This is a genomic window from Bacillota bacterium, assembly GCA_012837335.1.
Classification (GTDB): Bacteria; Bacillota; Limnochordia; order Darwinibacteriales; family DTU012; genus DTU012.
Genome location: DURM01000027.1, coordinates 1 through 57,671 on the forward strand (window position 1 = coordinate 1; position 57,671 = coordinate 57,671).

42 protein-coding genes and 1 pseudogene (1 of these 43 running past the window's edge) are annotated in these 57,671 nt (G+C 48.8%); 5 read left to right on the forward strand and 38 right to left on the reverse strand.

Annotation, left to right across the window (positions count from 1 at the left end):
- The 8 genes from GX019_04035 to GX019_04070 form a co-directional block, all read right to left on the reverse strand.
- Positions 1-169: alanine racemase (locus GX019_04035; protein ID HHT36328.1), on the reverse strand; the 169-nt coding region annotated here is incomplete at its 3' end.
- Between the two features lie 29 nt (positions 170-198).
- On the reverse strand, positions 199-1,734 hold the full coding sequence (locus tag GX019_04040) for an NAD(P)H-hydrate dehydratase (protein ID HHT36329.1): 1,536 nt from the start codon (positions 1,732-1,734) through the stop codon (positions 199-201).
- A gap of 1 nt (position 1,735) precedes the next feature.
- Positions 1,736-2,086 carry a holo-ACP synthase gene (acpS, locus tag GX019_04045; protein ID HHT36330.1) on the reverse strand — a complete coding sequence of 117 codons (351 nt, stop codon included), beginning with the start codon at positions 2,084-2,086 and terminating at the stop codon, positions 1,736-1,738.
- A gap of 134 nt (positions 2,087-2,220) precedes the next feature.
- On the reverse strand, positions 2,221-3,558 hold the full coding sequence (locus tag GX019_04050) for a phosphoglucosamine mutase (GenBank protein HHT36331.1): 1,338 nt from the start codon (positions 3,556-3,558) through the stop codon (positions 2,221-2,223).
- A 19-nt stretch (positions 3,559-3,577) separates the two neighbouring features.
- The gene (locus GX019_04055; GenBank protein ID HHT36332.1) at positions 3,578-4,696 is read right to left on the reverse strand and encodes a hypothetical protein; all 1,119 of its coding nucleotides are present in this window, start codon (positions 4,694-4,696) and stop codon (positions 3,578-3,580) included.
- A complete protein-coding gene (locus GX019_04060) occupies positions 4,693-5,469 on the reverse strand; it encodes a TIGR00159 family protein (GenBank protein HHT36333.1) in 777 nt (258 codons plus the stop codon). Before GX019_04060 ends, GX019_04055 begins: the two co-directional genes overlap by 4 nt.
- A gap of 4 nt (positions 5,470-5,473) precedes the next feature.
- On the reverse strand, positions 5,474-6,136 hold the full coding sequence (locus GX019_04065; protein HHT36334.1) for an HAD family hydrolase: 663 nt from the start codon (positions 6,134-6,136) through the stop codon (positions 5,474-5,476).
- 12 nt (positions 6,137-6,148) lie between these two features.
- Positions 6,149-7,291 carry an alanine--glyoxylate aminotransferase family protein gene (locus GX019_04070; protein ID HHT36335.1) on the reverse strand — a complete coding sequence of 381 codons (1,143 nt, stop codon included), beginning with the start codon at positions 7,289-7,291 and terminating at the stop codon, positions 6,149-6,151.
- 136 nt (positions 7,292-7,427) lie between these two features.
- Here GX019_04070 and glnA point away from each other — a divergent pair, with 136 nt between their 5' ends.
- The 3 genes from glnA (at position 7,428) to GX019_04085 (ending at position 13,103) form a co-directional block, all read left to right on the forward strand.
- Positions 7,428-8,756, forward strand: coding sequence for a type I glutamate--ammonia ligase (gene glnA, locus GX019_04075; protein HHT36336.1), 1,329 nt, complete (start codon positions 7,428-7,430; stop codon positions 8,754-8,756).
- A 3-nt stretch (positions 8,757-8,759) separates the two neighbouring features.
- Positions 8,760-9,500 (forward strand): NAD(+) synthase, encoded by a 741-nt coding sequence (gene nadE / locus GX019_04080; protein ID HHT36337.1) that lies wholly within the window; start codon positions 8,760-8,762, stop codon positions 9,498-9,500.
- A gap of 132 nt (positions 9,501-9,632) precedes the next feature.
- Positions 9,633-13,103: a family 78 glycoside hydrolase catalytic domain gene (locus GX019_04085; GenBank protein ID HHT36338.1), complete on the forward strand. Its 3,471-nt coding sequence runs from the start codon at positions 9,633-9,635 to the stop codon at positions 13,101-13,103.
- Between the two features lie 45 nt (positions 13,104-13,148).
- Here GX019_04085 and GX019_04090 read toward each other — a convergent pair whose 3' ends face one another.
- From GX019_04090 to GX019_04150, 13 genes are all read right to left on the reverse strand, one after another.
- Complete coding sequence (locus GX019_04090; GenBank protein HHT36339.1) at positions 13,149-13,565, reverse strand: hypothetical protein; 417 nt, start codon at positions 13,563-13,565, stop codon at positions 13,149-13,151.
- Between the two features lie 14 nt (positions 13,566-13,579).
- Positions 13,580-14,524, reverse strand: coding sequence for a ribose-phosphate pyrophosphokinase (locus tag GX019_04095; GenBank protein ID HHT36340.1), 945 nt, complete (start codon positions 14,522-14,524; stop codon positions 13,580-13,582).
- Positions 14,525-14,660: 136 nt separating this feature from the next.
- On the reverse strand, positions 14,661-16,091 hold the full coding sequence (locus tag GX019_04100) for a hypothetical protein (protein ID HHT36341.1): 1,431 nt from the start codon (positions 16,089-16,091) through the stop codon (positions 14,661-14,663).
- A gap of 52 nt (positions 16,092-16,143) precedes the next feature.
- Positions 16,144-17,151 (reverse strand): hypothetical protein, encoded by a 1,008-nt coding sequence (locus GX019_04105; protein HHT36342.1) that lies wholly within the window; start codon positions 17,149-17,151, stop codon positions 16,144-16,146.
- 43 nt (positions 17,152-17,194) lie between these two features.
- Positions 17,195-17,794 (reverse strand): class I SAM-dependent methyltransferase, encoded by a 600-nt coding sequence (locus GX019_04110; GenBank protein HHT36343.1) that lies wholly within the window; start codon positions 17,792-17,794, stop codon positions 17,195-17,197.
- The gene (locus GX019_04115) at positions 17,787-19,043 is read right to left on the reverse strand and encodes a tetratricopeptide repeat protein (protein ID HHT36344.1); all 1,257 of its coding nucleotides are present in this window, start codon (positions 19,041-19,043) and stop codon (positions 17,787-17,789) included. The genes GX019_04110 and GX019_04115 overlap by 8 nt, the downstream gene beginning before the upstream one ends.
- Entirely contained in the window at positions 19,033-19,773 is a 741-nt protein-coding gene (gene deoC, locus GX019_04120) for a deoxyribose-phosphate aldolase (protein ID HHT36345.1), read from the reverse strand. Before deoC ends, GX019_04115 begins: the two co-directional genes overlap by 11 nt.
- Before the next feature lie 84 nt (positions 19,774-19,857).
- A complete protein-coding gene (locus tag GX019_04125; GenBank protein ID HHT36346.1) occupies positions 19,858-20,418 on the reverse strand; it encodes a 5-formyltetrahydrofolate cyclo-ligase in 561 nt (186 codons plus the stop codon).
- 5 nt (positions 20,419-20,423) lie between these two features.
- Positions 20,424-21,698: an insulinase family protein gene (locus GX019_04130; GenBank protein HHT36347.1), complete on the reverse strand. Its 1,275-nt coding sequence runs from the start codon at positions 21,696-21,698 to the stop codon at positions 20,424-20,426.
- On the reverse strand, positions 21,698-22,966 hold the full coding sequence (locus GX019_04135) for an insulinase family protein (protein HHT36348.1): 1,269 nt from the start codon (positions 22,964-22,966) through the stop codon (positions 21,698-21,700). The genes GX019_04130 and GX019_04135 overlap by 1 nt, the downstream gene beginning before the upstream one ends.
- 25 nt (positions 22,967-22,991) lie before the next feature.
- A complete protein-coding gene (locus GX019_04140; GenBank protein HHT36349.1) occupies positions 22,992-26,282 on the reverse strand; it encodes a UvrD-helicase domain-containing protein in 3,291 nt (1,096 codons plus the stop codon).
- A 4-nt stretch (positions 26,283-26,286) separates the two neighbouring features.
- Complete coding sequence (locus tag GX019_04145; protein ID HHT36350.1) at positions 26,287-28,695, reverse strand: hypothetical protein; 2,409 nt, start codon at positions 28,693-28,695, stop codon at positions 26,287-26,289.
- A gap of 5 nt (positions 28,696-28,700) precedes the next feature.
- On the reverse strand, positions 28,701-29,534 hold the full coding sequence (locus tag GX019_04150) for an HAD family phosphatase (GenBank protein HHT36351.1): 834 nt from the start codon (positions 29,532-29,534) through the stop codon (positions 28,701-28,703).
- Positions 29,535-29,682: 148 nt separating this feature from the next.
- Here GX019_04150 and GX019_04155 point away from each other — a divergent pair, with 148 nt between their 5' ends.
- A complete protein-coding gene (locus GX019_04155; GenBank protein HHT36352.1) occupies positions 29,683-30,366 on the forward strand; it encodes a fructose-6-phosphate aldolase in 684 nt (227 codons plus the stop codon).
- A gap of 17 nt (positions 30,367-30,383) precedes the next feature.
- On the opposite strand, the gene rnz is transcribed toward GX019_04155, so the two are convergent.
- From rnz to GX019_04210, 11 genes are all read right to left on the reverse strand, one after another.
- Positions 30,384-31,316: a ribonuclease Z gene (gene rnz / locus GX019_04160; GenBank protein HHT36353.1), complete on the reverse strand. Its 933-nt coding sequence runs from the start codon at positions 31,314-31,316 to the stop codon at positions 30,384-30,386.
- Between the two features lie 14 nt (positions 31,317-31,330).
- Positions 31,331-32,965, reverse strand: a complete 1,635-nt coding sequence (locus GX019_04165) for a hypothetical protein (protein ID HHT36354.1) — start codon at positions 32,963-32,965, stop codon at positions 31,331-31,333.
- Between the two features lie 22 nt (positions 32,966-32,987).
- Positions 32,988-33,320: a hypothetical protein gene (locus GX019_04170; GenBank protein ID HHT36355.1), complete on the reverse strand. Its 333-nt coding sequence runs from the start codon at positions 33,318-33,320 to the stop codon at positions 32,988-32,990.
- A gap of 31 nt (positions 33,321-33,351) precedes the next feature.
- Positions 33,352-34,029: a DUF3298 and DUF4163 domain-containing protein gene (locus GX019_04175; GenBank protein ID HHT36356.1), complete on the reverse strand. Its 678-nt coding sequence runs from the start codon at positions 34,027-34,029 to the stop codon at positions 33,352-33,354.
- A 127-nt stretch (positions 34,030-34,156) separates the two neighbouring features.
- The gene (locus GX019_04180) at positions 34,157-36,829 is read right to left on the reverse strand and encodes a hypothetical protein (protein ID HHT36357.1); all 2,673 of its coding nucleotides are present in this window, start codon (positions 36,827-36,829) and stop codon (positions 34,157-34,159) included.
- A gap of 655 nt (positions 36,830-37,484) precedes the next feature.
- A complete protein-coding gene (locus GX019_04185) occupies positions 37,485-37,793 on the reverse strand; it encodes an NGG1p interacting factor NIF3 (GenBank protein ID HHT36358.1) in 309 nt (102 codons plus the stop codon).
- A gap of 5 nt (positions 37,794-37,798) precedes the next feature.
- Positions 37,799-38,026 carry a DUF1858 domain-containing protein gene (locus GX019_04190; GenBank protein HHT36359.1) on the reverse strand — a complete coding sequence of 76 codons (228 nt, stop codon included), beginning with the start codon at positions 38,024-38,026 and terminating at the stop codon, positions 37,799-37,801.
- Positions 38,010-39,935, reverse strand: a complete 1,926-nt coding sequence (locus GX019_04195) for an ABC-F family ATP-binding cassette domain-containing protein (GenBank protein ID HHT36360.1) — start codon at positions 39,933-39,935, stop codon at positions 38,010-38,012. Before GX019_04195 ends, GX019_04190 begins: the two co-directional genes overlap by 17 nt.
- A 756-nt stretch (positions 39,936-40,691) precedes the next feature.
- Positions 40,692-42,245 carry a hypothetical protein gene (locus GX019_04200; GenBank protein HHT36361.1) on the reverse strand — a complete coding sequence of 518 codons (1,554 nt, stop codon included), beginning with the start codon at positions 42,243-42,245 and terminating at the stop codon, positions 40,692-40,694.
- Positions 42,239-43,768 carry a hypothetical protein gene (locus GX019_04205; GenBank protein ID HHT36362.1) on the reverse strand — a complete coding sequence of 510 codons (1,530 nt, stop codon included), beginning with the start codon at positions 43,766-43,768 and terminating at the stop codon, positions 42,239-42,241. The genes GX019_04200 and GX019_04205 overlap by 7 nt, the downstream gene beginning before the upstream one ends.
- Positions 43,769-43,802: 34 nt before the next feature.
- Positions 43,803-46,904: a hypothetical protein gene (locus tag GX019_04210; protein ID HHT36363.1), complete on the reverse strand. Its 3,102-nt coding sequence runs from the start codon at positions 46,902-46,904 to the stop codon at positions 43,803-43,805.
- A 391-nt stretch (positions 46,905-47,295) separates the two neighbouring features.
- Here GX019_04210 and GX019_04215 point away from each other — a divergent pair, with 391 nt between their 5' ends.
- Positions 47,296-47,826, forward strand: a complete 531-nt coding sequence (locus tag GX019_04215) for a hypothetical protein (GenBank protein ID HHT36364.1) — start codon at positions 47,296-47,298, stop codon at positions 47,824-47,826.
- Between the two features lie 54 nt (positions 47,827-47,880).
- On the opposite strand, the gene GX019_04220 is transcribed toward GX019_04215, so the two are convergent.
- From GX019_04220 to GX019_04245, 6 genes and pseudogenes are all read right to left on the reverse strand, one after another.
- Positions 47,881-49,338: an alpha-L-fucosidase gene (locus GX019_04220; protein ID HHT36365.1), complete on the reverse strand. Its 1,458-nt coding sequence runs from the start codon at positions 49,336-49,338 to the stop codon at positions 47,881-47,883.
- A gap of 82 nt (positions 49,339-49,420) precedes the next feature.
- Positions 49,421-51,109, reverse strand: a pseudogene (locus GX019_04225) (hypothetical protein).
- A complete protein-coding gene (locus tag GX019_04230) occupies positions 51,102-53,129 on the reverse strand; it encodes a beta-galactosidase (protein HHT36366.1) in 2,028 nt (675 codons plus the stop codon). The pseudogene GX019_04225 and the gene GX019_04230 overlap by 8 nt, the downstream one beginning before the upstream one ends.
- 98 nt (positions 53,130-53,227) lie before the next feature.
- Complete coding sequence (locus GX019_04235) at positions 53,228-55,453, reverse strand: EAL domain-containing protein (GenBank protein ID HHT36367.1); 2,226 nt, start codon at positions 55,451-55,453, stop codon at positions 53,228-53,230.
- Positions 55,454-55,617: 164 nt separating this feature from the next.
- Positions 55,618-57,438, reverse strand: coding sequence for an ABC transporter ATP-binding protein (locus GX019_04240; protein ID HHT36368.1), 1,821 nt, complete (start codon positions 57,436-57,438; stop codon positions 55,618-55,620).
- On the reverse strand, positions 57,410-57,671 hold the 3' portion of the coding sequence (locus tag GX019_04245; protein HHT36369.1) for an ABC transporter ATP-binding protein. The gene runs 1,619 nt beyond the window's last position; 262 of the gene's 1,881 nt are visible here — the last part of the coding sequence; the start codon falls outside the window, past its right edge; its stop codon occupies positions 57,410-57,412. Before GX019_04245 ends, GX019_04240 begins: the two co-directional genes overlap by 29 nt.

Sequence of the window (57,671 nt, forward strand, 5' to 3'; positions counted from 1 at the left end):
GGGCTAGAGCGGTTCGCGCTATCTCAAGATCTCCATGGCCGTAAGCATTGGCCTTTACCACAGCCATCAACTGGCAGTCGGAGCCAATTAACCGCTTCAATGCTGCTACATTGTGTGCTGCGTTTGCAATACTAATTTCAGCCCAAACCGGTCTTGAGGGCTCTTTCATATTTAATTCACTCCAGTCAAAGCTGCCTTTTACCTAGGCTCAACCTCCAACACGCAGGGAATGGCCGGCAGCAGGTCAGATGCTGTGATGCCACGCTGGCTGTACACCTGGACGACATAATCTCCGGCCCTGCCGTGGAGATAAGCGCCAGCGGCGGCTGCCTGAAAAGCATTCATCCCCTGGGCAAGGAGCCCGCCAATCATGCCAGTCAGCACATCTCCGGTTCCGGCGGTAGCCATGCCGGAATTGCCGGTGCTGTTAATATAAACTTGATTATCCCCCGCTGTGATCGTAGGCGCGCCTTTAAGCACTATATTTACACCTAACTCTTTATGAGTATTCCAAGCAATTTCCAAGCGATTCTGGTTTATTTCCGCCGGCGATAAATCGAGGAGACGCCCGAGTTCACCGGGGTGAGGAGTAAGAATCCAGCTGCGCCGGACCTGTTCCGGCACTGATTTCAGCCACTCTAGATCCAGGTGGTTGATGCCATCGGCATCTAAAACCAGAGGTCCATACCATTTTTCCAGCACCGCTTCGATTACATCCTTTAGCTCTGAATCAGAACCCAAACCGGGACCGATCACCAGCACATCTTTATTATCAAGGTGTTCCTGCAGTGTTTCAATGCTGACTTTCTTGAAACTGCCGCTGCCTTCATCCGGAATCGGTACAGTAATAACTTCGCTGGGTAAAAACTGCGGCCGAATCGACTCCGGGACTGCTAAGCTTACAAGACCCGCTCCGACCCTAAGAGCTGCCTGACCAGCAAGGTAAGCCGCACCGGTCATCGAGCGGGAGCCAGCTATGATCAAACAGCGGCCAAAGGTTCCCTTATGTCCCCAAGCCGGACGCGGCGGCAGAAAATCCAGCAGCCGATCATTAGTATAATAGCGTTTGACGTTCACCGACAGGCTTTTGGGAATGCCAATATCCACCAACTTAATCTTGCCGCAGTATTCGCGGCCTGGATAAAGCAGTAATCCGGATTTCAGCAGCGCCAGGGTTACCGTCAGATCTGCCTTTACGGCGTGGGAACTGACTGCCCCGGTTGTGGCATTGACTCCGGTAGGAATATCGACAGCAACAACCGGTTTGCGGCAGTTGTTTACCAGTCTTACTACCTCCAGGAGCAAACCCTGGATTTCGCCTCCGAATCCGGTGCCTACCAAAGCGTCAATTACTAAATCCGTAAGCGCCAGATTGATCTTCAGCTTTGATAAATTCGCCTTAGTAACCACGTGAATTTCGCCCTGCAGCTTTTTAAAAATGCGCAGATTAAAGCGGCAGTCTTCGCTTAACTGGTCTTCCTCCGCCAATAAAAAGACCTTTACCTTAGCGTTCCGGTTTAAAAGGTGGCGGGCGATTACCAAACCATCACCACCGTTATTCCCTTTACCCACCAAGATGATGCAGCGCTTGTCGCTTAAATCGCCAAATTCTCGCTCAATCTCTCCAACAACCGCCACACCGGCGTTTTCCATTAGTACCAAACTGGGAATCCCAATCTCTGTGATTGCCCGCCTGTCAATGGTCTGCATTTCTTTTGCGGTTACAACTACCATGTCAGCTTTCCTCCCCCACGCTGAGAGCATAAGCAACAGCGGTGCTGCGGTTGTGAGACAGACTGATGTGCACAGCAGCTACCCTCTGCAGCTGGGCAGCCTTTTGTGCCTGTCCCGCTAAAATAACCACAGGCCGGCCGCTCTCTTCATTGAGTATTTCTATATCAGTAAAGCGCACGCCTTGGCGCAGTCCGCAGCCTAATGCCTTCATCACAGCTTCTTTAGCTGCAAACCGCGCCGCCCAAGACTGCGCTGTTCTAGCCCGGAGGAGTTCTTGCTCCCGTTTGGTATAAATCCGCTCGATAAATTTCTGCCTGCGAAGAGCTCTGGCAATGCGATCAATTTCAATCATATCAACACCGCAGCCCTTAATAACTTCTGCCACCGATATTCACTCCACAGTTACACTCTGAATATATTCATTTTCATTGTTCTTGATCGCAATCGGCAATTCCTTCCCTTGCTCAGCCGCGATGAATCTGGGGTTTATGCTCCCTGTTCCGCTTCAATCACTGCAGAAACTTCGTCAACAACCTGTGCTACCAGATCCTCATCAGGATGCTCGCCCATGACGCGGATCACCGGCTCGGTACCGGATGGGCGCACAAAGATCCGGCCTTTTTGGCCCAGTTTGGCCTTCGCATTCTCGATCGCCTGCTGAATATTGGGATTGAGGTCCCAACCAGATTTGCTGGCAACCCGCACATTTTTGAGCACCTGAGGAAATACCTCCATGACTGCCGCCAGCTCCGACAGTTTTTTGCCTGTTTCCTTTACTACCCCTAAGAGCTTCAGAGTAGTCAGGATCCCGTCACCAGTGGTATTTGATTCAAGGAAAATAATATGCCCTGACTGCTCACCACCTAGACTCAGCTCCTGCTCCAGCATCGCTTCTAAGACATAGCGGTCCCCGGCTTTCGTAGTTACTACTTGCCCACCGGCTGTTTCCAGCGCTTGAGCCAGACCGCCATTAGAATAGACAGTGGCCGCAATCTTTTTGTGGGGAAGCTGCTGCTTGCCTAAAAGATGCAGCCCGCAGATAGCTAAGATATGATCGCCATCGACCTCGTTACCCGCTTCATCAACTGCTAAAACCCGGTCGGCGTCTCCATCGTAGCTAAAGCCGAGATCAGCGCCAACCTCCTTCACATAATCCTGAAGCACTTTAATATGGGTTGAACCGCAGTTGCAGTTGATATTGGTGCCATCCGGCTGATTATTGATCACTGAAACCTCTGCGCCCAGCGCCTGTAAGACCGCCGGAGCTACTTGTGACGCGGCTCCGTTAGCGCAGTCAATGGCAATGCGCATTCCGGTCAGGTCGTAATCCACAGTATTGAGTAAGAAGTCTATGTATAATTGCGCAGCGTTTTTCTGGTGGTATACCTGACCTAAATCAGTTCCAATCGGCCGGAAGGGAACGCCTTCTCTAACCAACCTTTCAATTTCATCTTCAGTTTCGTCAGACAGCTTAAAGCCGGTTTCCGCAAAAAACTTAATGCCATTATCCTCAACCGGGTTGTGGGAAGCAGAAATCATAATTCCGGCATCTGCTTTTAAGACTCTGGTCAGATAAGCAACCGCCGGAGTGGGCACTACACCTAACAGGTAGACATCTGCCCCGACCGAGGTAATCCCGGCAATTAAAGCTGCTTCGAGCATTTCTCCAGAAATGCGGGTATCCTTTCCGATCAGTATCTTGGGACGCTTCACTTTCTCCGTTAGAACCGTTGCCCCCGCTCTCCCCAACTGCAGTGCCAGCTCAGGAGTGAGCTCCTGATTGGCCACGCCTCTGACGCCATCGGTGCCAAATAGTCTTTCCATTGTTAAATTCCCCCTCTGGTTACTTGCTGTTTGGCGGCTCGATCGGTAAAAGGGGCTCCTGCTGCTCCAATTCGTCCGGGTTAGGCTGTTCGGATTCAGGTGGAACCGGCAGGAGCGGCTGATCCATGTCAGGCTCAGGATCAAGCTCAGGTTCCGGCTCAGGCTCGCTCTCCGGTACCGCTGCTCTGATTACTAAGATAATCTGAACAGTTCCGCTGCCCTCTACCTGAACGCCGCCGGGCAGATTTAAGCCCATATTCATATTGTATTCACCGGCGGTAAGACCGGTTAAATTGATTAGCTGCGTTTCCACAACTTGAATCTGATTCACAAAATGGACAGGAATGCTCACCGTTACACTATCTGGGATCAGGCGCACCTCTGCAATTGCCAGCCCGTCAGCAAGCTCCCCATTAAATCGAGGCACAACGGGAAGGGTCCGCTTAGTCCTCTGCTCGGCGAGCTTAACCGTGACAAAAACATATTCCGGCTCAACTGTTACTCCATCGATATCGCGACCCGCTGCATCAACCGCCCTGACTGGAAAACTTCCTTCCAAAAACTGCGTCTGGCTGCCGAGATTGACATACGCCGCTGCAGTTGCGACCCGCTCAATGCGGCTGCGGGGTCCCCGGACAGTCACTGTTTCCGGCTCCACGGTATAGTTCTCTACGCTGTAATCGGTGGGGAGTCCCAGCAACCCCACATAAACAGCATAATCATTTGCCAGCATTCTTTCGGTGGTGATATTAACCCACCTGGGGGTAACACTGACCAGTTCCGCACCTTTAGGGAGACTAACTTCGACCGCATAGGTCCCCTCTCCCTCAATGGCGCTGCTTAAATCCACAACCGCTCGTGCCGTCTCTTCCACGCGGCTGATAGCAGTGTTAGTACCGCGAATCACAATCCGCACAGGGCCTGGCTGCCCCAGGAGAGCATAATCTGCAGGCAGACCGATTACTTCCGGCTGCAGGGTGACTGCGCGCTCGTTGGTAAGCAGGCGACCGTGTCCGCCCGCAAAAAACCACAGAATAATCGCTAGGAATAAAGCCAAGAACCGATAGTGAAGATCCTCATCCTGAAGAATCTGCCGCAGCCGCTTCAGAAACGCATTTAACCGCTGCTGCCATCTCATCGCCAAATCCTCCTCAAGCTCGGCTGCTCATCTTTATGCAGGTAGGCCTGGAGCTGCTCCCGCAATCTGCTTTCTGTTAGGTACCGGCGCAGTCTTCCTCCCACCGCTAGCGAAACAGCTCCTGTCTCCTCTGAAACCACTACCACTAAAGCATCTGACTGCTCCGATATCCCCACCGCGGCTCGGTGGCGCGTACCCAGCTGTGAATCAAGTCTGGTTTCAGTTAGCGGCAGAAAACAAGCAGCTGCCTGAATTCTTTTCCCGCGAAGCACAGCTGCGCCATCATGGAGGGGCGAATTTGGCTCAAAAATATTGGTCAGCAGCTGCTCTGTTAAAACCGCATCCAATTCAATGCCGGTGTCAATGTATTCCTGCAGACCTGTTTCCCGTTCGATTACAATCAGTGCTCCAAACCGGCGAGCACCAAGCTTAACTGCAGTCTGAACAATCGTCTCGATGAAGCGATCGATTTCTTCTGCTTCGGATAAACTGGTTTTGGTAAATAAACGCCCCTGCCCTAACTGCTCCAGTGTCCGCCGCAGTTCAGGGTAAAAAACAATGGGCAGAGCAACAAAGACAGTAGTGGTTGCCTGTTCCAGCAGCCAGTTCACAGTTCTGAGCGAAAACGCCTGGGCTGCAACTCCCGCAGCCACAATTACCGCCAGCCCTTTAATCAAAGTCATTGCCCGGGTGCCGCGGATCGCATGAATCAGTTTGTAAATCACAAATGCAACCAGCAGTATATCTATGGCATCTAAGATTGTGAACCTCACATAACTAACTCCTTTTTGCTGAGATGTACGCTATGGCCTCAGCCAGGGTTTGTCCATCCTGCAGGATGAAGGTGTCCATCCCTACCTCAGCTGCTGGACCGTCATTCTCCGGATCATCGCCAATCATTAAGCAGTCCCGAGGATCAACGCCGATTTTCTCACTGATTTCCAAATAATAATTCGGATTAGGCTTGCAGTAATGCATGATTTCTCCGTGGGTGATCAGCGCATAAGGGAAGTCATCAACCCCGGCCCAGCGCAGCCGCTCGGCAATCGGTTCAAAAGGAAACACCGGGTTTGTCGCTATCACTACTTTATTAGTATAAGCAAACGCTGTTTTAACAACCTTCTCCGCGAGGGGATGCTTTTTGGCTAAATACTTAAGCCGCGGAAACTCCTCTATATAATATCGATCAAATAGAGCCATTAAGCTGGGGTCTAGATTTGTTCTGGGAAAGAATTCATCTGCAAAGACCTCAATATTTGTGCGAGTCGGATCGCTGCTGTTAATCATCGCATAAGTCGAAGCCATTAAATGGCGGACAAACTCATCCTGAGGCAGCCACTCGGCAAAGGAAGCGGAAACTCCTTTGAAATAAGCTTCTAAAAGAGTATCAAAGCTTGTTTCTAATAGTGTTCCATCCAAATCAAATAACACTGCTTTCAATCTGTTTTCCTCCTAGGTTTGGGAATTTAACGCTTCGCTCCAAACTTGCTCAGCTGCAGCAGTCGCCTTGCCAAAAAGCCCAAGCTTAGTTTCAATCGCCGCTAATGCGGTGAGCATGTCTAAAGGTCCGGCGTAACCCATGTGGCCGATCCGAAAGATTTGCCCTGATAACCTGCCCTGTCCTCCCGCAAGTTCAACCCCATAGCGGTCTCTTAAGTCGGAAACAAAGGAATTGATATCATCAAAACCGGGTTTCACCGCTGTCACCGTGGGTGAAGCCCATTTATCCTCAACCAACAGCTCCATTCCTAGAGCTTTAAAGCCTGCCCGCACCATGTCCCGCATTAAGATATGCCGGGCAAAAATCTGCGCCAGGCCTTCGGCTTCGATTAGATCCAGAGCTGCTTCCACAGCGTAAAAATTCGGTATGTTTGGGGTATAAGGTGTCTCACTCCGCGCCAGCATATCAATATAGGCCTGCAAATTTAAATAGAAGCGCGGACTGGAAACCTGCTTCATCCGCTCCACCGCTCGTTCAGAAAGACTGATAAACGCCAGTCCGGGCGGAGCCATCAAGCATTTTTGGGATGCAGTGCAGACCACATCAATACCCCACTCATCAGTTTTAAGATCCACTCCGCCGAGGGAGCTGACGGCATCAACAATATACAGCGAATCTGAACCGGCAAGCACTGCGCCAATTCCGGCTAGATCATTGATAACACCGGTGGATGACTCGTTATGGGTTGCAAAAACGGCAGTGATGCCCGGATGCCTGCTCAGATAATCGGTGACAGCGTCCGGATCCACACCTTCACCCCAGGGAAACTCCAAGACATGCACCTCTGCCTGAAAAGCTCGGCAGATCTGGGCCCACCGGTCGCCAAATACTCCTACCGACAGCACCAGCACCGGATCCCCGGGATTTATCAAGTTGGACACCGCTGCTTCCATAGCAGACGTGCCGGATCCGGTCAATCCAAGAACCGTGTTTTTAGTTTGGAAAACTGGTTTAAGACGCTCAAGCACCGCTGTTAATCTTGGTTTAAACTCCGGTCCACGGTGGTTGGCCATGGGACTGGCTGACGCTGCCGTCACCTGATGCGGTATTGGCGTTGGTCCGGGGATGCGGAGCTGTTTTTGTTCTGAAATCATGAGTCTACACCTCCAAAATGCCTTATCGCTCTTTTCGCCGTAACCGTTTTTAAATCCTCCACGCTGATTGACAATGCGAGGATCTTAGTGGTATTATTTCATAAGATTAACTATTTCATCAAAGGGATGAACAGCAATGGGTAAAACAAAAGCAGAGATTTTGGCTCTAGCTGACGAACTAAATATTAAATTTATCCGCCTGCAGTTTTCCGATATCCTAGGCGTGATTAAAAATGTAACGATTCCCATCAGCCAGCTGCCGAAAGCACTGGACAATGAGATTATGTTTGATGGGTCAGCAATTGAAGGTTATGTGCGCATTGAGGAATCCGATATGAATCTGCGCCCGGATCTGAATACCTTTGCTGTTTTCCCATGGAGCGATCCTGAACTGATGGAAGCCCGTTTGATCTGCGATGTTCACTATCCAAACGGGCAGCCTTTTGTGGGCGATCCCCGCTATGTGCTGAAAAAAGTGCTGGCTGAGGCCGAGTGCATGGGCTACCAGGTAATGGCCGGACCGGAGCTGGAGTTTTTCCTCTTTCAGCTCGATGAAAAAGGCCGCGGCACCACCACTGCTGTGGACAAGGCCAGCTACTTTGATATGGGACCTGTTGACAGCGGTGAAACCGCCCGCCGAGATATCATGGTGGCCTTGGAGGAAATGGGTTTTGAAATTGAAGCCTCTCACCATGAAGTAGCGTTCGGCCAGCATGAAATTGGATTTAAGTATGACCATGCCCTAGCCAGCGCCGATCGCGTAGCAACAGCTAAATTCGTGGCTAAAACCATTGCTCGCCAGCACGGCTTATTGGCCAGCTTTATGCCAAAACCAATCCACGGCCAAGCGGGATCTGGGATGCATACCCATTTTTCCTTACTGGATCAGAATGGCGAAAATGCTTTCTATGATCCGAATGAGCAGTTTCAGCTGAGCAAGACTGCTTTATATTTTATCGGGGGCTTACTGCACCACGCCCCGGGATACACAGCCATAACCAATCCATTGGTGAACTCTTATAAAAGGCTGACTACCGGTTATGAAGCCCCGGTCTATATTTCCTGGTCGGCTCAGAACCGTTCAGCCCTAGTGCGAGTGCCGGCGAGCCGCAGAGAAAGCACTAGGGTAGAACTCCGCTCCCCTGACCCATCCTGCAATCCCTACTTGGCCTTTGCGGTAACCATTAAAGCGGGTCTGAACGGAATTAAAAATCAGATTGAACCACCACCCTCACTGAGCCAGAACATTTACAGCATGAATGATCAGGAGCGAAAAAAAGCTCAAATCACTTCCCTGCCCCCATCGCTGGAAAATGCGATTCAGGCTTTAAAAGCGGATCAAGTAATTAGAGCCGCCCTCGGCGATCATATCTTTACTCAATTCTTGAGGGCTAAGATGCATGATTGGCGGGAGTACAACAGCCATGTGCATCAGTGGGAGATTGACAAATATCTGGGGGTGTAAATAATGTTAGCTCAAGAAATTCCTAAAATTGTTGATTGGCTCCGGAATCAGGTGGAAGCAGCCGGCGCTAAGGGACTGGTTGTAGGTATCAGCGGAGGTATTGATGCGGCGGTTACCGCTGCATTGATCAAAAAAGCCTATCCGGACAACTCCCTCGGCATTATCATTCCCATCAAATCCGATCCCCAGGATCTGGTTGACGCCAGATTAGTAGTGGAGACCCTTAAACTCCATGCCTATGAGCTGGATTTAACACCGGAGCATCAGAGCATGATGGATAAATCATGGCAGGAACTTGAAAATATCTTTCCAGCCGAGCAGCTGCACCGCAGAAACGCCGATGCCAATTTACGGGCCAGATTACGAATGAGCGCCTTATATGCAGCTGCCAACGCCCTAAACTACATGGTGGTCGGAACAGATAATAAAGCAGAATACTTCACCGGCTACTTTACCAAGTACGGTGATGGCGCCTGCGATCTGCTGCCCATCGTTGACTTTACAAAATCGGAAGTGCGGGAGCTGGCCAGACTGCTGGGAATTCCGGATAGAATCATCAATAAAGCTCCCTCCGCGGGATTGTGGGAAGGCCAAACCGATGAGGCGGAAATGGGCACTACCTACACCCACATCGATGCATACCTAAACGGAAATCCTGTGCCGGAGCGGGATCAGGAAATTATCGAGAGAATGCATCGAGTTTCCGAGCATAAAAGAAAACTGCCGCCGGGATACCGGCGCTAGGAGAAGTGAAAGTTTACGCTGCAGACTGACTGAGTCAGGACGCAGCGTTTTGTTATTAGCAGGTAAAAAATGTTTGCATGCAGAAGAGAATGTAAATGGGAATACGATTATCATTAAAGGAGGCGTCAGAGCATGAAATCAAAGGCTGAGCTGCATCAATTAACAGTGGAATATACGGAAACACCGCTTGGAATTGATGTGTCAAATCCTCGGTTTGCATGGCAGATGACCGCACCTGCCCACAGCCGCGGCTACCATCAGACCGCTTATCAAATTATAGTTGACGATGCCGAGGGCAGCCGGGTTTGGGATTCCGGTAAAGTGGAAAGTGGAATCTCGGTCGGTATACTATATGAAGGCGAAGCGCTGCAGCCCACTACCCGCTACATGTGGACTGTTACTGTCTGGGATCAGGAAGGGGCTGCGGTTTCCGCTTCTTCATGGTTTGAAACCGGATTGATGGACCCCTCATACCAGGCCTGGGACGGCGCAGTCTGGATCGGCGGCAGTGATGAAGATCTGCCCTTAAATTCCCATGTGCTTTCGGTATTTCGGATTCAATATCAACAGCAGCTGCTGGAAGGCAGCAGTAAAGCAAGTTTTATCTTCGGCGCCAACGATGCCCGCCTGCTGAACCGGAATATGAATATTTACAACCTCGAAAGTAAAGTTAATGAAAGCTATATCAAGCTGGAGTTGGATATTTCTGCACTGGATTCAGGCGGTCAGGCGAAACTTCATGTTTACCGCGCTGGATTTGCTCCTGGCGATGATCCTAGCAGGCCTTTCGCTTCTTTTCCCATTGCCAAACAGCTCATTAATGACGAAAACAAGTACGCAGCGCACAGCATCGAAATCGAAGGATTAACCGGTCTTATCTCAATTTATATCAACGGCAGAGATAACTGCCTTGCCAAGGACTTTCAGATCAACCCAATCGGTCGGGGCTACGATTACATTACTTTCCCCATGCTGGCGGATATTGGGTTTGCGGCCGAACCTGGCCAGAAAGCGCTGTTTAGCAAGTTAACCATTCGCAATTACCGCAGTCCTTATGCGATTCTTTTCCAGGAGGATTTAAACGGAACGAATTACAGCGGTATTTTTGCTGATTCAGATCTTAAAATCAAGAATGGCTGCTACTTTGTTGACGGCGGCAGCACCGGTATCTTTGCCACAGCTGATCCCAGCCGCAACTCGATGCCGATGCTGCGGACAGAGTTTACTGCCTCACCCCAGGAAATAGATCGAGCCCGCTTATATGTAACGGCTCGGGGAGTTTATGAAATTTACCTGAACGGTTCTTTGGTCGGCGATTACTACTTTACACCCGACTTTACCCAGTACGATGTAACCCACATGTACCAAACTTATGATGTAACCGATCTGCTTAATCCTGAAGGTAAGAATGCTCTGGGAGCTCTCCTTGGCGAAGGCTGGTGGAGCGGCTATTTGAGCTATACCAGCAGCAACTGGAACTATTTCGGCGACCGCCAATCACTCCTGGCCAAACTGGTAATCCGCTACAAGGACGGAAAAGAAGAGATTATCACCACCAATCCCGAAACCTGGAAGTACTATCATGATGGACCGATTATTTACTCCAGTTTTTTCCAGGGAGAGAACTATGATGCCCGGAAAGAAGCAGCAGTTTTTGGCTGGGACACCCCTAATTTCGATGATGCTGGCTGGAAACCGGCAGTGGAAGTACCCCTTGAAGGAACCGCGTTCTTAGGTAAAATCACTACCGAATATTCCGGTGAATTTGAGTTTAACTATGAAAACCTGAAGCTGGTCGGCCAAATCGGTGCCAGTCCCCAAGTGTATAAAACCTTGACAGCAGTTAAACTGCACGAACCCCGCCCCGGTGTATATGTCTATGATATGGGCCAAAATATGGTGGGAATTCCAAGAATCACGATTCCCAACGGCACGGCCGGAGCGGTGGTAACCCTCCGCTATGGTGAGATGCTGTATCCGGATCTCCCCCAGTCGGGAGCGAATGTGGGCATGGTCATGATGGAAAACTACCGCGCTGCCCATTCCCACGACACCTATATTCGCAAAGGCGGATCAGAGGTTATCCAGCCTCATTTCACCTTCCACGGCTACCGCTACATCGAGATTACCGGCATCGATAAGCCACTGCCGCTGGAAGCGGTCCAGGGACTGGTGATTACCTCTATTACTGAACTTACTGCTGAATACCGCACATCAAACGAGCTGGTCAACCGTCTGTGGCAGAATATTGTCTGGTCCAAGCTGGGCAATTTCTTATCAATTCCCACCGACTGTCCCCAGCGCAATGAGCGGATGGGCTGGAGCGGCGATATCTCGGTTTTCTCCCGCACAGCGGTCTATCTTTCCAATACCGCGGGTTTTCTCGCGCGGCATATGATGAATATGCGGGATACCCAGGCTGCCAGCGGCCGCTTTGGCGATACGGCTCCGATGTACGGAGAAGGCTTCGGCGGTTTGCTGTGGGGCAGTGCCGGCATCGTTATTCCTTGGGAAGTCTACCTCCAGTATGGAGATAGACGAATTCTCGAAGATAACTACCAAGCTATGAAATCTTATCTGCACCATCTCGACGCGGCAACTGACGAGAACGGCTTAATTACCGACAGCCGCTTAGGCGACTGGCTGGGACCAGAAAACAGCAAAAATGAAAACCATTTTTTAGTTACAGCCTACCATGTTTATGATTTAGGAATTATGGCTCAAATCGCTGCAATTCTCGGCCGGAAAGAAGATGCGGCAGAGTTTCAGCACAAGTATCAACAGCGCAAGGCGTTTTTCAACAAGCATTTTGTCAATGAAGACTACCGTACCACCCGTTTTGACGGAAAAACCTTAATCGATACCCAATCATCCTACGCAGTAGGATTAGCGCTGGGAGTATTTAGCGACGATGCGCTGCCTTATGCCCGTAAGTATCTCTTAGAAGCAGTAGCAAGGGAGAATGTGGATGATGAGGGTGAACTGCGGCCGCCGTATACCTTAATGACAGGCTTTATCGGCACAGCCTGGATCAGCACTGCTTTATCTGAATCCGGCTGGGACGAAGCCGCCTACCGCCTGCTGCAGCAGACCGAATATCCATCCTGGCTCTATCCGGTCATCCATGGAGCCACAACGATCTGGGAGCGGCTTGATGGCTTCACCGAAGAGAAGGGGTTCGCCGGCCACAACTGGATGAATTCCTTTAACCACTACTCTTTCGGAGCAGTCGGCCAGTGGCTGATGAGCCATTCATTAGGAATCCAGAGAGATCCGGACAATCCCGGCTTTAAACACTTCATTCTGCAGCCGACACCCGATCCAGATCGCAGGATGACCTTTGCAGAAGGCAGCTATGATTCGGTCTATGGCCGCATTGAAAGCGCTTGGAAATATGAAAACGACAGCCTTATTCTCGAAGTTGAGGTTCCAGCTAACACCACTGCCACTATCTACATCCCAGCTGCGGATCCAAACTCGATTCGAGAACAGGATCAAGCTGCAGCGCTGAGCGCCGGAGTTGAGTTTATCGAGTATAAAAACAAAAAAGCAGTGTACCGCCTCCAGGCAGGAAGCTACCGCTTTACTGCACCACTTTCCTAATAATAAAATTGGGCTGATGCAAATGCATCAGCCCTTTGTATGCTGTTAGCGCCGACTGAGTTTGGCGAAGCGTTCCGCTAAAGCAGAAAATTCTTTCGGAGAGCGGACAGTGGCGAAGTCATCCACCATAATGCCCTGCTTTTCCATTAAATGCATCAAGAAGCGCACTGCTCTGCCGGAGTTGAGTTTATGAGGCACAATAGCTACGCCATACTTGCCCTCTAAGCGGGTGCAGCGCTTCATGAGATTATCGATTGCAACAGGAATAACCGGCCGCCATAAGCCCTTAAAATTGGTCAAGACCACAACCAGCTCATATTGAGCCGTGCTGATTGGTGCTCCTGCGCCGTGGCTCGGGTCGATGAGGTTTACCTGAAACTTTTGGTTTTGGAGCGCGCCCTGCAGCTGCCTTGCCCATTCTGTCATTTTGGGTTCGTCTTGATGTAAAATTAAAGTTCGCACGCTTTCGTTCCCTCCTACTCTTTTTCAAACACTGTGCTGACTGATCTGCCGTGATGAATGCAGTAAATAGCTTCCCCCACTAAGTTAGCTATACTTAATACTGTGATTTTATGATTGCGCTTAGCTTCCGGAACCGGAACGCTGTTCGTTACCACTAATTCATCAATTTTTGAAGCCAAAATCCGCTGTGGTGCCATACCGGATAAAATCGGATGGGTTACTGCCGCATAAATCTTAACCGCGCCAAACCGCGCTAACGTATCGGCAGCTGAAACTAAAGAAGCTCCCGAACTGATTTCATCATCGATCAGCAGGCAGCGTTTCCCCTCCACGTCACCAATAATATGCTCCACCGCAACACTATCCTGATTATCTAGGCGCCGCTTGTCAATAATGGCCATCGGCGCGTTAAGCCGTCTGGCAAACTGCCGCGCCATTTTTGCTCTTCCCGCGTCAGGGGCTACCACTACTAAATCAGGCAGCTGTTTTGTAGAAAAATAGCCGGCTAAAATTGGCACAGCGGTTAAATGATCTACCGGAACGGAAAAAAAGCCCTGAATCTGCGGAGAGTGGAGATCTAAAGCTAGAATCCGATCTACACCTGCCACCTGCAGCAGATCCGCCACCAGACGAGCTGTAATGGCAATGCGGGGCTGGTCCTTTTTATCAGAGCGACCGTATGGGAAATACGTTGTTACGGCTGTCAACCGCCGCACTGACGCCCGCTTTAACGCATCGATCATGATCAGCAGTTCTACTAAGCCGTCATTAACCGGCTGGCATGATGGCTGAACCACGAAAACATCAGCATCACGAACACTTTCGTTGATTTTGACAAAGGAGTTGTCGTTGGTGAACTTGAAAATCTCCGACTGGCCCAAGGATACACCCAACACACTGCAGATCTCTGCGGCAAGCTCGGGATGAGCTCTGCCGGTAAAGATCTTCAACTGATCCATTATTGATCATCCTCTGCCATTTCTTCACTACAAACATTCGTGATTGTGCTTATTTTTCCTCCATTATATTTGATTTTTCAGGATATATAAAAACGATGGGTCTTTAAACCATCTGTTAGACCCATCGCAGACAATCTTATTTGTTGGCCAGGATACTCGAATACTCGCTGGCATAGCAGGAAGACGAAATAGTGTCTCCCATGCCGACCGTGCTGACCGGATTCGGTACAACATGCGCCGGAATCACCAGCACATAGCAGTCGCCGTGATCCCAGATCCCTTCTTCAACGAAGTTTTCTGGAATATCCAGTCCCAGTTCTTTAGCTTCTTGATAGAACATTCTTAACTGCCGCAGCCCTATATCAGATAGACCGAACTCAGCAGCTTCAGGCACCTGTGCCTTCTTCACGTAGCCACCATACTTGGCTTTGATGGCATTGACCGAAGAACCAAACAGGCAGCATTCCCGCACAACCTGTGGATCAACCGGATACGGCTTTTTCAAGAGTACTACGTAGTAGCCAAGATTGTGGACATGAATCCGGGAGAAATTAAGCCGCTCCATCAGCTTATGGGCCCCTTTGTAAAGTGAGAAAGCCCGCTCGTTATTATCAATATCTTCAAATTCTGCCTGGTAACCGAAGCCCAAGAGAACGCGGCGGATTTCATTTTCATTAATTCCGAATGACTGGAACTCCTGGCTGATGGTCGTTAAAACCTGCTTCTCCGCTTCTTGATCATTCATCGGCACATATTCGTAGTGGAGATGCATATCGGGGTTGCCTCTTTTCAGCTGGCGGATGCTGTTGATTACCTCATCCAAATACTCCTGGAGAGCCGGCTGCTCGCTAGGCGCATAATGATAGCCAGCCATAAAAGCAACATCGATCTTGCTGCCCAGCTCCGGCAGGTGCTCATGGATATCACCGGTGAAACCCATAACAACTCCCGGCGGACGGGTAGCTAGAATCACCCGGTTAGCCCGAGGAGTTAAAACTTTCTCACCGCCAAAGTCAAATTCGATACCTTTAGCGTACTCGAAGATCCAGTTAATTTTCAGCTCATCATCGGGACGATAAGCTTCATGCACCGGAACAAGCTTTAATTCTTCATCAAAAACGGGGTAAAGAATTTCAGGGAAAAACATGGATGCCTGCTTTTTGGAAAGCAGAGAAGTGTATACCAAACATTTAGCCTTTAAAGCAGCCATTTGATTAGCGATAATACCGGCTTGACCGCCCATTAATTCTTGACGGTCGGCAAACACCTGGTCTAACCAATCAAGCAGATCTAAATTTTCTAAGATTATATAGCATGATTTACCCTTTCCGAGCGCATCTTTCAGCACGGCTACAAATTCATTTTTAGTAGTGATGGTCTCAATTGTGTCAACAGAGAGACGGTTGACCGCATTCAAGGATACATCCGGATCGGAAAGAAGGCTGGCAATATTACTGCCACTGCAGTGTACAACTGCATCAACGTTGGTGTTAAAGCCGGCAAAAATGCTGCTCTGGATATTTTTATTTACAGCATTTTCTACCCGCTGCTGCCAAATTTTTTCCATGCAATTACCTCCGTAATATCATGATAAACACCCACAATATAATAACACATATTTAATACTTAGACAACCAATTCACAAACTCGACCTTAACATAAGGGGAATTTGCTGCCGCAAGCAGGCTTTGGTAATCAAGGGTGAAAGCTGCCGCGCTGCCCACCTCGAGATTCACCCCAGATTGGTAATCGGCTGCAATATGGTCACTGCTGATCCCGACAATGGTTAGACCAGGATCAAGGGGAGCAATACTGCCACGACCGATTTCCTCCGATCCCGCTGCTAAAATTACTCTGCCAGCTTGGCGCTTAACCTCGATCACTTCTACTTCCAGGCGGCACACATCCTGATAACAGCCGGGCAGCGGCTGTTTGGTCAGAATATCCCAGCCAAAATAGATGCTCTCCCCGATTCGCCAGTGATTGACAGCCCTAAGTCCTTGGTGCCAGCTGCCAGCAGCAACCAAATGGAGACTGCTGCTGTTGCATCCCGACAGATACTTGATCATGCCATTATTAACTCGATTGTACAGGTCAATTAATGCCTCCATGTTCTCAACCGTGGGCACTGCCATTCCCAGGCAGGCTAAATTAGTGCCGATTCCATAAATCTTAAGATGGTCGAGACTTAAGGTAAAATTGACCAGCATCTCCAGTTCTTCCGGCAGGACACCTTCGCGGCCATCACCTAGGTCAACCATCAGAATCACTTGGTGAGTTCTGCCCTGGCGCCCGGCTTCCTGGTTTAAAGCCTGAAGCACTTGCTTGTCACTGTTTAGGCTGATATCTGCGAGGCTGACAACCTCCTCAATCTCTGACAGTCCCGGAGACCGCAGCAGCAGAAACTGGCTGTCTATTCCAGCCTGTTTCATTCTCATAATATTCCTCAGCCGCGAATCGGCTAACCCCGAGGCCCCGCCCGCCAGCACAGCCCGAGCGCAGTTAGGATCACCGCCTACTACCTTAGTTACTGCAAACATAGTACCGCCAAGGCTGGCAATCTGCTGATTGATAACCTTGGCGTTATGCTCCAACTTTGCTAAATTTATCACTAATTTTGGGAACACCCGAACCGCTCCTACAGCGAATTAACCTTTCCCTCGGGAAAGGTCAATTCTTAATACTCTTCAGCACCCGATAGCCGGCCTTTAAACTCACTGCCGCCGCGTTGCCGAACACTTCCTGCATTTTTTTCTCCATACTTTTAGCACCCTGCTTGGTGCGGATCACCAGCATCAATCCACCGCCTGGCTTTAAATGCTTATAGGCATGTTCCACCATAGGGTAGATCACCTTTTTTCCAGCCCGGATCGGTGGATTGGTGATGATCCAGTCGTATACATCAGTAACAGCAGCAAAGCCGTCACTCTGCCAAACCCGGACATGATCAATGTTGTTCAGGGCTGCATTCTGCTTAGCCAGATCCACTGCTCGCTCATTGATATCAATCATATCGACCTGCCCAGTGGGACCGGCCAGATAGGCTGCCGCAATTCCCAGCGGTCCATAGCCGCAGCCTAAATCCAACACCCGATCACCGGGTTTAACCTCCAGCGCGGAGATCAAGATCATCGTTCCGGCGTCAACACCATTTTTGGAAAAGACTCCGGCATCGGTTTTAAATACAAATTCCTGCCCGAAAAAATTTGCTGTGATCTCAGCGATGTCGTGTTTAGATTGAGGATTAGAAGTAAAATAATGCTCAGTCATTTTGCTCTCCAACTGCTAATTCTAGTAATCTCTGCTCATATAGTTCGACTTCCGCTTGATTGCCGAGGGCTTGATAAACCAAAATCAAGTGCTGATAGATCTCCGGAAGCTCCCTTTCATCTGCGTTTTCCGAGGCCTGCAGCAGGTAGTGCAGTGCTTTGTCATAATCATGAACCAAATAATACCCGTATCCTAATGTGTCTAAGAAACTGGCCTGCGGATCTAAAGTTACTGCCTTATATGCCAGATTAATTGCTTCAGTCATGTTTGTTTTATTGAGCATATATGTATAGGCCAAATTATTGAGGGCAGCCGGATGATCCGGTTCGAGCATTAACCACTGCTGGTAGCTTTCAACCGCACCTAAGTAATTGCCTACTGCTCCATAGCTTCTGGCAAGGTTAACATAGGCGGGAGTGTAGTAGGGATCAATATTAAGCAGCTGCCGATAATACTTGATGATTTGGTCGTGCTCTCCCTGCTCCACTGCCAGCTGTCCTTGAACTAAAACATGATCAAGCTGCTCCAGCTCGTTAAGATTGAGGGGCTGCTCATTCACACGCCAGTTAGCAAAAGTAAGGATGATTCTGGACTGGTCATCGCTTACTTCCAGTTCTCTCGGAAACCAATTGCCATCCGCTTTGCCTATTCTGATGGTGCCTTCCCAGTTTTCCTGCTTAACTGCCAGGGTAAAAAACTCTACTCCCTGCTTGTGCTCGGCATCTACCTGATACTGTCTGAGAGAGAGGATATTGGTTCCACTTTCATCGGTAATGCGGAGGGGAATGTTAGTTTCCCGGTCAAACCAGTAGGTACTGAGCTCCAGGCACTGATAGCGGGATACAGCTCGCCCACCAACCATTTCGTCTCCTAAATAAGTAACGGCTTTGGTATTAGCTTCAATTAACTGCCCAAATAAAGCTTGAAAAACGGAAAACGGCTGCACCGGCTCATATTTATACTCTACATGGCCCGATGTCGTTATCACTTCGGTAAGTTCGTGGTATCCATTAACCCGCTGCCACTGACTGACCGGAGCAGTAACTCGAAGGCTGAATTTATCTGGCAGAGTTACCGTAAACACTCCCGTCACGACCTGCTCTTCATCACCGGTAAGATAACGCCAGGTCAAGTCAGCGCTGGCTGTGTGATAACTGACAAAGGAAGAAACCTGCGCCTGTCCCACGCTCACCAAACTGATGATCAATCCACTGACTAAAACAAAGAGAAGGCTGGTTTTAGTAGCCATTGGGGTCACCTTCACTCAGATTGACTATGGCGATACCGGAGCTGGTGCCAATTCGATTCGCACCTGCCTGCAGGAAAGCCAGCGCACTGTCGGCGCTGCGGACTCCTCCGGCGGCTTTAACACCGCACTCTAAGCCTACCGCCTGCCGCATCAGACTGACCGCCTTGGTTGTGGCGCCGCCTCCGGCAAAACCGGTAGCGGTCTTGACAAAGTCTGCGCCAGCAGCTTTTACCAGGAGAGAACCTTTCACAATCTCGGCATCAGTTAGATAGGGGGTTTCCAAAATCACTTTGAGAACTCGAGACCCGGCAGCTTCCTTAACCGCAGCCACATCCTGATACACAGCATAATAATCTCCGGTTTTCAGCGCTCCAATGGGAAGCACCATGTCCAGCTCCTCCGCTCCGTGAGCCAGCGCATCGCGCGCTTCAAAAACCTTGGACAAAGTGGTATTCTGCCCTAAGGGAAAACCGACTACCGTGCAGACCTTAATTGAGCTATCAGCTAGTATTTCTGCTGCTAAGGACACATAGCGCGGATGGATGCAGACCGATGCAAAGTTATAGGGCCGAGCTCGCTCTAATTCCTGCCTGATCTGCTCCTCGCCTACTTCAGGTTTTAACAGCGTATGATCGATGTATACTGCCAGATCAGAATCTAGCTCCGGCTGATAATCAACTGGGACCACATCCGGTATTTCAACAGCCCTGGTCTGTTTGCTTAAAACCATGTTCAGTTCGACAACCTGCTCATTAAACCACTGCAAATTCATATTCATTCCCCCTGGGGTTATCATTTCGGCAGTTCCCTAATATTATCCTTTTTTGCCAGCATCCGGACAGATTACTAAATCCACCTTTTGATCCCAAGGAAAAACAGGAAGATCCTCTCTCAGAAAAGGCGGGTAGCACATTCCTACCTTGCAGCCTCGAACCTGCGGCAGAAATCGATCATAATAGCCTCCGCCGTATCCGATCCGATATCCCTGGGAATTAAAAGCTAAAGCCGGCACCACGATTAAATCAATCAAGGCAGGATCGAGCACTTCATCACTTATCGGCTCGTAAATACCCCAAAAGCTTGGCTCCAGATCCTCAGAACCGTACACTTCAACCGCAAACATCTCTTTTGGGTACTTCCGGACTTTTGGTACAGCAGTCCGCTTGCCATCTTCCCACGCCCGCCTCAGCAGAGGCCAGGTATCAATTTCACTCCCAAACGAAAGATAAACCATGATTACTTCTGCATCCTGGTATTGGGGCAGCTGCCAAAACCGGTGGTGAAGCTCCTGGTTCCACATCTGCACCAAATCAGGATCTAACCCATCCCTCTGCTTTTTTAGCAGTTCCCTTAAAACCGGTTTCTCCATCATCACAACATCTACTCCTCCGGCAGCAGTATTGATACTGCGCTCCGCTCCAGATCTAATTCTTCCTGCAGAAACCGATTCACATCGGCAGCAGTAATCCCATCCAGCACCTCCGGCACATCCAGCAGGCTGGTGCCATTAAAAAGATGGGAGGTAAAGCTGTTGGCCAAATAATCCAGCGAATTAAAAGCTGCTAAATAACTGCCTAACGCGTGCCGCTTCATTCTTGCAATCAGCTCATCATCAAGCTGCTTCCGCTTAAGCTCCGTGATTGCCTCTCTTAATGCTGCATCAAGTTTTTCCGGATCGTCGGTTTCACCGCCGATTACCGAAAAAGCATAGCTGGGCGAAGCCTGGAAGCTCGCTCCAAAAGAATCATCGATTAACCCACTGTTGTAGAGGCGCTCAAAGACCGGCGAGCTCTTAGCAGCAATGCTTCTCCAGATCATGTTGACCGCAAACTGCTGCTGCAGAAGTTCCCGTCCACTGCCGCGCGCTCTGCCTTTTAAACCGAGGTAATACCGGGGTTGGGAAATGCTCATCCGCTGTTCAATGCGGGGCTTGTGGATTGAATCCGGTTCTTCCGGAAAAATCCGCCTAATTTCCTGCTTTTCAAACTGCCAGCTCTCCATTTGAGCCGCAACAAGCTCCATCACCCGCTGGGGATCCAAATCTCCCACAACCACCAGAGCCATGTTCTCCGGTTGGTAAAATAGGCGGTAGCAGTCCAACAGCTGCTCCACAGTAATCTCCTGGATTGACTCGACAGTCCCGCCCACATCGAGGCGGATGGGATGCTTGTGGTACAGGGCGTTAAGCAAATTGCGATAAATTCGCCGGCCGGGGTTATCATCGTACATGCGGAGCTCCTGCTCAATAATGCCCCGCTCCTTCTCCACGTTCTCCTCCGTGAGATAGGGGTTCTGCACAAAGCGCAACAGCTCGGTCAGGGCTTCATCAAAATACTCGATGGTGGAAAAAAGATAGGCTGTTATGTTATAACCAGTATAGGCGTTAACGCTGGCTCCAAACTGGGCAAAGCGCTCAAAGACATGGCTTTCTTCTTCTTCAAAAAGTTTGTGCTCCAAGAAATGAGCAATTCCCGCCGGAACCCTGACTGCGCCTCTGCCGTCTACCTCAAACTCTGAATCCAAGGAACCGTAGTTGGTTGCAAAAACAGCATACTTCTTTTGATACCCCGGTTTCCGCATAATATAAACCGGCAATCCATTGGCTGTGGTCTGATGATACAAAGGCTCATTCGTGATGGTTTTAATCAGCTGCATCAGTTGTCCCCCTTTGGTCCCGATAAAAAGTAGATCGTATCCGGCCTTATACCCTGTGCTGCCTGCTGCACCTGCTCTTTGGTAACCGCGGCAATCCGATCCATAACCGTCTCCGGAGTCCGCAGCTCATTATTTACTATTCCGATCAAGTTCCGGTCAATAATCGAGCTGGGGTTATCCACCATGGATTTGATCCCGCTGATCAGGCCAATTTTTGTCATGGTCAACTCTTCATCGGTTATCTTGCCCGCCTGGATCTCTTCAATCTGCTCGCGGATAATATCGACTGCCTGCCGGTAAGCCTGAGGCGCAATTCCCGCCGTGATGGTGACTAAACCCTTGGTTCCCTCTAAACTGGATCCCACATAGTAGGCCAAGCTTGCCTTCTCCCGCACATTCAAGAACAGCTTGGAATGAGGATAGACACCCAGCACACCATTGGCTACCATCAAAGCGTAATAGTCCGGCGACCGATAGCGCTGGTCGGTGCGGCAGCACATTACCAGCACTGCCTGCTGCACATCTCTGGTTTCTTGAATTTCCTGCACTGAAATATCCTTTTTAACTGTAACACTGGACAGCTCCTGCGCTTTGGTCCGCTTCCACGGCCAGGCTTTAATCATGTCTGGTATTTGATCAAGATTAGGACCTACAGCAAAGATGTCAATCGGATTGGAAGCTAAAGTTTTGCGGTAATGCTGATAGACAAAATCCGGATCAAGGGCATCAATCTGCTCCCGCTCACCGTATTTATACAGGCCGAAAGGCTCGTCCTTACACATAATCTTAACAGCCCGCCAGATCGCATAGGCGCGCTTGTCGTTGATCAAGCCATCAACCATTCGACCTAAATTGATCTTTTCCTGTTCAAAGTAATCATCCTTGAAGCGTCCATTTTCCACCAAAGGATCGGTAATCAGCTCACCAAGAGCTGCCAGTCCTTCGACCAGCACCTGCTCCCCATTGGGAATCAGGTTAGGAGCAGCCATATCGAAGTAGAACTCCATAATCTGGCGCTCTCCGATTTTGGACACATCTGCTCCTAAAGCCGAGCCATAAAGATTTTCCATTTTCTGCGCCAAAGCCAGTCTGGTTGGATGGGCTTGGGTTCCCTGTACCAGGAGCATGGGTATCAGCGCATTCGCAGCCGCTGTTTCAGCCTGCAAGCTGTCCTGAATAAACACCTTGACCGTTACAGTTGTAAATTTATCGGTTTCATATAAATATAGATTGATTCCGTCAGCAATTTGATGCCGGACAAAATCCACAAGCATCCCTCCGTGACATTAATTCCTACTTGTTTGGTAGTTTGCCCATTCCGGCAGTTATTTCTGCAAAGCTGATTCGTGTTTGTTCCAGCTGCCTGCAGTCATAAGGGCAGTGAGCACAGTTTTCTGCGGCCGGGAAGGCCTCTGCCTCTAATCTCTCGCTCTTTTGAATGCGGCAGCAGGCATCAAGCAGCCACCGCTCCGTTGCGGCTGTATCTAAAGAATCCGCTGAAATCCAGTGGATGCGATCCGGGAATAAAAAATACAATCCCGCTCCAATTACCGCCTGTCCGGTCAGCTTTTCCAAAGCCCAGGCGTAAATCCGCAGCTGCATCCCATAAGAAGCAGCTGTTTCCTCTACTTGGTCCGGTGCGATATGATTTGTTTTTAGATCCATAATCTTAAGTCCGCTGTCAGTATAGATAACCTGGTCGATCATCCCGGTAATCAAGAATTGATCCAAGGGCACCGCAAACTCAACCTCATGGTCAACTTTCATGCGCTGGCTTTCCTGGAAATAATCGCTGTTGAGATAGCGGTCAACAATCTCCTCCAGTTCCTGCCGCTCGGATTGACTGACAGTAATTCCCTCCATAGCTATCGCCCAATCGAGCAGCTGATTCGGATCAGGATCGGTGTGGAGATGCTCACAAACCCGGTGGACAATGTTCCCCCGCTGCAGCGGATCTAAACCGCTGGAAACAGTGGTACTCGGTCCAAAAGCCCCCAATTCCGGCACCCGCAGCAGATAGCGGTAGTAGTAGCGGCGAGGACAGAGCGAATAGATCATCAGGGATGTCGCGGAAAAACTGGCGGCCGTGTAATGCTCAGGCACTGCCGCTGAGCTTACGGTTTTGGCAATCGGCGCTTCGGCGGCAGCTGCTGTTTCCTCAGCCAACTCCAGCGGGGCATCAAGGTCAGGTACTAGCTGGAATAGATGCGGCTCTATCTGCTCTAATCCTAACAACAGCCACTCCCACCAAGAACCTAGTTGTTCTAAAGGCTTGCCCAGATTATAATCTTCTTCGGTACCAATCCCGCAGAGCACCAGCTGTTCTTCAGCCCGCGTCACCGCTACATAGAGAAGACGCTTGGCCTCGGCAACGGCTTCTTCTCTTAATACTGCCTTGATCTGCTGGTGGAGACTAGTATCTTTAATAGTCATTCCCCAATCCAGATGATAATGGAGCCTGCCCCGCTCAGTCCTTACAGCCTGGCCGGCGAGATCCGGAAGAATCACAACCGGGAACTCCAAACCCTTGGAGCCATGGATGGTCATAATTGTAACCACATCGGCAGTCTCGCTGTCAAGGCGGGCTTCGCCCTCCCGCCCCTGCTGCTCAATCAGCTGATCAATATAATGCAGCTGTTCCTTAAAGGAAACATAGCTTTTAGCCCACAGCTGCCAGCTGGTCTCCTGCAGTTTTCTGATATTAGCCAGCCGCTGCTCTCCCATGGGCAGTGCCAAAGTATGGGCGCAGAAGTCTGTCGCAGTTAAAAGCTTGTCCAAAAACTCCGGAGCAGGCAGCATCGCTAACTCTCGCTGCAGCTCAGGATAGAGCCGATGAGCATCCTCAATTTTGCCTAAATCTTCAGGTTCAATTAGTTCGAGTCTGCCGTTACGATACCAGTACAGTGCTTCATCTGAAACTGCAAAAAATGGAGAGCGCAGAACACAAACCATACTTACTTCATCCGCTGAATCCTGCAGCCACTTAATAAAGCTGATAATGTCCTGAATTTCGGGTTTTTGGTAAAATCCCCGCCCTGACAAGTTTACAAAAGGTATCTGATATCTGTGCAGCTCGCGCTCATAAATTCCCACATGGGTCGTGGTGCTGAACAAAAGAGTAATATCGCGATAGCTGTAATCTCCCTCGGATACCAGCTTCCGGATATACCGGGCAATCTGCTCTGCTTCCACTGCCCGGGATTCAATCAGAGTTTCACTTATCGGTGTTTGGATAAGGCTTACCAGCGGTGTATTTGTTCGATCCCGCTTGGGATTTGCCGCTGCGAAGTTCATGCCGCCTGCGGCAAAAACCTGCTCAAAAAACTGATTTGAGAAAGCAATCAGCTCTGGGCGGGAGCGGAAATTATCGCCTAGAGTTATTTCTCTGCCCCCGTTGGCAGCAATCTCCTGCTGCAGTTCCATAAAGACTTCTACTTGCGCACCGCGGAAGCGGTAGATCGACTGCTTCGGATCTCCCACAACAAACAGCTTTGTATTGGGATTGTCGGTAAGCCGGGCGATAATCCGCTTCTGCACCGGGTTGATATCCTGGGCTTCATCAACCATCACATGGCGGAACTGATAAATTTGATCAATCTCTGAGCTGGATAAAAGCTTCTCAGCAAGCCGCTCTAGATCGTTATAATCTAGTATGCCCAGCTCTTTCTTGCGCCGCTGATATTCCTGATCAACAGCGGTTAACAGCGCTCCTAGTTTCAGGAGAATCTGATTTGCTTCCAAATCATAAAGCCGCTGTCCCAGTAAACTGCAGAGCTCCCGCAGTTCCTGAACTTCAGCTTTGAGATCTTTAGCCCAGCTGCCGCCAAACAGGCGGGCTAATTCCGCCAGCAGCTCCTGCTCACTCCGGACTGGTTCCGCTAGATTTGCCCTGTAGTCGCTGAACAGCCTCCTAATCTCAGCGGTTGTTTTCTGCTTGCTCTCAGACAGCTTAATCTCCGCCAAACCTTCCAACCAAGCGGGTATCCGCATCAAAAGTTCGCCGCGGAGGAAAACAATCTCAGAATTCAGTTCATCTGACTGATCCTGATAAGCAAAACTGCGCTCACCCTTGCTGACAATCCGCTCATAGATTTCCACCAGATCGTCGATAAACGCGCTTGTCTGGCGGTAGCTCTCAGCTAAAGCAGATATTTCCGAATCCTGATCTGCCCGGGCAGATGCAACCTGCTCCTCAACAACCTGGTAGAGCAAGCCCCGGCTTTCCCACTCCTCTGCCATCCGAAACCGCGGATCAACTTCTGCCTGACGGGGATGATCCGCCACCAGCCGCTGGCAGAATGAGTGAATAGTAGAGATCCGGGCTTGATTAAACTCATTCAGCAGGCTTGGGGGCAGATTAGAAGCAGCAATACCCGCCCGGATCCGCTCTTTCATTTCCAAAGCTGCTTTGCGGGTAAAGGTAATTGCTAAAATTTCACTGATCTTAACACCCTGGCTCAGCAGATAGAGATAGCGCTCCACTAAAACCCTAGTTTTACCCGAACCGGCGCCTGCAGTTACCGCGGCATGCCGGTCAATCGTCATGATTGCTTCCCGCTGCTGTTCTGTTGGTGTATGAGCCATAGCCCTACTCCTTTCGACAAATTGCCCGATAGGGACAGAAACTGCAGACCCGATCGTTCACCGGCGCAACCGGAAAATATCCGCTGAGAATTTGCTCTAAGTACTTGCGCAGAGTCTTTTTAAACTCTTCGACCAGCTGATCCCATTCATCATCGGGAGTGATTCCCGAGTTGCGCCTAGTCAATCCCAATTTACGGTGGGTGCTGTCCCGCCACAGTCCTGTCCGAGAGCCAGTACGAATACTGTAGAAAGCGATGCCGTGGGCTTGTCCAGCAACCAATTCACCAGATGCCAGCAGGTAAACCTGAAGCTGGAGGTTTTCGCCTTTGATCACATCACGAACCGTAGGATTGGCACCTGTTTTGTAGTCATAAATTACAAAACCGCCGTCAGCATTGACATCAATGCGGTCAACAATTCCATTCAGCTTAATACTGCCAAAATCTGTAGTAATTATCAAATCAGAAAAGCGTTTTTCCAGATGAGTTGGGTAATAACCAGTCGATTCCACCAGCTCCACATCTTTTCTGTTAAAAGCAGTTACCATATCCAGGATCCGCCGCGTTAACGGCTGGTTGGCAGCTTTGAACTGTTCAGCCAGAATCTCGTCAATCGGGATCTGCCCTTTCTTTTCCCAATAAATCCGCAGCGTTTCGTGGATCAGATTCCCCTCTTCCAGCGGGGTTATTTCATCGCTCAGCATTTCCTCTTCTTCCAAACTATAAAGCTCACTGCAGAGAAAGCGGAACGGACAGCTGGCATAAATATTAAGCCTGGATACCGAAAGCGATTGATGCTTGTATTTGGCAGCAATATGATTCAGTATTTCAGAATCAGTAAGCATGCCGCTGCCCAAGCAAATGCTCTTGGGAGCCGGCAGAACAGCCTGGCTGTCGATATGGACAAACTGCTCCGGAAACACTTGAGAAGCGATGTTCATTCGAGCAGTGTGGTCTTCCTCTGAAAACGAAAGCTGCAGGTTCTCAGTGGATCGAAGCAGATGCTGATAAAGCTCCAAATCGCGGCTGGGCAGAGTCTGCCGGCTCAGCCAGTCCCGCTTAGGGGGTCTGGGAAAATTGGACTCGGTGATTCCAACCAAAAACAAGGTATGGTATCCCATCCCGACAGCCTGCGCTAAAGAGCTGACCATAATCTTCTGCAGAAAACTGCGGGGCTGCGGCAGAGCATAGCCTTGGGCGGCGCTGGTCCACATTTGGATAAACTGGGCTAGATTTACCGGCTGCTTAATCAAAGCTAAATCGGCCCCGATCTGCTGCAGTCCATGGTAGGACTGATGGAGCACAGCCCACTGCTGATGGTCAAGGGCGGGCCACTTATGCAGGGGAAAATGGACAAATACCTGTTCAAGACGCTGGAGATAATGTCGAACGGGATAGGAACCCGCTCCGGTCTTGAGCGATTCTAAAATCTGAAATACCTGCTGCCAGCCGGAGTATTCCTGTAGATATGCCTGCCACTGCTGTTTGGAGCGCAGGTTAGGTGGAGCCAGCTTCAGCGCCCGATGTTCCTGCTGATCAAGGGCAAAAGGAAGACCCCATCCCGGCGCTGTCAGCTGTTCCAAATCAGATTTCATCCAAACCGGCTGCATCAGCCGCAGCAGTGCCTGAACAGCTTTTCCCATAGGTGTATCGGCAAGCGCCACTGCCGGACGCTGCCAGGGAACTTTATACTCCTCAAAAATCGGAATGATCACCGCCAGGTAGGTTTCCAAGTCCGGCGAGATGACCGCTATTCTCTCTGGCTCCACTCCCTGCCTTAACAGCTCAACAATTGACTCAGCAATGTGCTCAATCTCCTCCACCGGTTTTCTAGCTGCCACAGCAGAAACTGCCGCTTCACTCGCGCTAAACTGGCAGTGATTCACTTTTTTACCTCGGCACACCGTCTCAATCAGGCGCTGTTCCAGCTTTGTCAGCTCACCCAAATAGTACAGATCAATCTGATCCACTTCCTGGTTCAAGCTGGACTGAGGCCAGTACTTCACTGCCTCCTCAAGCTGCTGCGCTTGATCCAAGACACCTAGAGCAGCCAACTTCTCACGATACAACGTGAACAGCAGGATCAGCTCACTTTGTTCACGCTCAGTAAACATATCCATGCTGACCTCACCCGAACTGTACCGATAAAACAACCTGTGTAAATCAGCAATAAAACCGGGAAAATTAACCATACCCACAAAATACTCGAGCATGCTTTCGGCCTCCCAGACCGCTTCCCACACAGCGATTTGCTCCAAAAATAGGCTGTCGCGGTAGGGATGGCCCTGCTCTTTTAACAGGTGGGCAACAAGCTCCTTAATAGAAAATGGCAGCAAATCGCTGTGCGCATGCAGAGCGGATTGGCGCCATTTTCTTGATAACTGCTGATGTGGAACAAGCGATAAAACTGCCACCGTCTTCACTCCATTTCTCTTGGCAGACAAAACTGCTGCAGAACATGGGCAACCCCATCTTCATCATTTGTCGGTGCAATATAATCAGCTGCCTGCTTAACCGGTACTGGGGCATTACCCATGGCAGCGCCAAGCCCGGCAGCTTCAATTAAAGCAAGATCATTATAATCATCACCAATTGCTAAAACACGGCTGAAATCTAAATCAAGCTGCTTGAGGATGTACTCAACTCCCGATTTTTTCGAGCAGTCCCGGCAGATAAAATCTACTCCAATATAGTTATCTGACCGGTAAACAATGAGATTGGCAGCTGAGCCGTAGCGTTCCTGCCAGTCGTCAAGCAGCGGATTCAGCTGATAATCTTGACCTAATACCGCGATCTTGATGGGATTTGATTTCAAATCAAGCTTGCTGACAAGCTCAACTTGATCATCGATAAATGTCAGAAATTCCGTTCGATGCTGGGAGAACTGTTCTAACAGCAAACCCATCTCACCCTGATCCTCACCGCGGTAGACTAAAAACGGGATGCTGAGGTGCAACAGCTCGTCTATTACTTGATTTGCCGCTGACAGCGAAATCCCTTGTTTGGAAACAACTGCGCCTGATTCCGGGTTCACTACCACAGCTCCATTGTGGGCAACAACGGGTATATCAATCTCTAGAGTTCGGGCCCATGGCAGGGTGCGGCAGATCCGCCGCCCGGTGGCCAGAGTCACTTTTATTCCCCGAGCTTTAACAGCTGCAATACTGCGTCTAACCGTTACTGGAAGCTCACCGTCTGTAGACAGCATTGTCCCGTCAAGATCTAGTACCGCTAATTGATACTGCATCTGCATTTATATCCCCTCCAGTCCCTCTATTTTACCGTATTTAATGTTAATTTCCTAGTTCCGAAGATTTAACTAAAAGCTAACCCAAATCACGTTGCCTTTTGTCCCAAATTGTGTGATACTGTTCACAGGCATGCCAAAGGAGGTTTGCGTCGTGATTTATATGTTGGACACGGCAAATGTAAAAGAAATCGAACGGCTTTACGATCTGTATCCCATTGATGGGGTAACTACCAATCCATCGATCATTGCTGCTGAACAGAAGCCGCTCCGCGCTCAACTGCTGGAAATCCGCAGTGTGATCGGCGAAGATGCAATGCTGCATGTGCAGCCGATCAGCAACAAGGCAGAAGACATCGTTGCCGAAGCTTTGGAGTATAGGGATCTGGTCAAAGGCAATTTTTATGCAAAGGTACCAGTAACTCCCCAAGGAATTAAAGCAATGCAGATGCTGAAGAACATCGGTATTAGAGTCACAGCAACAGCTATCTTCACTCAACAGCAGGCACTGATTGCCGCCAAAGCGGGAGCAGATTTTGTTGCTCCATACGTTAACCGCCTTGACAACATCTCATCAGATGGTATTGGGGTAGTTGCTGACATCATGAAGTTTATCAATGCATATGGATATCCTACCAAGGTACTGGCAGCTAGCTTTAAGAACGTTGAACAAGTTCACAGAGTAAGTCTCCTCGGTTCCCATTCGGCAACTATTGCTCCGGAACTGTTTGAAGCTCTGCTGTATCACCCGTTAACCGAACGAGCTGTTTGGGATTTTTACCACGACGGAGTTCCATATTACGATGAGCTTTTAATTGGCGAAGAATCTGCAGAGTAATTCAAAAACCTCTCATGCTAAGCATCGAGAGGTTTTTTATATATCGGAACGCTAAAATGGTCAGAAGCAATCAGGGTGTTGGGAAAAATTCTCTTTGCTTCCCCCTGCAGCTGCTCAGATTCTCTTCGGTAGCGGGAACTGACATGGGTAAGGATTAACTGGCCAACTTCAGCCCGCTTAGCAACTTCCGCTGCTTGAGCAGTAGTAGCATGAAAATAAGCATAAGCTTTTTCGCCGGAATCGGCAGCAAAGGTTGCTTCATGAACCAATACATCTGCACCCGCTGCCAAATCCACTGCCGCCTGGCAGTAGCGGCTGTCGCCGATAATTACCAGTTTTCTCCCCGGCTGAGGCGGTCCGATAAAATCCCGACCCTCAAGAATCTCACCGTTCGGCAGGATAACGGTTTCGCCGTTTTTTAATCTGCCGTAAATTGGACCGGAGGGAATATTCAGAGCTTTAAGTTTTTCCACCAGCAGCCTGCCCGGTCGGTCCGGTTCCTCGATCCGGTATCCATACGATGGCAGCACATGCTCAACTTTGCCCACTTTAATAGTATATACCCCGATCTCCAGTTCCGAGCCATCCTTGATCTCATAAATCTCTAACGGATAGGTAAGATTTGAACCGCTTAAGCGCAGCGCAGTCATGATAAACTCCCGCAGGCCTTTCGGCCCAAAAACCGCAAGAGGCTGTTCTTGGGCTGTAAACGAGCGGCTGCTGATCAGACCCGGAAGCCCAAAAATGTGATCTCCGTGCAGATGGGTTATGAAAATATTAGTAATCGTCCGCAGATTATACGGCGAGCGGAGTATCTGATGCTGAGTTCCTTCGCCGCAGTCAAACAGCCACAGCTCTTGACTCTGCTCATTAGGCCGCAGAATTATCCCGGCAGTATTGCGGTGGAGAGCAGGCCTACCTGCTCCGGTACCGAGAAAATATAGGTTCAAAACATCAACCCTTTCTAACTTTCCAATTGGCGAATGCTGCGTCTTCTATTTTCTAAAATCTGCTCTAATGTTATCCCGTACTGCTCTGCGATGCTGCGGGCATAGCTCAAGCCATCAGGTTTAATGCGGCTGATCTTAAAAGTCCGCTCGGCAGACTCTGAATCAACTTCCGCAACTAGAGTGTCGATCTTTGATTTTAGATTCCCATGGGCATTGAGCTCATCTACTCGCATAGCTAAATCATGAAGATGAGTGGCAAAGATACCCCTGGCGCCAATTAGGGCCAAGCCTTGCAGCACTTCCCCAGCTATGTATCCTGCCTCAACTGCGCTGGTACTTGAGATCGCTTCATCCATCAGCACCATGCTGTATTCGGAAATCACAGCCAGAATCTGGCGGAGATTATCGCACTCCTCGCCCAGCCGCCCCTTACCAACAGCAGCACCGGTTGATGGGAAATGAATCAAAAGATTATCAACAGGGCTCAGTTTCGCCGCACGCGCCGGTACATAAAATCCCAGCTGAAACAGGGCTTGGACGATCCCCACTGCATACGTAACGGCCGTTTTTCCGCCCTGGTTGGCTCCGGTAAGGATATAAATCATGCCGTCCTCATCGAAGCTAAAATTATTAAATACCATTTGCCGCGCGTTTTCTTTACCCAAACTGACTGCAATATGGGGATTATAAATAGCTCTAACGTTAAACTCTTTATCCTCCCGGGGACATACTTCAGGTTTGCACACCGGCATTCCCAAGTTCCGCATTCTTTGGGCAAACTCCACCGCACCCAGCAGCAGGCGGATCTCTCTTGCTAAATTGACAAGATAATCAGTATTTTGAGCGAGATACCTTCTGATTAGCGGACGCCAAGTTCTGACAGCAGAGCGAAAGATAATATCAATCGCATTATTGATAGCTGAATTAAAGGCAGTTGAGCGCTGGTCAGCCCGGTTGTGGCCGTAAGGAACAAGCGGTGTGAGACAGCGGAAACCATCATCGGTGCGATCCAGCCGCAGGATTCGGTCAACAATGTCTCCAGAGCGGAAAAACTCGGAATTAACCGCCACCACACCGGCTTCCACCGCATTAAGCTGAGCATCCAAATTAACACCGATAGTCACACTCCTGATACTTCTAGTTTGTTCCATCAGTGCCCGGGAGTTGCTCTTTAATTGCTGGTATTCTTCGCTGTTATACACTTCTTTAATAATTGCTGACAAACTCTTAAGCCCATCGGATTGCACCGCAGCTGCTTCAACCGCATTATACAATAAATCCACACAATCTGTATATAATTCGATTTCGGAGATACTGTACAAACTTGAGGTTACATCCGATGTCCTGCTTTTATCGGCCCTAAGCTGCGCAATTGTTTCAATCTTGGGCAGAACTTGTTCCAAAGCCTCGCACAGCTTGGGATTATTAATCAAATCTTCTACTACATCGAGACGGTACTGGATTACATCTGCATCAGTGGTTAACAGATCAGCAAACTGTTTATGCTCATCCACCCACGGCATGGTCCCCTTCACCGGAATTCTGATCAAACGATCCACACCCAGCTTATGATAAAAAGACAGATCTGTTGGGGAATTCCCCTGCTGCTTGGTATATCCTCGGGGATACAGCAAACTAAAGGTATCCATCTAAATACCTCCATAATAGATTTTATAAAATCACATCCACCAGATAGTAAAAGCCAAGACGGAGCGGCTTACCCAGCGCAAGGAAGACCAGAACCATAACACTTGCGATTAGATAAAGCATAAAGGTAGAGTAGCGGTGAGCGCGCCACACCGATGATAGTTCGTATAAAAAGTAAGCTGACATCAAGTACAGCGGAATACTGACATAAACAAACACGTTAAACGAGAAAAAGGCTGCGATAAACAAGATCGCCAAAACTCTACCCAGCCGCCTAAACAGCCAGCGTCTAGGCGTTAAGATCAAGAGCGGCTGATCTACAACCGCATCCTTGGGATTGATATAATACTCGCGCATAACCTCACCGCCTTACTCTTGACCAAAAACCTCAGTCAAACAAATGCCACGGAATTACAAATTCGCAGATACCCGTTGCATAAGGAGCGATATCGTACTGCTGATAAAATATCACCAGTCCGGCATCGGTTATGTAAAAATCCTCCTCATTAATAAAAGCTACTGGCAGCTGATCCTGAAAATACCACTCCGGATTTTCCGCAATCTGCCGATTGATTTCAGCGAGAATTATCTCCAGAGCATTTTCATGGAGAACCACGTCTTCAAGTTTCAGCGGTTTGTTCGCGTTTAAGTCCAGGTTGATGGACTTCTGCACTGTGCCGCCGTGGGCTCCGCCGGTATACTGATAAAAAAGCCAAATTAATGAGAGCAGCTGATCCTGGTTGTATTTCATCTCAAACTCCGTAATACATTGATAGGGGAAAAATGGAAAAACCCGCCCGGACTCTTCCCACGCTGCTCTACCTTCAACAGCCATCTCCTTAATGTACTTGGCAAACTGAAGGTGCTCCAAACGCCAAGAAGTGTTGAGATACTCTTCATACAGCCAATCGCTCAGTCCGTTTACTCGGGGTATGGATAGATTAATCGAGACGTCCTCGAAGTCGGCTGTGATAATCTCAGCACCAATACTGGTTACTTCAGCCGAGACAGAGCTTATAGCAAGCAAGCACAACAGACATATCACCAAGGCACAGCGTTTAATCACGACAGCACGCTCCTATTCTATTATTTCTATTTGAAACCATTCAAGGTTTGAGCGATTTCTTCCTGCCCTTTTACAAATTACCGTCAATTATCAATTCCAGTTTCCAAAACATATTCTAGCCGCTTGTTTATTTGCGGGCAAACTCAAGCTGTACAAAGTCATAGATAATTCCCCGATGCAGTGCCCTGTTACCAGTAACAGACAGCGTAATTCTATTTTCACCTGCCCGCAGCAGTTCTGAGTCAAACTCAAAGCGGTGCTCGCTGTAAATCCCCCGGATAGAACTGCGGTAGATTGCATTATCATTCGGCCTGGAAATCAGCCCAAGGGTCTCTCCATTCAGCTCAACCAGGAGGTTGTTCTCTGTTGATGCGGCTATTCCGATCGTTAAGCATCCCTTCCCTTCAGGAACATCTTCCATGGCAAAGACAATCTCCCAAGGTTCTGCCGCTCTCTCCAGTGATTCGCTTAGAATGGTAATTGGCTGAACATAGTTCCAATCCCGTGTGAAATCGCTTTTTCCAATCTCGTAGACCACTCCATCAGGAAAATAGCGGGCATAATCCAGCCACAAGCCCCAGTGGCGGTAGTCGCCGCCGGGAATAAAGAACTCAGCGCCGCTTCGGTCAGGGATACCGATCCGCCACAACAAATCTCCATTTACTGGTGTAGTCCAAACTATCTCACCTAAATCAACTGCAAGCGGACTCGGCACTTGCACTCTATCCAAGCGGAACTCACCAACTACTCCGGGAGCATATGCCCATAACGTGTATTCTCCGATTCGCACATGGGGAATTGTAAAATAACCTTCACCATCAGCTTTTGTATAAAATAGGTAACCGGTACCCTGGTGCTGCCAGTGGGGTGAGCTGCCGCCAAGGATAACCCAAGCATCTGCTGCACCGCTGCCATCAGCAAGGACTAATCGTCCTGATACCTCAGCCCGCTCAAGGGGATACAGCTCTTCGTCAACCCATTGATAAGGCCACTGCTGCCGCTCCGAATAAGCTCTGGTCTTAGCGTCGATCCACATCTCGGCTAGATTTTCGCCGCGATTGATATAGATAAAATATGGTCCGTAGATTTTCTCCCATCCACTCCCTGCCGGCAGCAGCTGTCCTCCGGCACCAAAATGGCCAGACTGCATAATCTGAAGCAGCACATTGTCATAGTGAACGGTTCTGTTCTGCTTAAATGGCCCTCCATTGTAGTATTCTTTGCCAGCAGATATCATCCACAGCCCAAGCGAGTCACCCATGATGCCGTGGAGTTCATGCTCGCCTTCAAATACCTGCCAGTTATATTTAGTGTAAACGCTGCCATCTCCCAAGCGGATAGTGGCATCCTGGACTTCTTCGCCAGCAGCCACAAGTTCATCGGTTGGCATTCTGCCCATCTTGGTATCAGCAACTGCCATATAGCGAAGTTTATTGGCATCGAAGCGAACCACATGGCGGGCCTGTCCAAACTCAACCGGATAATCCCCGTAATGTCCATAGGTTACATAAAAGTAAAATCCACTGTCGCCTCGTTTAAGTATATAATTGAGTGTTACATCAAGGGGCTGCTGAGATGATGCTTTTTTTATAAACGCAGTGTGGACGATATCTTCATCGCTGCGAACTATTTCAAAGCGCTCCGGACTCGGCCACCAGGTACCGCCGGGTGTAGTAATGGTATCGTAATAAATTCGGCCTCCAGATCCGAGCAGCTCAGCGCCAAAACCAGTGAGACTGGAAACAACCCCGGTGTTTTTATTAATCACGAGCTTAACAATGCCATTATCAATGATAACAGCGGTGGTGGATTCACTTATTGATACGGGCTGACTAAAATCTAAGCGGGGTTCAGCTGGAGGTGGCTCTCCCAAAGCAAAAGCGGCTGCCTGGGCCACATACCAATCCGGATCATCAAGACTGCGGCTCAGCACTTCCTGAACTTTTGGTTCATGGCCTGCGGCGCGGCCAAGGGCAGTAAGTGCAAAAGTGCGCACTTCCGGATCAGCCGACTCTACCAGCGGAAGCAGGACCGGAACAGCGTCTGCGCCAGCTTTGATCAGGTAGTCATTAGCCAGCCAAAAGACCCGCTCAAAATGCTTGATAGTATAAGAAGATAAAGCCATCGCCCAGTATTCCAGAGGTACCGCTTCCGGATCGACATGATGGAGAGTTTCTAAAATCGTATGACGGATAAGGGGATCCTCACTGCTGTCACGAAGCAGCTCAACCAGGACAGTGGTGCTGTCGGCAGCGTCGGGTCCCATCTCCTTAAGCATCCACAAGGCAATCTGGCGGTGGAGTTGATCCGTGCTGTTAACCAGCTGTTCTGATAAGTATTGGGCTAGATCCGAAACTCCCACACCTAACTGCCGCAGCGCTTCATACGCCGATGCTCTACTGCGGTAGTGCTTGGTAAACAGAAGAGTCTGAATCCGCTCAACAGCACCATCATGAACCGTCAAAGCGCGAATCGCCGCATCCCTGACCACTGTTTCCGAATCAGATAAGGCCTCAATCAGATAGTCCAGTGTCTGCGCAGATTCAATGCGGCCGAGGAGATTAACGATCTTCAAGCGGTTCAAAAGATTCCCTTCCCGTCTAAAGCGTTCTCCTAAAGGCTGAACTGCAGACTCGCCTATTTGCGCCAAGCTGTTCGCTGCCGCGCTGCTGACTGCAAAATTCTGGTCCAGGAGCTGCTTTATTAAATCATTAACATCGTCCGACGCTGCTTGGACCAAAACAGCTGACACCAAGAGCAAAATACTCATGAACACTGCTGCTGATAAGTGTTGCTTCAATTCCATCCCTCCAGGTAAATATCTCTTACTATTGGTATTCTAAGCTTTACATGCGAGTCCTTTCAGATAGCAGGAGATCTTTACCCGCAGTGAGTTTTGTGATAAGATATGAATGGCAATCCAAATGAAGCTTAAAGCAAAAAAAATGAGCCTTTTTATTAAAAACAGCAAAAAAACGGCGCTGGATTCCGCATTCGGCAGCGTTATCAAGTTAAGTTGATTTTTTGCCAGTTTTATCCAGTTGACTTTGCTTCAAGGTAATTATATTATTGTACATGAAGTAAATATAAAACTCCTAATTGCTTAAGTCTAGCGGGGGAACCAACTTTTTGGGGTGAATCCTGCCAGCAGGAGGGGCAACTTGGGTGCCCTAACCCGTCAGCTAACCTCGTAGGAGTCCACCAAGCGTATGTTGACTAACGTAATAGTCGGGCATGCGTTTTTTTGTTTCCAAAATTAGGGTCAAGTAGTTAGAAGTAGTTAGGAGAGTGATAGTAATGTTGTTTCCAGTTAAATTGTCCAACAAAGTTAGATTTTTAGCCGCAGTCTTGTTTGGGTTGTTTATTTTAGTCATGCTTCGTTTCTCATAAAGCTTCCTTAAGGTCCAACTATGCCAATAGCGCTGGCGCTATTGGCATAGTTGCGTTTATGGGACTTATCGATCAAGTTTGATCACAGTATAAGCCGGTTCTTCGTATGGATGGACCTTGATTAGTTCCGCGATCACTTCTTCGATGATGTCAGCGGTGCAGATCATCTCCACTTTATATTCCGGTACTTTCTCAACTTGGCCAACCTTCCCGATGTGGGGATCAGCTCCCTGCAGGGGCCGAAACTGCCCCTCGCCCAGCACCTGCCAGCAGCAGCAGTCGTAGTTTTCATATCTGCCCGCGCCTTTGGCAAATAGGGCTGCCTTAACCTCCTCTACATTCTCTACAGGAACATAAAAGGCTAATTGATACATCCTATCTACTCCTTTATCTCATAACCTTTTTCCCGAAACACCGTTTTAATTTCCTCCAGCGGGATCCGCTTCATGGCTGCGCCTTTAGGTATGGTCATGACGCGGCCAGCGGTTTTCAGCATAGCTGGATTGGCAATGCTGTCAAAACCAAGTTCCTTCATGATCTCTACAACTTCTGGATGCTCCCGACTGAGTTCATAAACACTTTTCGAGAAGTCAATAATCTTGACCATGGCAATCCTCCTGTCCGTTGGAACTTACAAGAGTTCCCCACTCACTGTAAAGAGTGTCAATCTTCTGCAGCAGCTGACCATACTCTTCGTATTCTTCCACACTGGTTTCAGCATTGAAAGATTTTTCCATTTCAGCTGCCTTCTCCTCCAGCTCAGCAATTTTTCTTTCCAGTGCTTGGGGATCGGCTGATTGAGCTGGAACAGATGGATGGCTTCTCCGAACTCGCTGCTGCTTTGCTTTACTATCGATCTTCTCCAATTCCTGCTCCATATCGGCGGCTGCTTTTAAATTGCGATAGACTTCGTAGTTACCGTCATAGGTGGTGATAGTGCCAGCGTCGATTTCTAAAATCTTGGTACAGCAGTTGGTTAAGAACTGGCGATCGTGCGTAACCGCAATTATCGTGCCTTGAAACGCCTGCAGCGCCTGCTCCACCGCCTCCCGCGCTTCCATATCCAAATGGTTGGTCGGTTCGTCGAGAATCAAACAATCCCGATCTTCCAGCATTACGCAGGCAAGATAAAGGCGAGCCCGCTCTCCTCCACTTAAGACCTCAATCCGCTTATCCACGTCTTCGCCGTAAAACTGGAAGCGGGCAAGATGATCTCTAGCATCCGGCTCGGAGAGTTTTCTTTGGCTTAAGATCAGCTCGAGAATGGTCTGCCTTTCGTCATCAAACAGTATTTCTTGACCCATATACGAGTACTTGACCCACTGTCCCAAAACCAGTGTTCCAGAATAGTCCTGATCTTTACCGATCAGCATATTGATCAAGGTTGTTTTGCCTGATCCATTAGCACCGACGATGCCTACCCTTTCGCCGCCCCTGATTTGAAAGCCAGCATCCGCAAAAAGCACCACATCGCCAAATGATTTCCTCAGATTCTCGGCCCACGCAATCTTTTTGCTCACATGCCTAACCTGTTTAAACGTTAGTTTCGGACCGCTCCTAGTGGCAAGATGCTCCTGGGTTCTCAGTTTCTGCAGGCTTTCACCAAGCTCTGTTTTGAGCCTCTTTACCTGCTTTTCTCTACTCTTAGCAGCTTTAATCTTTCCCCTACTTTTTAAACCCTGAATAGTTCGGTTCATATTTTTTACTGTCCAGCGCAGAGTTTTCTGCTGATTAAACAAATATTCCTGGAGCTGCTCTTTATGCTTGAGGTAGCTGCTGTAGTTGCCACTGCGCGCAGTGATTTTTCCGTTATCCAGCTCCGCAGTTCGCGTCGCCACCCGATCGAGGAAGTACCTGTCATGGGAAACCAGCAGCACACCTCCTTGAAATTTGCGTAAGAACTGCTCAAACCACTCTATAGCTCGAATATCCAAATGATTAGTGGGTTCATCTAACAGCAGCAGATCCGGTGACCCCAGCAGTATTTGCGCCACCGCCACCCGCATCCGCTCTCCACCGCTGAGTTTATTAAGAGGAGTGTTAAGGGCTTCCATTTTTAAGCCGAGATGATACAAGTGCTTCTTGATATTCGTCTCGATGTTATAACCGTCGACTGCTTCGTACTGCGCTTGAAGTCTGGCATAGCGATTCAGCAGTCTTTGGTAAGCTTCTTCATCCGCCTGGACAACCGCCATCTGCTGTTCAAGCTTTCTTAGCTCCTGCTCTAAGCGGGACACCTGCTCATAATAAGCTGAAGTTTTTCCTTCCGATCCAGCTCCTGCTATATCCTGCAGATCCTGGGAAAGATAGCCAATCTTTGTACTCCGGGCAGTTGTCACACTGCCGCTGTCAGCAGTTTCTAACCCCATGGCTATTTTCAAAAGCGTGGATTTGCCTGCCCCATTAGGACCAATAAGGGCTACCCGCTCACCTTTTTCAATCCGCAAACTGACATTGTCCAACACTATTTTATTCCGAAATGATTTGGAAACACGATCAATAATCAATAAACTCATGATAAAAGGCCTCCTACCTGCTAGCTCTCAATTAGTGTCATGCAATAAAAAAAGCTGCAGACAAACCGACTGTCTACAGCCCTATTACAAAAATAGAGATAGCTAGATTATTAAAGGCAGATCCTGATACATTTTTAGCACACCAAAGAAACCTGTGAAAAGCCAATTTCATAGGTACAACAAATCCTTCTGGCTTCTGCTTAAAATGTATCGGCTGCTGGGTTAAGCTCTAGACAAAGCCGATTTCTCTGATGGATTGTTAGTTCTTATCTAGAGCTCAGGCCGAGGCCACCAGCAGTAACATTCGAATCATACACAAACATGGTATGTCCTCCTGCACTGCGTGTAATGAGTTTTACAAAATGGATTATACCACAGTTGTAACATAAACACAATCTAATTAAGAAAGTATTAATAATCACTCCACCTGCATCAAGTCAGCACTCAACTGCATTTCCACCCTACAAGGATCGGTCTAATGTTATCCGGTGCAAGAACTTCACATAAATATCCTACAAGCAGTAGACGTCTTCTATGAACATCTTTCTCCTGCTCTAGTCTACTCAAGATCTGTGCTCTGGATTGCATTGAGCCGCCACCTCCGAGGACCTAGCCTTTCGTATTCTTTCGATGCCAGTGCCTTTTCTTTTCTCAAAAGAGCATGCTGAATTAAAAGCCGAAGTTCTTCGGGATCCCGCGGTTTTCGGCGAACACTGCGTTTTTCCCGAATAAGTGCCAGATCCTGCTTGCACTCCTCTATTCGACTTTGTTTCGAGCACTGCTGGTTAACTGCATTGGTACTAGTTTATAGCGTGTTTCCGGATCTGAACTTGTTTTCAGAAACAGCACGTTATTATCCGAGGCCGAAAACCGCTCATAAAGCTCCAGCAGATGTGTTACAAAGATCCACTTCACCTTTGCGGTTGAGATTACATCAAGGATATCATAAACTGCGGGAGCTGCTTCGGCAAAGGCTGTGGTCTGAAAAGTTTCGTTAAATAGAACCAAAGAATAAGGCTCCAGCTGCCTGATAATCTCCGCAACCTCCATAACCTCAGTTTCAAACCTTCCTGCCGAGTCGCCGACAGCAAGGCTGTCTTCACCGGAAAACTGGGCAAGGATCTTGCGGCGGATACTGGTTATCGCTGTTCTGCTGGCTGTGGGAAGTCCGGCTTGAGCAAGAAGTTGAGCGGTACCGATTGCCCGCAGAAATGTAGTTTTACCGCTGCTGTTGTCTCCCTGCACCAGCAGACCAATTCGATCGCCGGATAAGTGGATGTCGTTTGGAACAACATTCCTAACGGCAAATTTACCGGTATAATCTCTAACCAGCAGAAAGAGATCGTAAAGTTCAAAGCATTCAAAGACATCCTCATCTGCGGGCATAATCTTAGGAAAACAGTAGGGTACCCCTAACCGATCGTACACCCGTTTTAATCTTAAAGCAAACCGGTACAACCACAGCTCATCGGCAAGATTGACAAAATCAGAATAAATCTTGCGGGCGATAATTACAAACAGGCCACTTATTTCCTTCATAGCTTCATTTATCAATGTTACCAGCTCTACCCGGATGGTTTTGTCAATCGTGATCTGGACACCAGCTTCTGATTCGGGCTGTTCTTCACTGCGGCCAAAAAGCGTTCGGAACAGTGACTGCCGCTTCTCATTCTCATCTTGATGGAGTTTCAGTTTGATTAAGTGAGACGCCGCTCCATACAGATTCTCACTGATATCCACACTGATTTCGCAGCCCTTGTCAATCATGGGAGCGACTTCAGAAAACTCCTGCGCCAGCTCTCTTAAGCGGATATACTCCTGATCATTTAGTCTTGTTTCGCAGAACCCTTTAATCTTAATAAGGCCTTTCGACTTGATAGGATATTTGTTTAAAACTTCAAGCAGTTCTTCTGGAAATGCGGCAATTTTACCGCAGTATAATGCGTTAGTTTCTAAAGCAGCTATTGTGTCCCGAATGAAATCAAGATTGTTGGATTCGGCCTGCATGCGGCTGCCTTTACTCCGCATTCCTGCCATGAGCCGATCCCACTCAGGTTTAACAAGAGTATAATTCCTGCAGATTTCGGTCAGTTCCCGAAACAAGTCCGGGTTGGTGTAAAAATCTTGGCAGATATCTTGACGGTAAATAAGGTTATCTGGGTTCTGCAGCGGCTGTTCCAGGACGCTGAGAACATAATCACAGACCTCTTTACTGAGGCAGAGGGTAGTAACGATTTGATCCAGATTAAGGTCTTTCAGACAGTTAACCTTAGGTCCGGTTTCCGGTTCCTGATACAGCAGACTCAGCACTCAACCACCTCCCTCAGCCGTTTCACGAGCTGTGAGCGGGTAAGGCCGTACTTTTCCAAAATACTCTGGGCATAGGATTGGGCGGCTGTTTCTTCCGCGACGATTTTAAAAGTACGGGTATTGGCCGCATCATCCAAAACTACAGCCGTCAGTCGGCCGATCTTTGAGTTAACCTGCAGAGGTTTTATCCTATCATAAATCCGGTGATGGTGGGTAATCAGCAGCCCGTAAGCGCCGGCTGCGCACAGCTTAGATATCAGTTCAACACACAAGTCAACTGCGATCTCTTCACTGGTGCTGGAAAAAGTTTCATTGAGGAGCACCAGCGTATCTTCGTTTACTGCGTTAAGGATCGCTGTAATCTGATCCTGTTCATCTTTCAGCCGACCACCCCGGACACCACTTTCATCCGCGGGAAACTGGGTAAACAACTGCTGAAATGGGTACATCTCTCCATCTACCGCAGGAACATATGCACCGGCAGAAAAGAGGATTTGGCAAATTGCCACAGTCCGCAGATAAGCGGTTTTCCCGCCGCTGTTGGCACCGGTAACTAGGTAAAAACCCTTTGCTTCACTAAAAGAAATATCATTAGGAATAATTCCGGACTGCATTTTCAGAAGCAGGCTCAAGTCATATGCATCAGTGAGCGAAACCTGCTTGTGCTCAGCAATTTTTGGCATAAATAGCGGAATCTGCTGTCGGCGAAGTACCGAAAAAAATGAATGTAAATCACGGTAAAAAGCGATCTGGCTGCTGTAAGCAAAAATTTTCGGTGTGATAACCGCTCCGTACTGATTGTGAAAAGATTCCAGCTCCGCAAACAGCTCGGGATGAAGCTTAGCTAAACCAAGGATGAATTCCCCACTCAAGCGGCCCTCGCTGTGGTTGCGCCTAGTTCTCCGTTCAATTCCGAACTTCGCTGCAATCTGCTCCAATTCAAAAGCTAGATGGTTATCCTCACCTTGATAAAGAGCAGCTGACAGGGGCACACCGTCCGGGGTTCTGATATTTATTCGCACAGAACCAATGGCCTGCAAACCAGATCGAAGTTTTTTAACACTGTTTTTCACAGCCACAAACTCAACTGACCCCTGCAGCTTAAGGTAAGTTTCGATAAACTCTTTGAGAACCGCGGCTTTGGCACTAGAGTAGATAACTCGATCGCAGATCTGATCGACAAATTCGCAGTATGTCTCGGCCAGTGCTAAGGAGGCAGCCGCTTGATAAACCGGATTTGACTGCTGGTGATAGGCATCGTACCTGTACTCCAAGTCCTGCACTATCCGCTTTAAAGAAGAGAAATAAGCTCTCACCTCTTCTTTTTCCAGCTCCAGAAACAGCTCCTGACGCTTCATGATTCCCTCAGCCGATAAAGGTCGGCTGAGAACAGCCAGAATATTGCTGACTTGTTTCTCAGTAAAAAACTTATGGAGCAGCGCCTCAAAATCGATATCAGCAAAAACCTGCTCCGGTATTCTGCCTACAACCCATCTGTTTCCCAACAGATCGTAAGGTGCCATATCCGACCGCCTCCCTTCTGCATCCTGACCATCATCACTCGTATCTGCCGATAATCGGATGGCTCAGCACTCCCATTTTCCAGAGTAGATACGTATCTGTCCACTGACTGCCTGATGTTCGGTATGAGTCGGGCCCATACCATCTGAACTCATCATTGGCATTGTGAAGAGTGCCAAAGGAGTTATAGCGGTTGCCGTAAACAACTATCTCCAGCTGATGCCTGCCTTTAGAGAGCGTACCTAACTCCAGCCGATGGGGCGCGTAGGCGATCAGCCCTTTCCGCTCGCCGTTTAAGTTTACAGCGATCACTGGCGCTGAGAAATGGGGAAGCTCCAGCACCGCCTTATCAATCTTTTCTTCCAGAACTAGCTCGCAGCAGTATGTAACATTGCCTGCGTAGAACGGCAGTCCCTGGGGCACCCAATCACCAAAAGCGAGCTGCTGAGGTAATTCTTCAATTTCCGCGTGTGCGCCCCTAACCCGAACGCCAAAATCACCTAATAGATAGCACCACTCAACATTAGTTCTGCGGCCAAAGGGTATTTCAATCAAAAGCTCATTGCTGCCGGCATGCAGGTCTGGGATTGCGAATGTCTTGATGGCCTTGTCGGTAAAGAAACCATCAACCTTGACATCAACCGGCTGGCCGTTTAGGTAAATTTGCGCGTTTTCCGGATCTTCCATCGCCAGCTTCGCACCGGATACCGGAATTTGCGAGTTAATTGTATAGCGCAGCCTTAAGAGATGATCGCAGGATTCTCCTTCTGCAAGCGTCCAAGGCTGTCTGAGGCGATCCATCCGCAGCGGGTAGCCAAGCTGTTTGCGAAACTTATTGTCAATCCGGAGGATCTCTTCTACCGGTTGAAACTCGCCGTCATCAAAGGCGTATTCCGCCCGATCCAAAAGCAGCACATTGGGTTCGGCAAGCTTATATTGAACCGGATCGGTCAGTTTCATCAGTGGTTTAAAACTAGGAGCAGAAGACATCTCTAACCCCAGCTGCGGCGCACCGGGCTCCAGCTGCAGCAGCAGACTATCTTCCGCATATAAGTCTCGAATTATGACCGTGTGTTCTCCCTCAATTTCTGCCGGACAGGAGTAAATTTGTCCAGTAATAGTATCGTAGATCTTCGGATTATAATGTCCCTTGATCCTGATGTGGTAGCGCTCAGGCCGATCAACCAAATTGCGCTTGCGGTTCACATGGCACAAAAACAACCATTTACAGCCGTTATCTTCCCGGATCTGGTGAAAAAGATTATCCGCGAGTTTGCCGTTTCTCACCCGCACTTCTACCTTCCGCTCAGAATCCAAAGCTGAAAGCAGGGCATATCGATCAAAAGGAATTGTCTCACAAGCTGCGGCTAGTTCGTGCGCTCGCTGGGACGGAAGGGCATCGACAAGTTCAGGCACACTGCCCATGAAAATGACCCGTCCACCGGCTCTGCGAAATGCTTCCAGTCTGGCTAGAGTGGTCGATCTTATGGTACGGCAGTCCGGCACAATGACCGTGCTGTACTGCATCTCGCCTACCTGGAGAGGATTGGCAGCTTGGGGACATAAGTCAGGCAGCAGTGATTCGGAAATAAAGTCAAAATCCAGCAGTCCATAGAGCAGCCATGAAATGAGGTTTTGGTAGTTCTTATCCAATTGATCCCGCAGTTCACCGGTCTGGTCATTTGGACCCCAGGCAATCCACATTGATTCAACCGGATGGATCACCCCAATGCTGATATCCGGTTTTCCTCTAGTTAAAGCAGTATTTAAGCGGGCAAAGTGGTTTTCCACAAACGGATACTCCCTGTACCACGGCGACTGATAGTGAATGGAAGCTGGCCAGTCCCGTTTAGCCTCACCAGCCATCGACATTAAGGACAGATGAGGCACCCGGACAGTTACCCCCAATGCCGCCTGCCAATCTCCCTGCAGTTTATGGCCTTTAAAATCATGGTACCAATGGGTAACACCATAAAGCTCACTCAGGACTCCTTCCCGCCCGTATTGATGGGCAGCGCTGGCAGCCTGCTTTACAGTGGAAAATTCCTTCGCATCGCAGAGAATGTCCACACCGGGAAGTTGGAAACTGCGGTAGTTCCGCATTGCCTCCCCAAGTGCTAAAACCTGAGAGTAAAGCGTTGCCTCCGACATAAAGTGTCCGGTTAAAGCAAGATTGCGCTCTTCGCACCACTTGCCCAATGTATCGGAAAAAGCTGCGGCAAACCGCTCTGTTAAATGGTCATGATAGCGGTAGCGGGCTTGAGAAATCTTTCCATCCGGCAGTTCCCAAAACAGCTCTGGCAGCACATCCAATAGATCCACTCCGTAAGCGGTGTAATAGGTGTCCGGCAGATCATCCGTAAACGACATGGTGGCATCTCTTTCTGCTTCAGCAAACCTCAGCACTGACTTGCGGGAAATTTGGGGCTCATCGGTAAAGATTGCCGGAACAGATTTGCCGAATTCACTGCCGAGCACTTCATAGTAACGCTCATGGGTAACTCTGATAAACTCCTCAATCGCTTCTTTGTTTAACACATCAACATAAGTCTGATCATTGTACCAGGGGTCTTCGGGAGAGAGGCGCACATACGCATGCCAGACATCTCCGACATCCACCTGCTCACAGCGTTTAATCCGCCGATAGGAGCCAAGATAGCCGTTAGTAAGGACGATACAGTATGAAGCCAGATAATAACCTATCGGCTTTTCTCCCGCCTCGATGCGCCGATCAAACTGCTCTTTGTTAGGTTCAAAATCAGGATAGTCCTTTTTTGATAACAGCAGGTGCCTCGCTCGGTAGCGCAGATTCTTGGTTACCAAGCCACCCGCTGCCCCTGATGGGTAGCGATCCTCATCATACAGCCAGCACAGCATCTCTTCTTCAATCGCCTTTTCGCTGCAGAGCTTAATATATTCCATAAACTCGTCACTGAGATAGGGAGTCTCTAAACCGGTTCTCACATGCATGTGAAACCCGCCAAATCCCATCTCTTTGAAGATTTCGATCTGTTCCAGCAGGGTATCCCGATCCAGTTTGGTATTCCAAGCCCAAAAAGGAGTTCCCCGATATTCACTGGTAGGATTTAAAAACAGCGACTCATCTAAACGCACTGCTTTGCTCTTTTTATATAACACGTCATTCCCTCCTGCGGCTGTTAGTTAAGCCTCCTGTCAAGTTATATATTCTGGAATTTTTACCCTGTTCCTTCTTAACTGCCTGTAAACACCATTACTAAAATTTTACATCTATCCACCCTGATGTTTTAGTAAATATATATCTGCTCGGTAAGTTTTGTTTGTCTGCCAAAAGAGGAGTTTCGTGCTTTTTGTAAATAATTAGCAGGATTTTCACATTTAGCAGTGAATGTTAATATATGTTACTTTCATTTGAAAGCCGGCTGCGCTGCTCTGCCTGACAGCCGGACAATAGCATGCCAATTATCAAAACGGGGAGGGATGCTGTTCACCTTAATGTTTAGTTAGTTTTTGGGTAAAAATAAAAAAATTACTATGGAGGGAACAAACTATGAAGAGAGTTCTTATCGCTGTTTTTGCACTTGTTTTGGTTTTCAGCGCAGCAGCTGCAGCCTCTGACAATGTAATCAGAATTAATTTCCAGGACCGCGATACACCGGTTCCGGAAGGCTGGTATCCAGACTATCATGAACTGTTCGGTCCAAAAGAAAACGGCTTGGTTTATGGATGGAGTAAAGCCGAAACCATGACCCGCAACAGAGGCTACACTGACAACGTTCTGCTGGCAACCATGACCCATATGCGCAACAGCGAAGTGTGGGAAATCGAACTGGAAAACGGTCTGTGGGACGTAGAAGTGTGCATCGGCGACGCTTGGACCTCTACTTACAAACTGCAGGTTGAAGACGTAGTATTCTGGGACAACTTAACCCTCGAAAACCGCGAATGGGTAATTAAGTCCAAGACTATCGAAGTTACCGACGGACGCCTCACCCTCTCCCCCATGGATAATGAGAAATGGGGCACTAGAATCTGCTACATCATCATTAAGCCAACTGGCGCAGAGCGTCTGCCAGAATAATAAAAGCTAATAATTAGACCGTTAGTGCCAAAACTGGCGCTAACGGTCTTTTAATCATTTTCGGTAGGAAATCTTAATCACATTGGCGTGGTTCGAAGGCATCGGTCCTTTTAAGATAATCTCTAAATGCTCGCTGTTCTGATTCCAGTCTAAATCTGGTGCACCGCCCAAAACGCCGATTGATTCTATCACCTGGGATCCTAATCCTGTTCCCTGCCGTAAACTAGTAATCTGAATCGGTATCTGCTCAGGTTTACCCAGCATAATCACATAAAGAACATTATCCTTAGTGGTAAAGCGCAGATCATCCGCGGAGAACTCTACCTCACCCTGGTCATCAAAGACTCCTTTTTGAGTCTGCGCCTCGATCTGAGAAACATCAAAATCATGGTCCTTGACATTGATTCCTTCACCGTGCACGGCAAACGGTCTGGTCCCGTAGATCGCTTCGCCGAAATCCGCCAGCCATCTGCCCACTTCTTTCAGCTCAGCGACTGCTTCGTCAGCAAAACTGCCATCGGCTTTTGGACCGACATTCAGCAGCAGATTGCCGTTTTTACTGACCACATCGCATAACTGGTGAATAATCTTGGCTGCCGGTTTATAGCGGGCTCCCTGCACATAACACCAGGTGCGCAGAGCTTCCAGGCGGTCGTCAGTCTGCCACGGAAAGCTTTGGACAGCAGCGAAGCGTCCGCATTCGATATCAACAATACCGACCCCGTCAGGGAAGTCTTCCTGTTTATAGCTGATAATCCTATCACTTCTGCTGTTCCGGTTATAGTAATAGTCCACCAGCTGATGCTTATACTGCTCAGCAATGATATTGGCCCGGCTGTCAAAGTAAATTAAATCAGGATCATATCCGTCGATCACTTCAATTACCTTCTCCATCCAGACCCGGTTAAACTCATCATCCGGGAGCCGCCAAGGAATGTAGCGGTTTGCTTCCAGAGGCAGCGCTTTGCCGTAATAGATTTCGTTTTCCGGATTGTAAACATCAGCGTTAGGATCGCTGGACATAAACCAGCCCCACAGCCACTGGTGGTGGAAAGTAGCAATAAAGTTTAAGCCCTGCCTGCGGATCGCCTTTTCCAGCTCCCCAACTACATCCCGCTTCGGACCGTAGTTAACAGCATTGACAGGATTAACCTTGCTGTCCCACAGGGAGAAGTTATCGGCATGTTCGGTAACAACTCCGCCGTATTTGGCACCGGCTGTAACCATCAGCTCCGCCCAATAATCAGGGTCAAACTTCTCCCCCTTGAAAAGGGGATAAAAATCTTTATAGCCAAACTGGCTCAGCTTGCCATATGTCTCCACATGAAAGCGGTTTTGAGAAAGCCCTTTAGCGTACATATTCCGGGAATACCACTCGTTTTCAAAGGCGGGGACGCAGTACGGTCCCCAGTGAAAAAACATCCCGAATTTCGCATCTCGAAACCAGTTAGGCGCTTGGCGCAGATACGGCTGCCAATTCATGGCAAAAGGTTTAATCTGTGCATGATTCATGCTGCTTACCTCGCTTGTTCTAGATGTATTGGTTTCCTTTTTCCCTGGTTATCGTTTTCTCTGTCATCTCGGCGGCAGACAGAATTCTGCGTCGGTTGTACAGCGGATAATAAGTCCCCGGAGGATCGATGTGAACCACATCATCGCCCCGCCACTTAACGTTGTACACTAAGCCGGAAGCGGTTTCCACCGTACTCCGCTCAGTAAGCGGGAAAGTAATTGTAATTTTCTCACCGGTGGCTGCCGCACCGAGATTAACAAAGGTCTGTTTAAGCCATGATAATCTGCGTCCGTTGTTAACATCGGTCTCCCCACCGCGCTCCCGCTCAACTTTGACCGCTCCAAAAGGAGTCCACTCCGGAATTCTCACTAACAGCTCCGGAATGTCCTGGTTAATATAGAGCTCAACTTTTCCTTCATGGGGCATATGAGCGTGCACATCCAGCCAGGGGGTTGCCCGGTTGAGCAGCATATTCACACTGACACGGCCTGCTGTTTCAGTAACAATGTTGCTCCAGCCGAGATACAGCCCTCTCGTTCCTGCGCCAAGACAGCAGGTCTGAACATCCATGATATGGCCTCTGCCCCATTCTCCGTCGTAAACAAAGTCATTAGGGGCTGCGTAGCCAGAGAAGGCACCTCTCAGCCTCTGAGCAACTTTATAATAAGTTCTCCGTTTGGGAATGTCATTTTCCTTGTGATCCAGTTCCTCAATCCAATCAATTTCCAAGAGCTGGGATTCGGTCAAATGGTTGCGCAGGAAGCGCTCCACCTTACCCCAATACTCGTAATAACCCGAGTGAGCAAGAATAATACCGCAGTGGATCGCATCCACCAAGGTGCAGGTTTCATGCTCATATTTCTGGTCGTGCATATCTCCCGGCGTCCACCCAAACGCAGTAAACTGGGTAAGCGCCCAATCGTAGCTCTTCTTAACATAAGCGAGAATTGCCGCATCCCGGGTATGGTAAGCAAATGCTGCCAGCGAAGCAAGAGTGCCCATCCGAGTGTGGAAGTGTCCGCTCCGGTATTCTAGAGCTCCATTAAAACTGCCATCAGCGTTAAACACACCGCTGCGGTACATAATGTTGCCGACAAAGTTTTCAGCCAGCTGATAGGCATCTCTACTGCCCGTCAGCCGGTGGTAGCGGTATAAGGGTCCGATCTGCCGGCCCCAGAAGGAAGCGGGATCAACTGCCAAGCGAGTGTGAACCGCGTCAAATGAAGGCCAGCCCGTTTCGGTGTATTCTGAAGCAGGGTAGTACCAGCCCTGGCGCTCCTTGCGGGCAATCCGCTTTAAAGCGGCGCAGAGACGGTCTGCAGTTTCTTTTACTTTTTCATCTTCAGTGGCTGCCAGCCAGGTAGTTAACCCTAACAGCACAGCCCGCTGGTCAATCATGCTGGCACTTTCCTTAAACTCCGCTTGATGCTCTTCGATGGTGGACTGGCGGAAAGTATTGCGCCGGTAGCTGAGGCCGTCTTTCCGGAAGAAACTCATTAAATTGCGGCGGTAATAGCCTTCAATCTCAGTTCCGTAATCGCTGCCGGACATGGTCCGGGCAAGCACAATAGCATCAACTAAGCGTCCATGGCTGGAACCGAAATCCCAGTTGCCATGGGTCATATAGGCTGGTCTAGCCTTGAAATTGCCGTTAAAAAACGGTATATATTCATAATCTTCGTCAGCAACCCCAATTAATGCATTGAGGGCAATTTCTGCCCTTTCTTCCAACAGCAGTGTATCAGGCAGTGTCTGCTTGACCCTATTCAATCCGATCAACTCCTTCTAAAATCAGCACATCTTTTGCTTCCAGTTCGACCTGTCCAGTTAAGGTTCTTCCGGTAATCAGATCTTGATAGGTTTTATCGGTTAAATCAATGGTTACTGCGCTGTCGTTGTGGTTAAGCACGAATGTAAAAATCCGCTCGCCTTTATAACGCTGGGTAACTTCCACTCCCTGCGGCACATCCAAGCAGGCTTTAATGCCCTTCTGCTCACAGATGTACTTGATCAATCCGTTGAGAAAGTCCTGCTCTGGATCAGTGGCCACATAGTACGCTGTGCCTTCTCCGTACTGATTCCGGGTTAAGCAGGGATATCCAGCGTAAAAGTCACTTTCATATTCAGCCAGCGCTTCCGCACCCTGCAGATGGAGGATATCGCAGATCAATCCGCACTCATAGCGCTCTGCTAATTCTCCCAGAGGCTCTTTCATAACAACTGCATTGCGCATATGGGGCAGCAGAGCATCGACTTCTTCTACCCAGATGCCGAGAATCTCTTTCAGTTCACCGGGATAGCCCCCTAGAATCACATGGTCGTTTTCATCGACAATGCCACTGAAGAACGAAGTAACAAAAGTACCGCCCTTTTCCACAAACCGGCCGATGTTTTCAGCTGTACCCGGCTTGGTCATATAGAGAAGCGGTGCAATTACCAGATCGTATTTGCTTAAGTCAGAATCCGGTTTCACAATGTCCACAGGAATATTCAGATTGTATAAAGCACTGTAGTATTTTTCGACCTGCTCAAAATACTTCAAGTCGCGGCTTGGTCCACTGGACTGCTCCACAGCCCACCAGTTATCCCAATCAAAGATGATTGCAGTTCGAGCTTCCGTGCGGGCATCAAGGATGCTGTCTCCTAAGTTTTTCAGCTCAGCCCCCAGCTGGGCAACTTCCCTAAAGACCCGGGTGTTCTCATGACCGACGTGGGAAATTACGGCACCGTGAAGTTTTTCGACGCCGGCTTTGGATTGGCGCATCTGGAAAAACATGACGGTGTCCGCTCCATGAGCAAGAGCCTGGTAGCTTAAGAGGCGCATCACACCAGGCCGCTTGAGGATATTATAAGCCTGCCAATTTTGGTTGCTGGGAGTCTGCTCTGCTAAGATGTAAGACTCGCCCTCTCTCAGTCCCCGCATCAAATCGTGCTTAAGGGCAACTGTGCTCATGGCGTGCTGAGGCTGGGGATAGTTATCCCAGGAAATGATGTCCACATATTTGCCGAACTTAAACTGATCCAGCTTCTTAATGAAACCAGAGATGTTGGTAGTGACAATTAAATCCGGGGTAACCTCTTTAATGACATTGTACTCATTGAGGAAGCAGGCAATATTTGAATCAGTCATAAACCTCAGGTAATCCAAGGCTACCGGCTGATACCATTTGTTGTCATCATTCAGTTCGGAAGGAACCATAATCTCATCCCAATTGTAAATGGTATGCCCCCAGAAGCTGAGATTCCACCGTTTGTTAACTTCCTCGATGGTTTTGTAGCGCTCTTGAGTCCATTTGCGAAACTCCTCCGCGCAGTTTTCGCAGTAGCAGTATGTACCGTATTCATTAGCCACTCGCCACCATAACAGCGCCGGATGGTCTTTATATCTTTCTGCCAGCTTGCGAGCCAGCTCCGCAGCAAACTTGCGGTAGACTTTGCTGTTGGGACAGAAATTAACCCGCTTACCGTGCGTCCGCTTCCGACCGTATACGTCTACCGGCAGAATCTCCGGATACTTAACCGACATCCAAGCCGGCTGCGCTGCCGTGGATGTGGCAATGCAGGCATAGATCCCATTCTCCGCCAGCAGATCCAGGATTTTATCCAGCCACTCAAAATCATAGTGATCTTCAGCTGGCTGAAGTTTCGCCCAGCTGAAGACCGGGACTGTCACCACATTAATTCCTGCCTGCTTAAACAGGCGTATATCTTCATGCCAGACTTCTTCTGGCCATTGATCTGGGTTCCAATCTCCGCCATAGTAAACTGCTTTTAATTTTGGATTAATCATCTGCTGTGCCCCTTTCTGTGATTTATTTTAACTGGTTGTAAGCAAACTCGCCCTGTATTGGTTAGACATTCAAAAAGATAATCCTTCTGCAATATTTTTTATCTGAGTTTTACAAGAGCATCAGCTTCACCAAGGGGTTTACTGTAAAGATAACCCTGCATCACATCGCAGCCGCTGGCTGCAAGATACTCACGCTGCTCCTCATGCTCCACACCTTCAGCCACGACTTTCAGTCCCAATTTGTGGCACATGGCGATCAGATCCTGGATAATCTGCTTCTGTCCATTTTTTACAAGAATTTTATCAATAAAACTTTTATCGATTTTGATGCAGTCAATTGGCAGATCTTCGATTCTTGCTAGAGACGAATAGCCGGTACCGAAATCATCTAGGGCAATCGTAATGCCCAGACTTCTGAGAGAGCAGAGTTTTGAACGAATATCGTCAAGATCCTCAATAATCATCGACTCAGTAATCTCCAGCTGGAGGTTGCTCGGTTCGATGCCCGATGCCTCGATGATTTCTTGCACCTGCTGGGCAAAATCCGGCTGGTAGAGCTCAACTACCGAAATATTGACGGCCGTATGGAGTTCAGGATAACCGGCTTCTCTCAACTTATTAATGAAATCACAAGCCTCTGTAATGGCCCATAATCCGAAAGGAATGATAAGATCTTGACGTTCAGCGATTGGAATAAACTCTCCCGGAGATACCGGGCCGAAAGTGGGGGAATTCATCCTGGCCAGAGCCTCAAAACCGCAGATCTGTCCGGATGACAGGCAAACTTTAGGTTGATACAAGAGATACAAAGTATCAGTAGTGGGGTTAGCTAAAAACTCTGCCATTTCCGCCGCAATAATTTCCTGGCGGTGCAGCAAAGTTTCCATCTGTTTGTCGTAAAAGGCATATGCATTAGCCGGATCATTCTCCGCATGCATCAGCGCAACCGATGCTTGCGTAAAGAGCTTGTCAGCAGAACTAAAAGAACCGTTTAACTCTACAATTCCTACATAAATCTTCAGCTGCCGCTCCACAAAATTGGGACTGTCCTCTAAAACTCGGGTGACGCTCTCTGCCAAAGATGCCAGCGCATCCCGGCTCGGGTAATCCCGCACATAGATCAGAAGGCGGTTAGCTGTAAATCTAAACAGCTGGCAGCCGGGGCACTCCAAATTCTGCACCTTTTCTGCTAGGGTTTTAATAACTTGATCACCAATATTAAAACCGTAAGTAGAGTTGACCTCACTTAAATTGCTGCCGTGAATCATGAGAATTGCTCTCGATTTCTCCTCAGGCCAAGTCAAATCGTCCCGGAGCACTTCTTCCAGATAAGCTTTGTTGGGCAGTCCGGTTAAAGAATCTTGATAAGCAGTGATCATCAGCTTTTTGTTGTGCCGGAAGTTGCTGAGCATGATGTAAATCAAACCTAAGAAAAGCCCGGCAGTTACCAGTGCTCCTAACAGCTCAGTTGTGCGGGCAATCGCAGTAATATCCGCGGTCAGCTTACCGACATTAAGTGTGCCCACATGTTCATCTCCAACGTAGATTGGCACGTAAACTTCATAAAATTCACCCTGGGGACTGGTGAGATTCATGGTTGAATAGGTGTCTCCGGCTTGGATGGCTGCGCGGATATCTGGATCCTCAACCACCTCGCCGATCTCATGCATGCCATTGCCGGCTACAATCTTAAATTCATTGTCAATCATGCAGACATGATCCACCAGCTCAAAACTGGCAATTTCCTCAATTATGCGGGGTATCTCAAATGAGGCTAAAAGATTTTCTACTATGCCGGCTCTAATACCAAGCTGAACAAACCGCCCATCGGCTAGTTTCACATAGCCGTATTTGTAATACTCACCGGATTCAGTATCAGCTCGAATTTCTTCAATCAGAGCAGTTTCGCTGCTGGTCATGAATTCATAGACCGGATGGCCGGGCAGCGCCTGCCAGCCGAGGTATGCCTCACGGGTAGAGTAAATAATCTCACCCTCGGGGCTGAAAACATAAATCTCATCAACCTCAAGCAGATCCGCAAGCTCAATTAGGGACTCATTGGTAATCTGTTCCGCGTACCTGGCAGCGGTTCTGCTGGCGCTGAGCAGCCGCTTTTCCAGAGTTTCATTAATAATTCCATAGGCCTCGGCGGTTTTCGTGAGGCTGTGGGAGTAAACACGGGTGTAGTTGATATACTCCTGCTCCATCTTTTCGAGGAAATAGTTCCTAATCGAACTGACCAGAAAATACTCGGAAATAAAAAACACGACCGTAACAAGCAAAACTGCAATGACATAAGGACGCAGCCTGATAGTTTTTTTCATGTGCCACTACCTCCATCGCGCTGAGCGATCGTGAGAGATCGAAAGAACCATAAAAAAACTGATAGGATTCCAGTTATGGAAACATTTCTTTATATGCTGTTAAATCTCCTTTTTAAAAAAATAAACCTGCGGAACCTCCGCAGGTAGAGATTTAAACATAGTGATCAGGCCGTGTACCACTGGGCTTGGGCTGCGTACATTTCAGCGTACAATCCGCCTTTCTGCATCAGCTCGGCATGGGTGCCTTCTTCAACAATCCTGCCCTCATGGAAGACCAAGATGCGGTCAGCAAGCTTAGTTGCTCCTAAACGATGGGAAATCATAATTGCGGTCCGATCTCCCGTCAGTTCTTTGAAGTCATGGTAGAATTTCGCTTCCGAGATGGGATCCAGTGCCGCTGTCTGCTCATCTAAAACCATCACCTTAGCTTCCTGCCTGGTAATTGCTCTGGCAAAGCCCAGCTTCTGCCACTGGCCGCCGGACAAATCGGTGCGTCCTTCTTCTAAGGTTCCCAAAAAGGTATTGTATTTTTGATCCATTTCCTGAATAAACGAATCAGCATCAGCACGCTTAGCTGCGGTAATTATCTCACTCTCAGTCAGCTCCCGATACATATCGCCGATGCGGATATTATCTGCAACTGTAAGCTGATAGCGGCCAAAATCCTGAAACACAAAAGATGTGGCGCGCCGCATCAAACCCAGCGATTCCGCCAAGTCTCTTCCGGCAAAAGTAATCCTGCCTTTCTGCGGACGGTACAACCCGCACAACAAGGCTACAAAAGTGCTCTTCCCTGAGCCATTTTCACCGACAATTGCTACTTTCTCTCCCTGCTTGATGGTGACATTGATGTCTTTTAATACCAGGCGCTCAGTGTTGGGATAATGGAAAGACACATTTTCAAACACGATATCTGCGTGCTTTGGCAGCGGCTCTTCTTCACCTGTGAGGTTTTCGCTGTCCAGCTCTAACAGTTCGAAATAATCTTTAATATACTTGCCTGTGGTGGATAACCCCAGCAGCTCATAGAAGATGGAGCGCATGATGCCCTGCAGATTGCGCGCTGCGCCGTAAATTAGGACAAAAGAACCGATGCCCACGCCTGATGCCGGATCAAACATTTGGCGGCAGATCAGCCACAGAGCAATGCCCAGCGTAGTGTATCCGCAGATATTAGACAGCAAATTGAAAACATAGTATTTGCGGATAAATTTATAACGGTGGTTGCGGAGTTTCAAGGACAGATCTGCCCATTTCTCCATTAGATAGCCAGAGTACTGCCCAACCCGCATTTCGCGTATTCCATCCCGTTTTACAAAGAGATTGTAAACATACCACTGCTGCCGTAACTCCGGAGCTTCCCACTGCGCTTGATAATACCCTTCTTCATTTTGCAGGCGCATCAAGATGATTGCCGGGATTGTACCGGAAATTATCACTACTGCAATCCGCCAATCTTCTGCTAGCACCAGCGCTCCGACAGAGGTGAGAGTAATCAGACTGGTGATTAAGCCCAAGCTGCTGTAAATCACCTGGGAAATCCGGTTGGGCAGTTCCTTGGATACCCACTCCAGCTTGTTGTACACCTCCGGAGTATCCATGTATTCATACCGCAGTGATGAGATTTTATTCAGCATCTGATCTATCATGTGGTTATTGACCCGCGCCGGAATTGTCCGGTTAGCATAAGCTTCCAAAATTCCCAACAGCCAGGAGAGCAGCCACAATCCTCCCCAAAGGGCCAATGCTTTAATCACTTTTTTCAAGATCGCTTGGGATGGGGAAACAACCAAAAGCTCTGCCTGGCTGAAAAACTCTTTCTGGAGACTAAGCAGGGCTGACGGAAATAAAGCAGTTACTAAACCAACCGCCAAAAACAGCAGTTCTTTCTTCTTGCAGGCCTGCAGGATCAGCCGAAAACTGGTTACAATGGTACGGACAATGCCAACTCCCTTATTACCATTCGTTTGCTCTTTCAAAGCCATTGAAAGCCACACTCCCTTCGTACCATTCGGCCTGGGCTCTGAACATCTCGGCATAATGCCGTCCGGCCTTGATCAGTTCTTCATGAGTGCCCATATCCACAAGCTCTCCATCTTTGAGAACGATAATCTTATCCGCTAATCTGGCAAATCCTAAGCGGTGGGATACTAACACAGCTGTTCTGCCGCCAAGGGAATTCTTGATTTCCAGAAACTGCTCCATTTCCGCGACAGGA

Excerpts from the sequence above, each read along its gene's own strand:
- GX019_04040 (HHT36329.1), bottom strand. The coding sequence starts at position 1,734 with ATGGTAGTTGTAACCGCAAAAGAAATGCAGACCATTGACAGGCGGGCA.
- acpS (HHT36330.1), bottom strand. The coding sequence starts at position 2,086 with ATGATTGAAATTGATCGCATTGCCAGAGCTCTTCGCAGGCAGAAATTT.
- GX019_04050 (HHT36331.1), bottom strand. The coding sequence starts at position 3,558 with ATGGAAAGACTATTTGGCACCGATGGCGTCAGAGGCGTGGCCAATCAG.
- GX019_04055 (HHT36332.1), bottom strand. The coding sequence starts at position 4,696 with ATGAGATGGCAGCAGCGGTTAAATGCGTTTCTGAAGCGGCTGCGGCAG.
- GX019_04070 (HHT36335.1), bottom strand. The coding sequence starts at position 7,291 with ATGATTTCAGAACAAAAACAGCTCCGCATCCCCGGACCAACGCCAATA.
- glnA (HHT36336.1), top strand. The coding sequence starts at position 7,428 with ATGGGTAAAACAAAAGCAGAGATTTTGGCTCTAGCTGACGAACTAAAT.
- nadE (HHT36337.1), top strand. The coding sequence starts at position 8,760 with ATGTTAGCTCAAGAAATTCCTAAAATTGTTGATTGGCTCCGGAATCAG.
- GX019_04085 (HHT36338.1), top strand. The coding sequence starts at position 9,633 with ATGAAATCAAAGGCTGAGCTGCATCAATTAACAGTGGAATATACGGAA.
- GX019_04095 (HHT36340.1), bottom strand. The coding sequence starts at position 14,524 with ATGGATCAGTTGAAGATCTTTACCGGCAGAGCTCATCCCGAGCTTGCC.
- GX019_04100 (HHT36341.1), bottom strand. The coding sequence starts at position 16,091 with ATGGAAAAAATTTGGCAGCAGCGGGTAGAAAATGCTGTAAATAAAAAT.
- GX019_04110 (HHT36343.1), bottom strand. The coding sequence starts at position 17,794 with ATGACTGAGCATTATTTTACTTCTAATCCTCAATCTAAACACGACATC.
- GX019_04115 (HHT36344.1), bottom strand. The coding sequence starts at position 19,043 with ATGGCTACTAAAACCAGCCTTCTCTTTGTTTTAGTCAGTGGATTGATC.
- deoC (HHT36345.1), bottom strand. The coding sequence starts at position 19,773 with ATGGTTTTAAGCAAACAGACCAGGGCTGTTGAAATACCGGATGTGGTC.
- GX019_04130 (HHT36347.1), bottom strand. The coding sequence starts at position 21,698 with ATGCAGCTGATTAAAACCATCACGAATGAGCCTTTGTATCATCAGACC.
- GX019_04140 (HHT36349.1), bottom strand. The coding sequence starts at position 26,282 with ATGGCTCATACACCAACAGAACAGCAGCGGGAAGCAATCATGACGATT.
- GX019_04150 (HHT36351.1), bottom strand. The coding sequence starts at position 29,534 with ATGCAGATGCAGTATCAATTAGCGGTACTAGATCTTGACGGGACAATG.
- GX019_04165 (HHT36354.1), bottom strand. The coding sequence starts at position 32,965 with ATGGATACCTTTAGTTTGCTGTATCCCCGAGGATATACCAAGCAGCAG.
- GX019_04170 (HHT36355.1), bottom strand. The coding sequence starts at position 33,320 with ATGCGCGAGTATTATATCAATCCCAAGGATGCGGTTGTAGATCAGCCG.
- GX019_04185 (HHT36358.1), bottom strand. The coding sequence starts at position 37,793 with ATGTATCAATTAGCCTTTTATGTTCCTGTAGAGAATGTAGAGGAGGTT.
- GX019_04190 (HHT36359.1), bottom strand. The coding sequence starts at position 38,026 with ATGGTCAAGATTATTGACTTCTCGAAAAGTGTTTATGAACTCAGTCGG.
- GX019_04195 (HHT36360.1), bottom strand. The coding sequence starts at position 39,935 with ATGAGTTTATTGATTATTGATCGTGTTTCCAAATCATTTCGGAATAAA.
- GX019_04205 (HHT36362.1), bottom strand. The coding sequence starts at position 43,768 with ATGGCACCTTACGATCTGTTGGGAAACAGATGGGTTGTAGGCAGAATA.
- GX019_04215 (HHT36364.1), top strand. The coding sequence starts at position 47,296 with ATGAAGAGAGTTCTTATCGCTGTTTTTGCACTTGTTTTGGTTTTCAGC.
- GX019_04220 (HHT36365.1), bottom strand. The coding sequence starts at position 49,338 with ATGAATCATGCACAGATTAAACCTTTTGCCATGAATTGGCAGCCGTAT.
- GX019_04230 (HHT36366.1), bottom strand. The coding sequence starts at position 53,129 with ATGATTAATCCAAAATTAAAAGCAGTTTACTATGGCGGAGATTGGAAC.
- GX019_04235 (HHT36367.1), bottom strand. The coding sequence starts at position 55,453 with ATGAAAAAAACTATCAGGCTGCGTCCTTATGTCATTGCAGTTTTGCTT.
- GX019_04240 (HHT36368.1), bottom strand. The coding sequence starts at position 57,438 with ATGGCTTTGAAAGAGCAAACGAATGGTAATAAGGGAGTTGGCATTGTC.